This is a genomic window from Methylocystis sp., assembly GCF_046349115.1.
Lineage (GTDB): Bacteria > Pseudomonadota > Alphaproteobacteria > Rhizobiales > Beijerinckiaceae > Methylocystis.
Map to the genome: position 1 here is coordinate 1,074,406 of NZ_JAXMCX010000001.1, position 54,947 is coordinate 1,129,352.

A 54,947-nucleotide genomic window follows, 5' to 3' on the forward strand; every position below is an offset into this window, starting at 1 on the left:
CGGTCTGGCTGCGCGGACGGGAGGATGAGCGGTCCGAGGCGGACGACGACGATCGGAAGCGGCCGCCGCTCTTCCCGCCGCAGCGGCGCCGGGGCGTCGCGGAAATTTCGCTTGCCGTCGCGGCGCTTGCCGTCGTCTATCTGCTCGTGGTTGGGCCGCGTTCCGCAAATGTAGTTCTGGATTCCGCGACGGCGCAGCAGCATGAGCCGCAGATCGACGAGACCGCCGTGAGCGGCGAAACGGCGGTCGCCGAGGAGACGGCCGCCGCCGGCGAAGCATCCGCGTCCGGGGAGGCGCCAGCGGAGCCTGCGGCTCCGGACGACGCGGCAATTTCCGGGAACGCGGCGAACGAAAAGCCGGAAACGCCGTCGCAAGTCGCAAGCAGCGAACCAGCAGCCTCTCCTGCGCCCGCCGTGGCGAAGGACCCGGGAGTTTATACTGCCCGCGCGGGGGACACGTTCAAATCCATCGCCAAGCGGCTCTTTGGAACGGCGAACAAATGGCGGTCCCTCGCCGACGCCAATCCCGAGCTGAAGGCGAAGAAATTCCGCGCCGGCCAGCTCGTCAAACTGCCGGCGGCGGCGATTCCGTGAAGTTACGGAAAGGCGCGGCGCCCCTTAGAGGGCTGCGTCCGAACCGGCGTTGACGCTCGCGTCACGCGCGGAAAATTGCAGCATCCCCTGCTCGGTTAGGACAAAATCGAGCCGCTGGTCGTGCGGCTCGACCGGCACGTGATCCGCTTCCTGGCAGGAATAGGCCACGCCGATCGCGACGACCGGCTTTTTGACGCGAAGCGCCGAGAGCGTGGCGTCATAAATGCCGCCGCCATAGCCCAGCCGAAAGCCGCGCCGGTCGAATGCGGCGAGCGGCGAGAAGACGATGTCAGGGTCAAAGGGCGGCTTGTCCTCGGAAGGCTCCGAGAGGCCGAACGGTCCTTTGACCAGATCGTCGCCGGGCGCGAAGGCGCGGAAGACCAGCGGCTGGCGGACCTTGTGCATCACCGGCAGCGTCACGCGGCAGCCTTTAGCGGCGAGCGCGTCGATCAGGGGGCGCGTATTGAGTTCGCTGCGGATCGGCCAATAGACCGAGACGATCGGCGCCTCGAGCGCCGCGTCGCGCGCGATCCGCTCAACGAGCGCGAGGCCCCGCGCGGCGATCGCGGCGGCGGCCTCTTGGGCTTCATGCTGGGTGACGAGATCGCGCCGCGCCAGCGAACGGCGCCGCAGCTCGGCTTTCGGATCGTTCATCCGAGAGCCATAACAGGGAAGGAGAGTGCGGGCCACAAGAGCCGTGGGACATCGATCCCGGGAACCTACAACGTAGGTGGGCGCCATATGGCCAAGCCCACGAGCGAGGCCAGGGACAGCTCCCATAAGGATCGATAAGGCCCCGGGGAATAATAGTCCTGCACGCACCCCGCAGCGCCGCTTGAGGAATGTAGCGTTCCGAGGGGCGCGACGCTAGTAGTGGTTTCGCCTATGTGAGCGCCAGTTCTAACGGCGCCGACTTTGCCCGTTCGTTGCAATCGGACGACATCCGCCTAATCCGCGTCAGCGTGAACAGGCCGAAGGGCGCGAGCGGGCGGCGCTCGATGAGTTTCATCTGCGGATTACGGTCGATCCAGCCGCCGATGATCGACCAGGGGAATTGCGGGCGCCAGCCGAGCTTGGGCGCCATATGGCGGTCGAGCCAGGCTTCGAACAGCGCAATCGCGTCGTCCTTGCCGCTGACATGATTGACGAGCACGATCTCGCCGCCTGGCCGCAGCACGCGCGCGAGTTCGTCGAGCAGCGCTTCCGGGTCGGGCACGACCGTGAGAACATAGGGCGCGACGACGCAGGCGAAGCTCGCGTCAGCAAAAGCCATCTTCGTCGCGTCCATCTTCACCAGGCCGGCGACTTGATCGAGGCGTTCGCGGCGCACGCGCTGCGCGGCGCGGCGCAGCATCGGCTCCGACAGATCGACCCCGACGACCTGCGCATTCCGAGAGAATAGCGGCAGTTCGAGGCCGGTGCCGACGCCCACGTCAAGAATCGGTCCGCGAGCCCCTGAAGCCGCCGCCGCCGCGGCGCGGCGTCCGGGTTTCAGCAGCACGTCGAAGGTCAAATCGTAAATCGGCGCCCAGCGCGCATAGGCGGCTTCGACATTGCCATTGTCGAGCGTTTCGACGTCTCGGTAATAGTTTCTTGCTTCGCTCATTAAGGCGCCCTTCGCCGTTCCGCGGCGCGCAGCGGCGGCGCCTTAGATCCCATTATCAGCGTCGCCGGCTCGACCGCGGCGATGAATCCGCCGCCGAGCACGCGCGCGTCGTTGTCGTCGGCGTCGTAGAACACGCACGCCTGTCCCGGCGAAACGCCGAATTCGCTCGACGCGAACACCACCGTCGCGCCGCCGTCGTCGCCGGCGATCAGCCGCGCCGGCGCCGGCGGCCGGGTCGAGCGCACGCGCGCCATAATGTCCAGGCCGCCCGGCGGCAAGGATGAAAGCGTTCCTTCGCCGATCCAATTCACGTCGCGCAATTTCGCCGCGCGGGTCTCTAGCGCCTCGCGCGGACCGACGATCACTTGAGCTTTCGCTGCATCGAGACGCAGGACGTAAAGCGGCTCGGAGTCGCGGCCGGCGACCTTCGCGCCAAGCCCTAGTCCGCGGCGCTGTCCGATGGTGTAATGGATGACGCCGGCATGGCGCCCGAGCATGCGACCGTCGATGTGAACGATTTCGCCCGGCACGACGGAAGTGGGCGCGAGCTTTTCGACGACGTCGGTATAGCGCCCGGTCGGCACGAAGCAGATGTCCTGGCTGTCCGGCTTGTCGGCGACCTCGAGGCCGATGCGGCGCGCCATCTCACGAACTTCGGCTTTCGTATAGTCGCCGAGCGGAAAGCGCAGCATCCGCAATTGTTCACGCGTCGTCGCGAACAGGAAATAGCTCTGGTCGCGCGAGGCGTCCTTGGCGCGATAGAGCGCGCGTCCGCCATGTCCGTCGTCGCGAATGGAAATGTAATGGCCGGTCGCGAGCGCATGCGCGCCGAGGTCCTTGGCCGTCTCCATCAGATCGGCGAATTTGATGAACTGATTACAGGCGACGCAGGGTACCGGAGTCTCGCCCTTGGCGTAGCTCGCGGCGAATTCGTCGATCACCTTCTCGCGAAATCTGCTCTCATAATCGAGAACGAAATGCGGAATGCCGAGCCGCGCCGCGACGCTTCGGGCGTCGTGGATGTCGCGGCCGGCGCAGCAGGCGCCGCGGCGATGGGTGGCTTCGCCGTGATCATAGAGCTGCATCGTCACGCCGACGACGTCATAGCCCTGCTCCTTCAGCAAGGCGGCGACCACGCTTGAATCGACGCCGCCCGACATGGCGACGACGATTCGCGTCTCGCGCGGCGAGGACGGCTGCGGCGCATGATCCGATACGCTATTCGTCATTAACGGAAGCGACGCCTGTCTACTAAGCCGTTGGGCGAGATGGGTGAAGGCGCAAACCAAACGCCCGGCCCGCCGCGCATCGGTGAGGCCGCCATAATCATGTAGAGCATTACCCCTGCGAGAGGCAATCCTGTCGCAGATTTATGACGGGGAAGCCGCCATTCTCGCGTCATATTGTTCGTCGCCGCCATCGCTGCTATGACGCCGCGGCGTTTAAGGCGCGGGGGCGGACTGAATGGCGGCGATGAAACTCCTGGCTGGCAATTCCAACCGGCCGTTGGCGGAGGCGATCGCCGCGCATCTCGGGGTTCCGCTGTGCCGCGCCCAGGTTCGTCGCTTCGCCGACCAGGAAATCTGGGTCGAAATCCTGGAGAACGTGCGCGGGCAGGACACATTCGTGATCCAGTCCACCTCCGCGCCGGCCAATGACCATCTGATGGAGCTGCTGATCATGGTCGACGCGCTGCGTCGCGCCTCGGCGCGTCGCATCACTGCGGTCATTCCCTATTTCGGCTACGCCCGTCAGGATCGCAAACAGGGACCGCGGACGCCGATCTCGGCGAAGCTGGTCAGCAATCTCATCACCCGGGCGGGGGCGGACCGCGTTCTCACCGTCGATCTTCACGCCGGCCAGGTTCAGGGCTTCTTCGACATCCCGACCGACAATCTCTTCGCCGCGCCGGTGATCGTGGCGGACATTAAGTCGCACCTCGACCTCAAGAACGTCATGGTGGTGTCGCCGGACGTTGGCGGCGTGGTGCGCGCCAGGGCGCTGGCGAAGCGCATCGACGCGCCGCTGGCGATCGTCGACAAGCGCCGCGAGCGCGCCGGCGAGTCGGAAGTGATGAACATCATTGGCGACGTCGACGGCCACAATTGCATTCTCATTGACGACATCGTCGATTCGGGCGGCACGCTCTGCAACGCGGCGGAAGCGCTGCTGGCGGCAGGCGCCGGCTCGGTATACGGCTACATCACCCATGGCGTGCTGTCGGGCGCGGCGGCGGAACGTATCGCCAAGTCCAAGCTGAAGCAGCTCGTCGTCACCGACACGATCCGCGCGACCGCCGCGGTCGAAGCCGCGCCGAATATCCGCGTCATTCCGATCGGCCATCTGATCGGCGAAGCGATCGCCCGCACGGCGCGGGAAGAGAGCGTTTCGAGCCTGTTCGATTAGGGGAAAGGCGAACGGGTCTTTGCATGCGCGCCAAACGGGCATATTTTGGCGAAACGCCATGAGATTGTCGGCGAAGCGATATGACGAAGCTACTCGATCAGGCGTTCGACAAGGCGCGAAAACTTCCCGAGCGAGAGCAAAACTCCATCGCCGATTTGATCCTGGGCGAATTGGAAGACGAGGCGCGGTGGGATAGGGCGTTCGCCGCGAGTCCGCACGCCCTTGCGACCCTTGCGGAAGAGGCGGCGGCGGAAGACCGTACGAAAAGGACGCAGCCGCTCGACCCCCACAGGCTGTGAAATCCCGGACGACGGCCCGATTTCGGAACGCTTTCGCCGGCCTGCCGAAAGAGGTTCAGGAATAAGCGCGCCTCGCCTATGGGCGCTTCCAGCAGGACCCTTGGCGTCCTGGCTTGCGCTTTAAGCCCGTGCATCCCAGCCTTCCCATCTACTCTGTTCGCATCGCAAATGGTTATCGCGCGCTTGGCGAGCGAGACGATGAAGGTGTGGTTTGCTTCTGGATTGGATCCCACGCGGACTACGACAAATTGCTGGAGCGATTGTAGGGCGCGCGCGGGCGCCCAGGCGCGGCGCGCCGGACTTGCCTCGGCATCGAGTCGGGCGCCAAAAGATGACGCATGACACAAAACGCCATGCCGACGCTGGACCCCATTCCCGCCCGCTTTAATCTCGCTCGCTATTGCCTTGCCGAAAATGCCCGACTGCGTCCCGACGCAACGGCGCTAACGATCGTCGGCGATGGCGGCGCCCAACGCTGGAGCCATGGCGAACTCGATCTGAAGGTGAGGCGGCTCGCGGCCGGCCTGCGCGAGCTCGACCTGCCGCCGGGCGCGCGCGTGATGATCCGCATGGGCAATGAGGCCAATGCGGCGCTCGCCTATTTCGCCGCGATCGCCGCCGGCTATGTGGCGCTCTTGGCCTCTTCTCAGCTGACCTTTGAGGAAGCGGAATTCATGGCGCGCGACTGTGGCGCCTCGGTCCTGGCGCTGGGCGCGTCATTCGAGAGTGAGCCGCATGGCGGCGACGCGCATATTTTGCGCGGCGCCGATCTGGCGCGTCTTGGCGAGACCGCGCCTCTCCCGGATTACGCCGACACCGCCGCCGACGATCCCGCTTATCTGGTCTATACTTCAGGCACGACGAGCCGGCCGAAGGGCGTGCTGCACGCCCATCGCGCCGCCTGGGGCCGCCGGCCGATGCGCGCGCACTGGACGGGCCTTGGTCCGGGCGACGTCATGCTGCACGCCGGCGCGATCAATTGGACCTATACGCTCGGCGTCGGCGTCGTCGATCCGCTGTCGGCCGGGGCGAGCGCCGTGCTCTACAATGGTCGGCCCGACCCTGCGGCATGGCCGCGGCTCATCGAAGCGCATCGCGCGACGATTTTCGCCGCCGTGCCCGGCGTTTTTCGCCAGATTCTCAAATATGGCGCGCCGGAGACCGCCAATCTGTCGAGCCTGCGGCATGCGCTCTCGGCCGGCGCGGCGCTGCCGTCAAGCCTGCTCGAAGACTGGCGCGCCCGCACCGGCAAGGAAATTTATGAAGCTTTCGGCATGAGCGAAATTTCGACTTTCGTCTCCAGCGGGCCGACGACGCCGGTGCGACTCGATTCTCCCGGCAGACCGCAGCCGGGCAGGGCGGTTGCGGCGCTCCCGCAAAACGGCGGCGAGACTCCGCTCGCGCCGGGCGAAACCGGCCTCCTCTCGGTGCGTCGCGACGATCCCGGCATGATGCTCGGCTATTGGAACCGTCCCGAGGAAGAGCTGGAGGCGTTTCGCGGCGACTGGTTCGTCTCCGGCGATCTCGTCGAGTTCGACGCGGATGGCTATATGTGGCGCCACGGCCGTGTCGACGAAGTCATGAACGCCGGCGGCTATCGGGTCTCGCCGGCGGAAGTCGAGAAGCGCCTGCTCGAGATCGGCGGCGTGGTCGAAGCGGCTGCGGCGGAGCGGCCCGGACGCGACGCAAGTGCGACGATCATCAAGGCTTATGTGGTGACCCGCGAGGGCGCGCCGCAGGACGAAGTCGCGATTCTCGACTATTGCCGCGCGCATCTTGCTGCCTACAAATGCCCGCGCGCGGTCGTTTTCCTCGACGCGCTGCCGCGCAACGCCAATGGCAAGCTCAATCGCGCCGCCCTGCCGTAAAAGTAGAGGCCCGATCAGACGCCGGGGCGTGCGGCGAATGATCGGGCCTCAGGTCCGCTCACAGGGAGGAGCGCGGACTACCGTAAACTCAGGGGGCGGAGAGTCGTTCGGGCTCGGCTCGCACCGATTTATCCGCCACTCGGCCGCGCGCCCGCTTCTTGGGCTTCGTCGGTGGAGCCTTGCCGTTGATGGCCGCCTTCATGTTGGGCGACGCTTTGAAGGTGATGACGCGCCGCGCTTCGATCGGAACCGGCTCGCCAGTGCGCGGATTGCGACCAGCGCGCTCGCGCTTGACCCGCACCAGGAAGGAACCGAAGTCGTGGAGCTTGAGCGACTCGCCGGACGCCAGCGTCGCCGCCATCTCCTCGATCACCAAATCGGTCAGCCGCTTTGCTTCCCTGCAGGACATGCCGTCGATCCGGCGATGGATCGCCAAAGCGATGTCCTGGCGCGTGAGCGTGCCGCGCGAACTCTCGTCCTGAAACGCAGCTTCATTTTCGAAGTCCTCGTCTCCCGCATTTATGAAGGAGTCGGGCATTTCTTTTGGATTGGCGTTTGACATCAGCGCACTAATCCTCAGTCTTGGGCCGAAGCGTAGCCTTGGCTTAACGCTTGCGCGCCGGGGGATTGCGCCGAGATTGCATCAGAACCTGATTGTTCTGGAGCGCTCGGGTCGTCATGCCATTTGACATCGGTCGCGATGCGCAGCTTTTTGCCATCGACGACCGCCGCCGCACGTTCCAGTTTGACGCAACTTGGCGCAATATCTCGCTAATCTGCAGATTGCGTGCTAGCTTGCCGGCTTCCGCCTCTTGCGCGCCGAACGGCGGGTGCGCTGCGATTTTTTTAATAATCGGCCCAGATCGCCGCTGTGTGGGCTTAGACAGTATGTGCTATTTTGGAACGAATGGGCTAAAGTTGGATCATTTTGAAGAATGCGGCGCCTGTTCTGAGACTTCAGACTGAGCGAGTTTCGCAGCGCTCTCGCCGCCGCGCCGTAAATCTGACTGGCCGATGAATGGCGCTGCCATGTCCGGTTCAGACAATCTGGGTCATGTTAATGCGAATGAGGCGCCGCGATCTGCGGGGCCTCGGCGGACCGGAGTCGAGATGTCTCGTCAGCCACTTGTCCTCGTCTTTCTTCTGACGCTCGCTGCGTCGCCGGCGATCGCCGGGGACGATCAGGGGCGCGCGGACTGCGCGCCTCGCCGCAGCGAAAGCTTCGGTCATGGCTACGATCCTTTCGACGATGGTTCCGAGGCTTGGTTCGCGCCCAATGTCGGCTCCTGGGCCGATCATGCCGACGCCTATTACGGATATGGCGAGCGCCAGATCGAGGGAGACACACTGTTTGATCAGCGTGGCGAGGTCGTCGACGATCGCTAGGTAAGAGTTCGCGAATATTCGACGACCGCGTCACGCTAACCGTCGCCGTCACCCCGCCCCTCTCGAGCGGCGACGGGCATAGAGCCTCCCGGAGCGATCCGGGAGGCTTTTTCACGGACGCTGGCTCCTACAGCGGCCTGAGGCCGAGCGCCTTGCCTTCCTTGCCGTCGCGCCGCCAAACGCCAGCGGCGTCCTTGTCGAAATGAGCCTTATGACCCTTGCGGGCGGTCACCACGAGACGGCCCTGATCGATTCCCCAGCCGACCGGGTCGAAAATCACGACGCCATTGTCGCGGCAGGCTGGCGCAAGCTGCGCTTTCAGCCCGGCGCGACCGCGTACGCGGGCGTCGAGCGTCAGCATGCAGCCGGTGTCCTTATCGCCCTCGCGGAGGATCGAATAGCGGCCGGCGACGTCTGACGGTCCTGCGGCAAGCGCAAGCGGCGCCGTGAGGCCGGCGACCGTAAGGCAGAACCCCAGCACATAAATCCTTCGCCAGAAAAATATCGCCATCTGCGCCATCGCTCCCGCCCTCGTGAAATATGTCCCAGTTTGCCTTTTAAACGGCCGACGGCCAAGCCGATTTCGCGCCCGCCCGCGTCAAAGTGCGGCAGCCGCGGCTTTTGCGCGGCAAGCCGCGTCGCGATATCACTTTCGGAGGCGCCGCGATGCGGCAGGGGAGAACAGGAATGGACGCTGCGTCGCTGGTTCTGGCCGAACGGTCCGCGCCGCGCTACACGAGCTATCCCACCGCGCCGCATTTTTCGAAGTCGATCGGCGACGCCGAGATGCGCGCCTGGTTGGCGAGTCTCGCTCCTTCGGCGTCACTCTCGCTCTATCTCCACGTGCCGTTCTGCGCAACGATCTGCGCCTATTGCGGCTGTCACACAAAAGCGGTGCGTCAGGAGGCGCCGCTCGAACTTTATGCGCACACGCTCCAGCGCGAAATAGCGTTGACCGCGCAGGCGACCGGCGCGCGGCGCGTGACGAGCATCCATTGGGGCGGCGGCACGCCTGGCGTTCTCGGCCCTTCGCGCTTCGCGGCGATCGTTTCAGTTCTGCGCGATCTTTTCGAACTCTCCGCCGCGGCCGAGCACGCGATCGAACTCGATCCGCGCCTCGTTGACGACGATCTCGTCGAAGCGCTGGCCGCGGCGGGAATCACCCGCGCTTCGCTCGGCGTGCAGGACTTCAACGCCCATGTGCAGGCGGCGGCCGGCCGCATTCAGCCGTTTGAGACGGTGGCGCGCGCCGTGGAATTGCTGCGCGGCGCCGGGATCGCGGCGATCAATCTCGATCTTATGTACGGCCTGCCGAAACAGAGCGTCGAAGACGCGGCGCGAACCGCTGCGCTCGCCGCGTCGCTCAAGCCGCAGCGGCTTGCGGTTTTCGGCTATGCGCATGTGCCCTGGTTCAAGTCGAACCAGAAGCTGATCGACGCCGCTGCGCTGCCTGGGGTCGGCGAGCGGCTGGCGCAGGCCGCCGCCGTCCGCTTCATGCTCGAAGAGCAAGGATATGAAACGATCGGATTCGATCATTTCGCGCGCCCCGACGATCCGCTGGCGATCGCCGCGCGCGAAAAGCGGATGCGTCGCAATTTCCAGGGCTATACGATCGACGCCGCCGATGCGTTGCTGCCGTTCGGCGTGTCCTCGATCGGGCGTCTCCCGCAAGGTTACGTCGGCAACGCTGTCGATCTCGCGGGCTGGCGGCGCGCGATCGACGCCGGGCGTTTCGCCACCAGCCGCGGCGTGGCTTTTACGCGCGAGGACAGCGCCCGCGCCGATCTGATCGAACGGCTCATGTGCGATTTCGAGGTCGACTATGGCGCCATCGCCGGGCGCTACGGATATGCCGATGAATTTTTCGACGACGCGCAGGAATCGCTCAACGCGCTGGCGAAGGATGGCGTCGTAGACACGCAGGGCCGGCGCGTCGTCGTGACGCAACGCGGAAAGCCCTTCGTTCGGCTTGTCGCCGCCGCCTTCGACGCCTACCTGCAGACTTCGCCAGCCCGCCATTCCTCGGCGGTGTGAAGCGCTTCGGCAAGGAGACGCTGATGACGGCGCTTACGCTCTTTATCGCAAAGCTGATCGGCGCCTATGCGTTGATCATGTCCGCCTGGATGCTGGTGCGCAAGGACGTGGCGCTCCAGATGATCGAGAGCATTTCGCGCGAGCCTGTCGCCATCGCCTTCATCGGCATGATCCGGCTGGCGATCGGCCTCGCCATCGTGATCGGCCATGATAATTGGAGCGACGCGACTGCGGCGCTGGTCTCGCTTGTCGGCTGGATCACGCTGATCAGCGGCGTGCTCACGCTGTTCTTGCCGCCGCAGACCGTGCGCGAGATTTTTTCGAAGATGGGCTATGAACGACGCTATCCGATATTCGCGCTTGTTTCCTTCGCCCTTGGCGGCGCATTGCTGATCGCTGGGTTTAGCGCCTGAAAGGTCGAGATTGGCGCTTGTCCGCCATCGTCGCCTCCGCCATCGTGAGGCGCTGATTCGACTTTGCACCATGCCCGTCTGGACGCCCGAACAGGACCAAGCGCTGAACGCCGTCGCGCGCTGGCTGGAGACGCCGAGCGCGCCGCAAGTGTTTCGTCTGTTCGGCTTTGCCGGAACCGGCAAGTCGACGCTCGCCCGTCATCTCGCCGAACATGTCGACGGCGATGTCGCCTTTGCGGCCTTTACCGGCAAAGCGGCGCTGGTCATGCGCTCGAAGGGTTGCAAGGACGCGCGCACGATTCACAGTCTCATCTATCGCGCCACCGACAGCGAGACCGAGGAGCCTTCCTTCGTTCTCAACGACGACAGCGACGCGGCGCATGCGAAGCTGATCGTCATCGACGAGTGCTCGATGGTCGATGAGGAACTCGGCCGCGATCTCCTCTCCTTTGGAAAAAAGGTGCTCGTCCTCGGCGATCCGGCGCAATTGCCGCCGGTCAAGGGCGGGGGCTTTTTTACCGAGGCCGAGCCCGACGTGATGCTGCAAGAGGTGCATCGGCAGGCGGCGGACAATCCGATTATTCGGCTTTCGATGTCGATCCGGGCCGGCGAGGGCGTCGAGCAGGGCGTTTTTGGAGAGACGCGAATCGTTCGCCGCGATTCGCTCGATCCGGCGCTCGTCACCGGCGCCGATCAGGTGCTGGTCGGATTGAACAAGACTCGCCGCGCCTACAATGCGCGCCTGCGCGAATTGCGCGGCTTTACCGGCGAACTGCCGCAGTCGGGCGACAAGCTCGTCTGCCTGCGCAACAATCGCAAGAAGGGGCTGTTGAACGGCGCGCTCTTCACCGTGAAGAGCGCCGGCGCCGTGCGCCGCGGCAAGGTGAGAATGTTGGTGACGCCGGAAGAAAGCGAAGGCGTCAAATTTCAGCGCGTCGCCGTCATTCCGCAAATGTTTGGCGCCGAGAGCGACATTCCTTACGCGCTTCGCAAGGACTCCGACGAATTCGACTTCGGCTATGCGCTTACCGTCCACAAGGCGCAAGGATCGCAATGGGACGATGTGACGCTGTTCGACGAGTCCTTCGCCTTCCGCGAACATCGGGCGCGCTGGCTTTACACGGGCGTGACGAGGGCGGCGAAAAAACTGACGCTGGTGATGTAATACATTGGCGCGCTCACTTGTTCAGAGCGCCGCAGCCAGGCGAAGCTCGTCACTCATTTTCCCCAGGCGTCGATGGCGTCGGCGAAGACGCGCTCGCCCGACGGGCCTTTCTCCATGTTGATCGTCGCCGCGCGGCCGTCGGCAAGCTGCATCGGCAGATCAAGCGCGGTGAGCGATCTGAGCAGAAGAATATTGCGCGACTCGTGATCGCCGCGCATCAGACCGATGAGGAAGTTGTTTTCGGTGATCGGCACGGGAATGCCGACGACCTTTTCTCCCGACTGGGCGTCGGAGCGTCGCATCTGAATCGGGCCGATCGCCTTGACGCCGCCGATCGGACTGTCGGGCGCCAATGTGAACGACACGTTGATCGTATGCGACGCGGAGAGCGTCGCATCGGTGTTCCTGCGAAACAGCAGCGACATTTTCAGCTTGGCGTCGGGGATGTCGATGTCGCCGCGAATCGCGGAGCCGACCGGCTCGCCGGGTCCGCCGACATTCTCGAGGCGCCAAACGACCGAGCCATTGTAGATTTTGTCGACCTTGGTCGGTTCGGCGACCGAGCCGACCCACATTTCCGCTTTTTGCGCCACCGGCACGGCCGGGTTACGCGGCGTCGCCGTCTTGACCGCGGTTCCCTGACCGCCGACGCGATCGTTGATCTTGCCGCTTTCGGGCGCGCTGGCCGATGACTGCTCCGGTTTGAGTTTGGCGAGATCGTCAGGCTGTTCGCGAAGCTGCCAGGCAAGCGTTCCGACGATCGCCACGAGCGCGACGACAACGCCAGCAATGGACAAAGTCATCCGCAGCGAGCGTTTCGGCCTTGGCGCGCGCAGCGGCGCTGGCGGTCGCTGCAATTCGCGCGGCGGAAGGTCGCCTCTGCCGGTTACGGGCGGAAAAGGCGTGTCGCGCCAATTCGACTCTCCGTTCTCGGTCGACGCGCGCTCGGTCGGCTTTGCGCTTGTAATCGACTGTGGCGCGGCCGCTTCGGCGCCAGGCTTCGGCGCCTGCGCGTGCTTAGCGGCGCTCTCCGTCTCGACTCGCTCGATCGCTTCTTCGAGCGCGCGGCCTTCGGCGGCGATGTCGGCTTCGGCGACCGGCGGCTGGATGCTGCGCAACTGGTTGAACAGCGCCTTGCGGGCGCGTTCGTACACCGCTTCGCGCGCGTCCGATGTGGACTGCGGCAGAGCGGCGACCGCCCGCGCGATCAGAGAATGGTAGTCTGCCATGTCAGTTTATGAGCATTTCCGGCATTGGGCGTCAATCCTGACGCCGCCAGAGTCCAGGAAAATCGGGGGATTCTGGGGCGCCGCGCGCTTACGGCGCGAGGATGCGGCGAATTCGCAAGACATTGGTCGACACGCTCATGCCGCGCCACGCAAATTCGCCGTAAAGCGACGAACGCAAAGAATTGTCTTAGCGGCGTAAGCCGGCCTTGATTTGATCGCGCTTGACCATCGAGGCGTCGCGCTTTGACGCTCGAAGAATGATTAGAAGCGCGCAGGGGACCGCGAAGCGATCAGCCAGTAGATCGCCCCGGACACAGCGCCGGTAAGGAAAAAAAGCAGAGCGATGCGAAGTTCGAGCGGGTTCGCGTCCCGGGCGCGCTCAAGCCCCTTCGCCGCGCGCGCGATCCAAGGTGAGGCGCCGGCTAACGTCGCGCTCACACCCGAATACCACAAAAGCGAGCGCGCGCCGGCGATCTCGCCAATCAACGCCGCGACCGCGAGCGGCGCGGCGCAGGTGGCGATGACGATCGCCCAGACGATGATTCCGAATGTCGCCACAGGATCGTTGAACTCGCCGGCCCGCATGTCTTCATCGAAGAAGGCGAAGAGGCCTGAAAGGGCCGCTTCAAATCCGGCTTCACGCATCGCCGGGTCGAAGACTGAAGCAACGAGCAGGAAAATGGCGCCCGCGCCGACGGCGAGAAGGAAGCCGAAAGCGATGACGATGATTCGGCGAATCATCAAAGCCCTCTCTCGGACGCGCGCCAAATTATGGTTCGAGCACCGAATCCCAATAGAGGTAGTCCATCCAGCTTTCGTGCAGATAATTGGGAGGAAACAGGCGTCCGTTGCGATGCAGATCGGCGATCGAAGGCTGATAGGGCGACTGCGCCGGCGACATATGCGCCTCATGCGGAAGACGGTCGCCTTTGCGCAAATTGCAGGGCGAACACGCCGCGACGACGTTTTCCCACGTCGTCGCGCCTCCTTTCGATCGCGGAATGACATGGTCGAACGTCAGTTCTTCATGCTCGCCGCAATATTGGCAGGTGAAGCGATCGCGCAGGAACACGTTGAATCGCGTAAACGCCGGCTGCCGCGTCGGCCGCACATATTCCTTGAGCGACACGACCGACGGCAGACGCATTTCGAAGCTCGGGCTTTTGACCGTCCGGTCGTATTCCGAGACGATGTTGACGCGATCGAGAAACACCGCCTTGATCGCGTCCTGCCAACCCCAGAGCGAGAGCGGATAATAGCTTAGCGGCCGGTAGTCGGCGTTGAGCACCAGCGCGGGACATGCCTGCGGCGACACGGTCTGTTGACGAAAGTAAGCGGTCACCCTGGCTGCCTCTCGATGTGGGAGGGCCTGATGGACCGCGCCAAGGTCCAGCCCTTTGCGACGGCGCATATTTTACAGGCACGACGACAAGGTTGTGAAGGCGCCGCGACGCAGCCAAGGCGCTTCATATTTTGAGATGAAAAACGTCGATATCTAAGTAAGACTGGCTATTGAATCAGCACGTGAGCGTAGACCTAGGCGTATGTTCTTGGCTGAATTTCGGAGTAGTCTAACAACATCGGTGTAATTTAACACTTATCTTTTTTCTCTTGGCGCGGAGATTGACGGATAGAAGCCAGAGAATCATTTTGATCCTGCATCATATGTGGCCGAGCTTTGCGCTTGCCCGAGCGTGGCCGCCCATTGCCTACTTGTCGGGTGATTCGCCTTCTTCACACCGCCGATTGGCATTTGGGCGCGACTCTGCAGGGTTGGTCGCGCGAGGCGGAGCATCGCGCCGCGTTGGCGCAGCTCGTCGCCATCGCGAAGGAACGGGCGGTCGATGCGATCATCGTCGCGGGCGATGTCTTCGACAGCCTCAACCCTTCCGCCGACGCCCAGCGGCTGCTCTACGACACATTGCGCGACTTGCGCGCCGCCTGTCCGCATGCGCGTATCGCGCTCGTCGCCGGCAATCACGATCCGGCGGGCCGGCTCGAAGCGCCGCGCGCCCTGTTCGAGATGGCGGATGTGATGTCGATCGGCGCCTTCGCGCGGCGCGACGGCGTCTTCGACGCGCGCCCGCATTTGGCGCCAATCCGCGACGCGCAGGGCCGAGTCGGCGCATATTTGCTGGCGCTGCCCTATCCGCGCGCGGCGGATTTGCCGGTGGGCTGCGAAAGCGCAGTCGGCGCCGTGCGCGAAGCCTATCGTCAAGCGGTCGACAGCGCGCGGCGTGAGATTGGCCAAGGGGAGAGCGGCGGAGAGAGCGGCATGGCGCCGCTCATCGTCACCGGCCATCTTCATGTCGCGGGCGGGCTCGAATCGGAAGGAGCCGAACGACGCATTCTCGTCGGCGGCGAACATGCGGTTCCGCCCGAGATATTTTCGGCGGATATCGCTTATGTCGCGCTCGGCCATCTGCATCGGCCGCAGTCGGTCGGCCGCGATACGATCCGCTATTCCGGTTCGCTGATTCCGATGTCGAAGACCGAGATTGATTATGCGCATGGCGTCAGCATCGTCGTAATCGACGATGCCGGCGCCGTCGCGGTCGAACATGCGCCGTTCAGCCGCAGCGTTCGACATTTGCGGACGCCGGCGACGGGCGCTCTGTCGATCGCCGAACTCGAGCCAGCGCTTCAGGCGCTCGATCTTGACCCAACGGATCCGATAGAGAATTGGCCTTTCGTGCATCTCGCGATCAGGGTCGAGGGTCCGGCCGTGGGCCTGAAAGCCGAGGTCGACGCGATTTGCGAAAAATTTCCGCTGCGGGTCGTGTCGATGACGGTCGAGCGACCGCAAGCGCATACGCCGGCCCCGACGCCGCTGCGCCTCGCGGAACGCAAGCCCGTCGATCTGTTTCGCGAAGCCTTTGAGCAGACCCACGGCGTCGCGCCGACGGACGACCATCTCGGCTGTTTCGAGCGTCTTCTGCACGAGGCGTGATCATGCGCATTCTGGCGATCAGAGGGGCCAATCTCGCCAGTCTCGCCGAGGCGTTCGTCATTGACTTCGACGCCGAGCCGCTGCGCTCGGCCGGCCTTTTCGCCATCACCGGCGAAACCGGCGCCGGCAAATCGACGATACTCGACGCGATCTGCCTTGCGCTCTACGACAAGTTTCCGCGAGTCGCGACGGCCGGCGCCGGCGAAGGCGCGCCGGACCCATCGGGAGAGACGCTCGGCGCCGGCGACCCGCGCGCGATTCTTCGCCGCGGCGCTGGCCGCGGCTTCGCCGAGGTGGATTTTATCGGCAGGGACGGGCAGCGCTATCGGGCGCGCTGCGAGTTGCAGCGCGCGCGCGGCAAAGCGGCGGGCGCATTGCAAAAGCGCGGACGGTCGCTCTCGCGAATCGATGACGCCGGCGTCGTCGTCGCGGCGGTCGAAAGCGGCATCGAGCCGGTCAATTCCCGCATCGTCGAACTGACCGATCTCACCTTCGATCAGTTTCGCCGCACGGCGCTTCTGGCGCAGGGCGAATTCGACGCCTTTCTGCGCGCCGACGCCAAAGAGCGCGCCGAGCTTTTGGAAAAGATCACCGGCGCCGAAATTTACGGCCTCTTGTCGAAACGCGCCTATGAGCGCGCGCGCGACGCGCAACAGACGGTCGCGCTTGTCGAACGCGGTCGCGCCGAGATCGGCGTGATGTCGGACGACGAGCGCGACGCGATCGAGAATGACCTCGCCGCGCGTGACGGCGAACGCGCTGAAGTCGCCAGGATTCGCGCCGAAACCCTGGCGGCGCTTGGCAGACTCGACGCCTTGGAGCAGGCGCAAAAGAAGCTCGCGCAGGCGATGGCGGCGCGCGCCGAAGCTTTCCGCGCGTTTGAGGAGCTGTTGCAGCAGCGCGAGACGCTGGCGGCGCTGGCGCAAATCGAACCCCTGCGCGCGCCGCGCGATGAATTGCGCCGCGCCGAAGAGGCAAAAGTTGAAGCGATGCGCGCAGCCACAGAGGCGAAAGTTCAAGCGATCGCGGCGCATGAGACTTTCGCCGCTTGTGACGCGCAAGCGCGATCGGCCGCCGAGGCCTGCGCCGCGGCGGAAGCGGAAATCGCCCGATTGGCGCCGATCTGGAACGAGGCGGCGGCGCTTGACGCGCGCATCGCCAATCTCGCCAGCGAGGAGGAGAAAGCGCGTCGCATCGCTGAAGACGCCGCAACACGCGCAGCAGAGAGGCGCGCCGAGCGCGTCGATGCGATCGCCGAGCACGCTAATATTCAGCAGGAGAGGGAGAGGGCGAACGCCGAACTCGAACGGCTCGCGCCGGCGCGGCCGCTCAGCGAACGCTGGCCGGAGATTGAGGAGTGGCTGACGAAGCGCGGCGAGCTTTGGCAAGCCAAGCGCGCCTGCGACCGCGCCTTGGCGGCGGCCGTCGCCGATCTTGTCCGCGGCGATGCGACGCTTGCCGATTTCGACTCGCGCGACGCCCAGGATCGCGAAGCGAGCGAGAAGCTGGCGACACAGATCGACGAGCGCGATCAGGCGCTCTTCGCGCTCAATGAACCGGGCTCGCTCACGCGCGCCGACGCCCTTGCGCGCGCGTCGGAGCTTGTCGAAGGCTTGCGCCGATCGGCGCGCGCCTATGATGAGGCCGACGCGGCGGCGGCGACGGCGCAACAGGATATTGCGCGCTGCGCCGACGAGGAAGCCGAACTCCAACAGGAGCTGCAGGATTTGCGCGCGCGCCGCGCGGCGCATGTCGCGCAGAGCGCCGACGCCGAGCGCTTTGGCGATTTGGCGGACGCCGCCGCCGATCCCCATGCGCTGCGATTGCGCGCGGCGCTGAGCGAGCATGCGCCATGCCCGGTTTGCGGCGCGCGCGACCATCCTTTCGCCGGCCCGCATGACGCCGCGAACGCCTTGATCGAAGCATTGCGCGCGCGGCGCGACGAGGCGCGGCATCGGCTGAACTGGTTCGACGACGAGATTTTCGCCTCAAGCGCGCTTGCCGCGCAGACGCAGGCGCTTTACGCGGACGCGACGCGTCGCGCGGCGGATGCGCGATCGGCTTGCGCGCGCGCGGAAGCTGAATATGCGTCGGCCCTCGGCGACGATCGCGCGAGGAGCATCGATCCTGAATTTGCGCCGCCGGCGTCGATCGTATCAGCTTCGCAACGGTTGGACGAATTGGCGAAGGAGCTCACGGCGGCGCGCGACGCCGTCGCGCAAAAGCTTTTGGCCGCGCGTCGGTTGCGCGGCGAGCGCGATCAGCTGCGCAGCGCGCGAGAGGATGCGCGTCTAGCGCTCGACGCGCGCCAAAAGGAACGCGCCGCGCTCGCGAAAAATCTGGATTTAGCCCGCGAGACGCGGGCGCGCGCGGAAGCGGAAATCTCAGGACTTGTCGAACGCCTTGAGTCGATTGATCGCGCGCTCGCGCCCTTTCTGCGGCTGTGCGAACTTTCAACCGGCGATATCGACCGCGACGCCGATTCGGCGCGCCGTTTGCTCGAATCGGCGGGCGCACGATACCGGCAGGCGTCGGCGCGATCGGAGGCGCTTGGCGCGGCGTTCGCGGCCGCCAATCTTAAAGCGGAGCGTCTCGCCGCTGAATCGGACGCCTTATGCGCCCGCGAGGCCGACGCCAAAACTGATTACAAGGCGCGCGCCGAGAGTCTTGCCGATGCGCAGGGCGAACGCGCGCGGCTTCTCGATGGCGAAGCGACGGCCGCGCATCGCGCCCGCGTCGGAGACCGCCGCAAGTTGGCGCTAGAAGCGCGCGATGGGGCGCGTGAAGGATTAGCTGCGGCGCAACAATCCAAGGCCGCGCACGATGCGAGTCTTTCCCACCATTTAAGCGCGGAGCAGGTTGCGACGACGCGCGCCGAGCAGGCGCGGGGGGATTTTATCGCGGCGCTCGAAACCGTGGGTCTCGACGAGGCGGCGGCGGCGCGGTTTCTTGCGATCTCGCGCGACGATCAGGCCGAGCTGCGGCGCGCCGTTCAGACCGCTGAAGCTGATCGATCGGCGGCGGAGGTCGCCGTGACGGAACGCCAGGCGGACCTTGAGGCGGCGCGCGCCATCGCGCCGGACGAGACATCGCGTGAGGCGCTTGCCGCTCAGGAGAAGGGGTTCGCCTGCCATCTCGACGAATTGTCGGCGCGGCTCGGCGCCTTGCGCGAGCGTCGCGCGAGAGACGATGAGGCGCGCGAACGCGCCGCCGCGCTCGGCGAGGAGCTCGAACAGGCGCGCGCAAAGGCGAGGCTCTGGAGCGAGATCGGCGAGGCGATCGGCTCGGCGAGCGGCGACAGGTTTCGCCGTTTCGCCCAGGCCGCGACCCTCGAGCATCTCGTCGCCCTCGCCAATCAACGGCTGAAGCTGCTGGCGCCGCGCTATGCTCTCGAGCGCTCGGGCGAGGCCGGCGCGCTCGGCCTCCAGATCGTCGATCGCGATCTTGGCGACGAGCGCCGCTCGACGCGTTCGCTTTCCGGCGGCGAGCGCTTCCTCGCGTCGCTGGCGCTCGCGCTGGCGCTGGCCGGCCTCGAAGGGCGCAATTCCTTTGTCGACACGCTGTTCATCGACGAAGGCTTCGGCGCGCTGGATTCGGCGACCCTCGACATCGCCATCGACGCGCTGGAGGCGCTGCAGGGGCAGGGGAGGCGGGTTGGCGTGATCAGTCATGTCGATTCCCTGCAGCAGCGGATCGCGACGAAAATCTGCGTCGAGCGCCGCGGCGGCGGCGTCAGCGTCGTGCGGCTGCGCAGCGCTGAACAGGGTTGAGATTCGGCTATATCAGGCGCTCGATTTTCGAAAGGAGATCGAGAAAAAAGACTTGGCTGTGTCCTGAAGGCCACAAAAAACAAGGATCAATCGACAAAACTGTTGCAACGGCGCCACAAGCCCTTGCTCTTGCAACGTCACATTCCATCCACGGCTGCAATTGTCACGGCTCTGTCATCCAGCGTCGGCTTCACTGTCGCCCGAAAGTTAACCGGGGGACCAATGTTATGAAACTTGGAGTTGGACAACGCGCGCTCGCCATCGCGGCGTTCGGCTTATTTACAACGGCTTCGGCCGCTCCGGCCGCGGCGGACACCGCGACCGAAATCCGCGAATTGAAGGAGCGACTGAAGCAGCTTGAGGCGGTGGTCGCCAAGCAGAACATCGCGGTCAAGCGGGCGACGAATGTCGCGAACGCCGCTACCGCCGCGGCTGTGAAAGGACCGCCCGGTCCGCCGCCGCCGCCGCCGGTCTTCGTTAGCTTCAGGAACGGCCTGTTCGTCGAGACCGAGGACAAAGCCTACAGCTTTAAAGTCGGCGGCCGCGTTCAGGTCGACGGCGGCGGCATCACCAACCCGATCGGCGTTCCGAACAACTTTGGATACACGGGCCACGCCGGCATCCGTCGCGCCCGTCTCGAGGTTGAAGGCGTCGCCGCGAAAATCTGGTTCTACAAGCTGCAATATGACTTCGCCGGCGCTGGCCTGGCCGGCATCCGCGACGCCTATATCGGGCTGAAGGTTCCGAACAGCGAACTTCCCTACGCCACCAGCCCAGTATGGATCCATGTCGGCTCGACGTACGAGCCGTTCAGCCTGGACGCGATGAACTCATCGAAATATATCGATTTCATCGAGCGCCCGATGGTGGTTCCGGCTCTCGCGCCCTTCCGCCATATCGGCGTCTCCGCCGCGACTCACGGCGACAACTGGACGGCCAGGGCTGGCGTTTTCACGACGAGCTTCGAAGACGCCAACTTCAACCCCACTTTGATCGGCGCTCCCGCGACCTTCTGGGCGCCGGTGCCGCGCGGCGGCGGCGATTATTTCGATGTGACCGGCCGTTTTACCTATGCGCCGATCAAGACCGAGCATGAACTTCTGCATCTCGGCGTCGCCGGTCGTTATCACCAGCCGAATGACGCCAATGGTCTCAGCGATGACCGTATGCTGCGCGTCGGCAACCGCGAGCGTTCCGAGGCGAACGTCCTCGGCATGCAAACGCTGGGCACGCCCGACCTTTCCTGCAGCACCGTGACCTATCCGCTCGCCGGACTTCCGGGGAACGGCGTCATCGGAACTACGTCCGGCCTGTCCGGCAAATGCGTCAATAACGAAGTCCAGTACGGCTTCGAACTGGCCGGCGCCTGGGGACCGCTCTCGTTCCAGGGCGAATATATCGGCATGCAGGTGAACCGTAATCCCAGCAAAATGCTGCAGTCGGCGATCCTCGGCAACTTTGCGCCGGGCGGCTCCTCGGCCTATTTCAATGGTTTCTATGGATACGGCCAGTGGTATGTCACCGGCGAAGAGCGCGCCGAGGCTTATAGCGTCAAGGACAAGAATGGCGCGTCCTTCGAACAGGTCAAAATTCTCAACCCCTTCAGCAAGGGCGGTCCTGGCGCCATCAGCCTCGTCGCCCGATACAGCGCGCTCAATCTCAACAGCGGTCGCTGGTCGGGTTCTGGCCTCTTCAACATGCTCACCTATTCGACGCTCATTGTGCCGAATACCACCACCACCGCGCTCATCGCCAATCAGGCTGGCGTCGTTGGCGGTCGCCAGGAGAATACGACCTTAGGCATCAATTGGTATCCGGACAACGGCTTCCATTTCCAGGCGAACTGGACTCACGTGCTGCATTGGTCGGCGCCGCTCGGCGGGGGCTCTGCGGCGGCGTTCACGGGGCTTGCCCTTGTCCCGCCAGCCTTGGCGGCTCTCCAAGGACGTTATCAGAGCCAGGCGCATCCGGACCTCTTCGAAGTCCGCGCTCAAGTTTACTGGTAGACGCAGCTCTCTCTGTCTCTCTCACTGGCCCGCCGAACTCAACGTTCGGCGGGTTTTTCTTTTCGCGTCCATGCAACGCTTGCCCAAAGGACCAAGCCGGCAAGACGGTAACGTTTCATAAAGGTTAACATTTCATTGTCAGAGCCCAACGCAACTATAGCGCGGGGCTGGACTTGGCGATTCAACGGGCGAAACAAGCTGCTGGGTTGGCGACGCTTGGAGCGTTGCTCTCGACGAGCGGCGCGAACGCGACAGACAGCGCCATTGAGGCGCGACTGCGCATGCTGGAAGCGGAAATCGCCAGACTTCGTCCGCTGGAAGCCGAGGTCGCCAAGCTTCGTCGCGAGGCATATGGAGCGAAGGCGCAGGCGAAAGCCGCGACAAATGTCGCTAACGCCGCGGTCGCGGCGAAGGGGCCGCCCGGCCCGCCGCCGCCGCCGCCGGTCTTTGTCAGCATCAAGAGCGGGCTCCTCGTCGAAACCGAGGACAAGGCCTTCGCCTTCAAGATCGGCGGAAGACTCTTTGTCGATGGCGGCGGAACCGCCGGGTCTCCCGGCAACGGCTGGCAGGGCAGCGTCGGGTTCGGCCAGGCGCGACTCGAAGTCGAAGGCCGGTATCGGCCCTGGTTTTATAAAATGCAGTTCGATTTCGCGAATTCGACCATTCAGCTTTGGAATACAAATCTGCCGAATGCGAACACGCTCACCGGCCCCGCGTTCTGGACGAGAAACTACGTCACCGATCGCAACTTCCTGTGGGGCGGTTGGCGCGACGCCTATATCGGCCTGCAAGACCCGCGCTTGTCTCATCCGTTGCTCGCCGAGCCGGTCTATTTCAAGATCGGCAGCCAGTACGAATCCTTCAGCCTGGAGGCGCTCGCGTCTTCAAAATATCGCGACACGATCGAGCGGCCGCTTGCCGTCGACGCCATCGCGCCCTTCCGTCACATTGGCGTGGCGGCCGGCCTGATCGGCAAGGACAATTGGACGGCGCATGTTGGTCTTTACTCGCTGAGCTTCCAGGACCTCAATGCGCGTCCGGTCAATACGTCGTCGGGCAATGTCGGCGTTTTGGCGCCCGCCTATAATGGGTTCGGCGTGAAAAACGCCAATTGGTACCAGCCCTGGGGAGGCGGCGCCTATTGGGAGGCGACCGGCCGCCTAACCTGGGCGCCCATCCTGGACGAGCATCGACTCGTGCATGTGGGCGTCGCCGGAAGCTATCATCAGCCAAATAACGCGACCGCCTACAGCGATGATCGTAACTCGGCGCCGGGCAATCGCCTCGGCTCCGAAGCCAATGTCCTCGGCACGTCCTTCCTCGGCACGACGGATCTTTCGTGCGGCCGCTTCCCTCAGCCTGTCGCCTTCGTGACGCCGACGGTGACCTTCAACCAGTATAACGCCGCAGGCAATTGCATTAAGGATATCGAGAAGATCGATGTCGAGGCGGCGTTGTCCTATGAGAACTTCTTTGTGCAGGGCGAGTGGCTGTTGGCCAACTACAACCGCAACACCTTCGCCGCTCAGCAGTTCGCACTAGCCCAACTCAGTCAGTTGGGCGTCTCTTCGCCCAGCCAGGGTCTGTATTTGTCGCCCGGCAATTCCCGTTACGTGGCCAGCGGCGGATATGTGCAGGGCGAGTGGTGGATCACCGGAGAAGAGAAGGCGCAATCATATGATCTGAAAGACAAGAACGGCGTCACTTTCGGCCAGTTGAAGATCAAGGAGCCGTTCTCGAAGGGCGGATGGGGCGCTTGGGGACTGGTCGGCCGCTGGAGCGTTCTCAATCTGAACAACGGGCCGTATCAGGGCGCGTTGCTCTACAACAATCTGCTGGTCGCCAATAACGCCTTCGGATTGTTCGGCGCCCTGCCGGGAACGCCCGCTCAGATCGCCAATGGGACGCTCCTGCAAAACATTTTCGCGAATTCCGGCGTCTATGGGGGCTACCAACAGAACGTGACGGCTGGCGTCAACTGGTATCCGGACAACGGCCTCGCCTTTCAGTTCAACGCTACTCACGTGATGTCCCTGAAATCGCCGCTGAACTGGAACCCGCAGTCGTCCTATGAGGGCGGCTCCCATCCGACGTTCCTCGAAATGCGAGCGAAGGTCTACTTCTAGCCGCCGCGATTCGAAAATATTCCGCGCTTCATCGGCGGCGCGGAACTTTCTTCAGCCTTGCGTAAAGGAATGCGTCACCGTCGCCGCAGGTCCCGGGAAAAATCAGCAGACCTTGTCCCAGTTCCAGTCGCGGTCATTGTAGACGTAGCAGGGGTCCCCGCCATACGTCCGATATCCGTCGCTCCAATAACCATAGGTGGCGCCGAGCAGCGCGGCCGCGAAAGCTGCGGCCGAGGACGCTGCGGCGCCGGGGGAGCTGCGAGGATATAACGCGCCGCTGTCGTAACCGCGGCGAAAGCCGCGTTGATACCCCGCATGATATCCGACGTCGTAGCTGCGATGGTAACCGACACGATATCGGCCATGAAATCCGGTCGCGCCGGCGGCGGGGGCTTCAGTCGGCGGCATGAGGAGAGCTGAAGCAATCGCGACGGACAAATGAATTTCTCGAAGCATCGCTTGCCTCCGATCCGAATGGAGCTGGAAAGTTTGGCGCGAGATATGCCGGCTTGTTTGAAAGAGTGGTCCCGTTTCGCCGTCTTCGCAAGACCCTAGCATGCTCGGGCGACCGCGATCATTCAAGCGCTCGGCTTTGCGCCGGGGGACGGTTCGGCAGGTGGGAACAGAGCCGAATTCGGGCGGGCTTTTCATCGCGCGTCCGGGGGTGATATGGTCGACAAGCTCTAATTTTCCCGCAAGGTAGCGTTCGAGTTCGTCGATGAGGTCGCTCGTGATGACGCTCAGGCGATGGGTCGGGCGCACCTTTCCGCGGCGCTACTTGAGAATGCGCATGAATCGGTATGACCGCCAGCCTCAGCCTGCTGAAGAGGCCGTCGTCGAATATCTCGACGGCGAATATCGCGTGCGCAAGCCTGGCGCCTATGTCCGCTGCGCGGTGACCGGCGAGCCCATCCCGCTCGAGGATCTGCGTTACTGGAACGTCGATCTGCAGGAGCCTTACAGCGGCCCGCACGCCAAGCTGATGCGTCTAGGCGTCAAGAAGCCTGATTAGGGATTGGCGCGGCGCGCTTCTTTCGCGCGTTGAAGCCTGCCGAGCGCGTCGTCCAATGCGACGGCGTCGTCGATGTCGAGAGTGACCGGAAGCGTATCAAGGCCGAGCGTCGCGATCTCATCGCCGATACGGACCGCATCTTTTTCCGTGGTGACGAGACGCGCGCTAAGTCGCTGTCGCAACGCCGACAGCGTCGCGTAATCCTGCTCGGTGAATCGGCGGTGATCGTCGAATGACAGCCGCGCCGCGACTATTGCGCCGCATTTTTCCAACGAGTCGAAAAACTTCTCGGGCCGCGCGACGCCGGCGAAGGCCACGATGCGCGCTCCCCTTAGCGCCTCGGCGGCGTCAGGGTCGGGAACCAGATGCGCGGCGACGATGGGTTTTTTCGCGCGCGCGGCGATGTCGCGGCCGCGCGCGCCGTCGCCGATGACGATGAGCATGTCCGCCTTGGCGAGCTGCGCGTCGAGCGGCGCGCGCAAAGGCCCGGCGGGCATGCAGCGGCCATTGCCCGCGCCATAGTCCGAGTCGATGGCGATGAGCGTCAGATCGGACGCGAGGCGACGGCTGTGAAAGCAGTCGTCAAGCACGATCACGCTGGCGCCGAGGCGCTCCGCAACAGCCGCGCTGGCGATACGGTCGGCGCCGACGATCGTCGGCGCAACGCGCGCGAGCAGCAGCGCCTCGTCGCCGACGTCGTCAGCGTCATGACGATCGAGATCGACGGCCAGAGGAAAAGCAACGCTCCGCTTGCGGCCATAGCCGCGCGTCAGAATCGTCGGCCGCTCGCCGATAGCGCGAAGACGCTGTGCAACTTCGATCGCGAGCGGCGTCTTTCCGTCGCCGCCCGCCGTCAATCCGCCGACGACGATGGTCGGCAGATTGGCGCGCGGCGCTTCGCGCGCCAGGCGTCTGAGGGCGACGCCGCCATAGAGGGCGCCGAGCGGAGAGAGAACGCGCGCCGCGGCGCAGTCGTCGCGCCAGAAGCCGGGTGCGCGCATTTTAGCGAGCGCGAACGCGCGCGTCGCTCATCGCTGGGCGACCGCCAGTTGCGCGAGATAGGGTTCGACCGCGTTCATGATCCCGCGCGAGGCGCCGCCCAGTCTCTCCACGGTCTCCGCCGCGGCGCGCCCCATCTTGCGCATGCGCGCCGGCTCGGAGAGGAGGTAATGTGCGGCCCGCGCTAGCGACGGGGCGTCCGAGGCGCGCGCCGCCGCCTTTGCAGCTGCGAACTCGCCGTAGACTTCCGAGAAGTTTTCGACGAAGGGGCCGTGGAGAATCGCGCAGCCGAGCTTCGCCGGCTCGATTGGATTTTGTCCGCCGCCGCCGGGCAGCAGCGACTTGCCCATCAGCACGACTCCAACGCTTCGGAAAACGAGGCCGAGTTCGCCGACGCTGTCGACGACATAGACATCGATGTCGCGCCGCGGTTCGGATTCTTGCGAACGAAGCGCGGCGTTCAGCCCTCTGGCGCGGGCGGCTTCGACGATCTCGGCGGCGCGCTCGCGGTGGCGCGGCGCGATGATCGTCAGCAGCGAGGGCGTCTTGGCGGCCATTTCGACATGCGCGTCGAGGACGATCTCCTCTTCGCCGGCATGAGTCGACACCGCCGCCCAGACCGGCCGCGCCCCGATCGCGCCGTTGAATTCGGCAAGTTTCGCGGAATCCGCCGGCGGCGGCGGCACGTCGAATTTGAGATTGCCGGCGATGCGCACGCAACGCGCGCCAAGCGCCAGGAATCTTGCGGCGTTATCCGAATCCTGCGCGAGACAGAGATCGAGGGCGCCGAACACTGATTTCGCCGCGCCGGGAATGGCGCGCCAGCGCTCGGCGGATTTGCGCGAGATGCGGGCGTTGGCGAGAACCAGCGGCGCGCCGCGCGCGCGCACCGCGGCGACGATATTGGGCCACAGCTCCGACTCGGCGAAGACAGCGATGTCCGGGCGCCAATGATCGAGAAATCGCTCGACGAATTTGGGCGTGTCGAGCGGCGCATATTGATGGAAGGCGCCCGCCGGCAGGCGCGCGCTGAGAACCTGCGCGGAAGAGACGGTGCCGCTGGTGACGAGCACTTCCAGTCCGCGCTGAATGAAACGTTCGATCAAAGGCAGCAACGACAGTGTTTCGCCCACACTTGCGCCGTGCAGCCAGACGAGTCGTCCGCCAGGGCGGGGACGGTGTGACTCGCCCATCCGTTCGGCCAGTCGCTCCGGATCTTCCTTGCCATGTTTGGCGCGCCAGTCGAGCAAAGCGCCGGCGAAGGGAGTCGCCGCGATCGTCGCCAGCCGGTACAATTTCAGAAGCGACATGTTTCCTGTCTATTCGGAATCGTTCCAGGTTTGTGCGGGCTCAATGACCGCGCCTTCTCCGCGCCTCGCGGCCATCTCTGGAAGCATGAATCTATTGCCCGGCAAAACGGCGAATTTTGGAAATGATTATAGCTCCTCCACGTCAGGATCGAGCAGCCGATAAAGATGCACCACGAAATAACGCATATGCGCGTTGTCGACCGTCGAATGGGCTTTCGCCTTCCATGCCGCGAGCGCGCTGTCGTTATCCGGAAAAATGCCGACGATGTCGAGCTTGCTCGGGTCACGGAACGCGACGCCGTCAAGCGTCTCCAACTCGCCGCCAAATACAAGATGCAACAGCTGTTTTTCTTTCTTCGCGGTTGCTTTCGTCGCCTTGTTCATAATTTTCCTTCCAGCGCCTCCCGCGCCAGCGCGAGGCTTTCGTCGAACAGCGATTCCGGCGCCGCGATCAGCATGTCGCGGGCGAGCGAGGCGCGATTATAGGTGAGCGCGACGCCTTCGGGCTCGCTTAGCATGGCGCCGGCCTCTGCGAGGATTACGTCTGCGGCGGCGATGTCCCAGTCGCGCGCATTGGGCGCGGCGACGACAATATCATGCCGGCCCGAGGCGATGTCGGCAAGCCGCAGCGCCAGCGAGGGGGTGCGCGGCGCCATGACGAATCCCTGCGGCGACGCCGCCAGCTGGTCCCGTATCGCGCGCGGCGCGACGAGCGCCGCTCCTGAGATTTCGGCGCGCTGGGGCGCGCGGATCGGCGCGGCGTTGAGGAAGGCGCCGAGCCCGCGCGCGCCGATATAGGTTTCCCCCAGAGCCGGCGCGTGGATGACCCCGGCCACCGGCCGGCCGCCGACGACGAGCGCGATGGAGACCGACCAGCGCGCATCGCCCCGCGAGAAGGCGTGCGTTCCGTCGATCGGGTCGACGATAATCAAGGCGTCGCGCTCAAGTCGCGCGCCGGTGTCGGCGGTTTCTTCGGAGAGCCATGCCGCCTCCGGCGCGAGCCGCGCCATCTCATCGAAAAGGAACCGATCGACGGCAAAATCCGCCTCGGTGACCGGCGAGCCGCCGCCTTTATACGAGACGGCGGCGGTCGTCCGCGCGCCCGGCCGAAAATAGGCCATGGCGATGTCGCCGGCGCGGCGCGTGACGTTTTCGAGCTGGGGAAGAAAAGCGGCGAGTTCCGCCTGGCTGAAGCCCATCATCGGGAGGAGTAGGCGAGGCGTCCGCCGTCCGCAAGCGGGCCCGTTGCGCAGAATAGGAGCAATTTGATCGAATCCATTTCCATCGACTTCACCCTCATCGCCTAAATCAGGCGTCAAAGCAATGATTTACGACATGTTCACCAGGCTTTTTAGCGCCTTTCCGGCAGAGCTGCGGCAATATCGGCGCCGAGATGAATTCAAGCCTTAAGGAGCGACCCATGATTGAGGCCGAAACCGCCCGCAGGATCGAAGACAGCGTCTATGTTCAGCGCGACCGGCGCGCCGATGGCGGCGCCCGCCGCATCCGGATGACCCGGGAGGATGTGCTGATCGCCCGCCGACTGAGCGGCGTCGCGATGGTCATCTCGGTGCCGGTCGCCGCCTATCGCGGCGTCGCGCTCGACGTGCAGCCGGCCGGCGACGGATCGCCGCGCTATGTCCTGTCGCTGGCGCACAGCGACCCTGACCTCGACATTCTTCTCGGCGAGACCGAGGATTGCGGCTCCGTCGCCGCCGACTGGCGCTATTGGGCGTCCTGGCTCGGGCTGCCTCGCCTTGCCGAAAAGGATGGCGAACTGCGGGCGCTCGACGGGGCCGCCGAAGACGCCGTCGCCGCTTGCGCGCGCCGCCGCGGCGACGCCAATGTCCGCAACCGCCGTCCCCGATTTCTCGTTCGCCGCAAGGCTGGCGATCCCGGACGGGCCAAGATGGTCCATGCCGAAGAGCGCGAGATCATTTCCTATGAATAAGCCTTCCTGCGTTCGGCCTAGATCGCGCCGAGCACTTCCTTTTCGAAACCCTCGCGGATTTCGTGTTCCTTGAGCTTCCTGCCGATGAAGACGAGGCGCGATTCGCGCTTCTCGCCTTCTTTCCATTCGCGCTGCAAATCGCCGTCGAGAATCTGATGGACGCCCTGGAAGACGAAGCGCCGCGGTTCGTTGGTGAAGGCGATGATGCCCTTGCTGCGTAAAATGTCCGGTCCTTCACGCTGAATGAGGTCATTGAGCCAGGGGACGAAGCGTTCGGGATCGACCGCGCCTTCGTGACGGATCGAGATCGAATGCATTTCGTCATCATGAAAATGCTTCATCCCGCCGTGATGTGCGGGATCCGGCTCATGACCGTCATGAAGATGCGCGTCATGATGGTCATGATGATGATGATCATGGCCGCAGTCTGGACCGCAGTCATGATCATGGTCGTGATGGTCGTGGGCGTGATCGTGGGCTTCTCCCTCGGCGTCGAGGAAGGCCGGCTCGATTTCAAGAATGCGATCGAGGTCGAAGGCGTTGCGCTCCAGGACGGCCTGCAGCGGAACGTCCGACTTCACCGTGCGATGCAGCGCGGCGTAAGGGTTGATCGCGCGAATGCGGCCTTCGACTTCGGCGAGTTCGTCGTCTGAAACGAGATCGGTCTTGTTGAGGACGATCACGTCGGCGAAGGCGATCTGACTTTTCGCTTCAGGCGCGTCCTTTAAGCGCTCGCCGAGCCATTTGGCGTCGGCGACGGTCACCACCGCATCGAGGCGCGCCGCTTCTTTAACATCGGCGTCCATGAAGAAGGTTTGGGCGACCGGGGCCGGATTGGCGAGTCCTGTCGTCTCGACGACGATCGCGTCGAACTTGCCGCGACGGCGCATCAGCCCTTCGAAAATGCGGATGAGGTCGCCGCGAACGGTGCAGCAGATACAGCCGTTGTTCATCTCGAAGACTTCTTCGTCGGCGCCAACGACGAGGTCATTGTCGATGCCGATTTCGCCGAACTCATTGACGATGACGGCGTAGCGCCGCCCATGCTGTTCGGTAAGAATGCGATTAAGGAGCGTCGTCTTGCCGGCGCCGAGATAACCGGTGATGACGGTGACGGGGATTTTGTCGGTCAATGCGGCTTGCTCCAGTTTGGATCGCCCCCTCCCTGTCCCTCCCCCGCAAGCGGGAGAGGGAACCCTAACGATCGGCCATTCGCGAATCTCTCTGTGAAGCGCCGGGCCTGCTCCCTCTCCCACGAAGTGGGGGAGGGGTGGGGAGGGGGCGGCTACGGCGCCAGGGCTTTGGCGAGTTGTTTCACATTATGGCGCATCATGTCGATATAGGTTGCGCCGTCGCCTTTTGCGTCGGACAAGGCGTCCGAATAGAGCACGCCGCCGATACGGGCGCCGGTCTCGCTCGCGATCCTTTTGGCGAGGCGCGGATCGGCGATATTCTCGATGAAGACCGCCGCAACCTTATGCGTCCTGACCGCGTCGATGATTTTGGCGACATCGCGAGCGCTGACCTCGGCTTCGGTCGAGACGCCCTGCGGCGCGATGAATTCGACGCCATAGCGCGCAGAAAAATAGCCGAAGGCGTCATGGGTCGAGACTACGCGGCGACGCTCTTTCGGCAGGGCGTCGATCGCCCGACGGATTTCGGCGTCGAGCGCGTCGAGCCTGGCGAGATAGGCGTCGGCGTTCGCCTTATAGGCTGGCGCGCCTTCGGGATCGGCGGCGGTCAGCGCGTCGCGAATGGCCTCGACGTAGATTTTCGCATTCGCCACATCCTGCCAGGCATGCGGATCGAGCCCTTCCTCGCCTTTGCGCGCGGCGACGCCTTTTCCCAAGGTAATGACGTCGCCTTTGCCTCTAGCGGCGGCAATCAGGCGTTCGAGCCAGCCCTCGAAACCGAGACCGTTGACGAAAATCAGTCGCGCCTGGGCGATGCGCCTTCCATCGGCGGGACTGGGTTCATAGACATGAGCATCGCCGTCCGGACCGACGATCGTCGTGACTAGGATCCGGTCTCCGCCAACCTCGCGGACGAGATCGCCGATGATCGAAAAACTGGCGACGACCGGAATTTTCTTCGTCTCCGCCTGTGCCGCGACAGTGAGCGCGGAAAGGGCAAGCGCGAGCGCGCTGCGGCGTGTGAGCATCGCTTTATCCTTCGAGATGCCGGCGCGGCCGTTTCAATCGCAACAGTCCGCCGGCGCGGCCGAAAATCATCGAGACGAAATAGACGACGCCCGCGGCGAGAATGATCGCCGGCCCGGTCGGCGCGCTGGTCTCATTGGAGAAGACGAGGCCAAAGTAACAGCAGAGCGCGCCGATCGCCGCGGCGAGCGGCAAAGCGATGGCGAGATCGCGCGTCCATAGGCGCGCCGCGGCGGCCGGCAGCATCATCACGCCGACCGCCATCAGCGTGCCGAGCGCCTGAAAACCGGCGACGAGATTGAGCACCACCAGCGCAAGGAAAAGGAAGGGCGTGAATTCGCCGAAGGCGCTCGTCTGGCGCAGAAACAGCGGGTCGAGCGTGTCGATCACCAGAGCCCGATAGAATAGAGCGATCAGGATAAGCGTCACGGTCGAGACGCCGACCAGCATCAGCAGCGCCGCGTCGTCGAGCCCGACGACCGAGCCGAAGAGCACATGCAGCAGATCGACGTTCGAGCCGCGCAGCGACACCAGCGTGACGCCGAGCGCCAGCGAGACGAGATAAAAGGCCGCGAGCGACGCGTCCTCGCGCAGGGTGGTGAAGCGCGACGCCGCGCCAGCCGCGAGCGCCACGACGAGGCCGGCGACGAGGCCGCCGACAGTCATCGCCGGCAGGGAGAGGCCGGCGACGAGATAGCCGACGGCGGCGCCCGGCAGGATGGCGTGGGAGAGCGCGTCGCCGGCAAGCGACATGCGCCGCAGGATCAGGAACACGCCGAGCGGCGCGCCCGACAAAGCGAGCGCCAGCGAGCCGACGAGCGCCCGCCGCATGAATTCATAATCGGTAAAGGGCGTGACGAAGACGTCAGTGAACATGGAGCTGATCTTCGGCGCCGTGATCGTTGTCGCGCAGACATTCGCCCGCGCGCTCATTGAAGGCTTCCGACATGGCGCGGGCGCGGATGAGATTTTCCTGGCAAAGCGCGTCGCGCGTCGCGCCCCAATAGATGCATTCGCGCGCGAGCAGCAGGGTTCGCGGAAACGCCCTGCGGACGATGTCCAATTCATGCAAGACGGCGACGACGGTGCGTCCCTCAGCGCGCCACCGCGCGATCAGGGCCAAAAGATCGTCGATCGTCGCTTCGTCGATCGCGCCGAACGGCTCGTCGAGAAGCACGATCGGCTGATCCTGCACAATGAGTCGAGCGAACAGCGCCCGCTGCATCTGGCCGCCGGACAGAGTCTCCAAGGTGCGCGTTTCGAAACCGACGAGACCGACCGTTTCGATCGCCGCCGCGACCCGCGCGCGCTCGGCGCCGTTCAGCGCCGACATCAGGCCGATTCGCGCCAAAGCGCCCATCGCCACGAAATCCCGCACATTGATCGGGAAGCCGCGGTCGATCTCGACGACCTGCGGCAGATAGGCGGCGGCGCGGCGCGACGCGCCGACGAAATTGATCGCGCCGCCTAGCGGCGCGAGCAGCCCGGCGAGGCCCCTGAGCAGGGTGGATTTGCCGGCGCCGTTCGGGCCGCAGACGGCGAGGCCTTCGCCGGGCGCGATCACGCCGTCGAGGTGATGCACCGCCGGGCGGCGATCATAGCCGAGAGTGAGATTGACCAGCCGGATCGCCGGCGCATGCGCGCCCGAGCTCAATGCAGCGCCCAATAGGCGCCGACCCACAGCGCAGCGATCAGAAGCGCCGCGACGCCAAGGCGCGCGCCGGCGGAGGCGCCGAGCGCCGACAGCCGCGTCGCTTCAGCGCCGGCGCCCACAATCTGGGCATCGACCTTCGCATGCTGGGGCAGGGCGCGTTGATGGGTCGTCATGTCGGACATGGCCAATGTTATAATGTAACGCCAGTATTGAACAAGTCGGCGACTGAGCTTTCTATGCTTCCCAAGGGGAGGCGCGTCGCGCCATGAGCCTATAGGTTGGAGCGTATTCGCGCCAATTGGCCGTGGACAGGCAAGGGCGACTCTGTTATCTGCTGCCGCACGGGTCAGGCGCTCCGTCAGCGCCCGGCGAGCTATTCCCTATTCAGCCGCTCGACGATTCCGTCGCGGCGCGCAAACACAGGATGGATACGTGCAAGTTCTCGTTCGCGACAACAACGTCGATCAGGCGCTCAAAGCACTGAAAAAGAAGATGCAACGCGAAGGCATCTTCCGCGAAATGAAACTGCGCGGCCATTATGAAAAGCCATCCGAGAAGCGTGCGCGTGAGAAGGCCGAGGCGGTCCGCCGCGCCCGCAAGCTCGCCCGCAAGAAACTCCAGCGCGAAGGCCTGCTGCCGGTAAAGGCGAAGGCGGTCGGCCGCTGAGCCGGCCCGTCGTCGAATTCTCGACAGATTGCGGGCGTTTTTTTAAGAATTGCCCGACGAAAAGAGAGCGAGACGACAGTTGCGGCTTGGGAGGTTTGGAAGGCATGGTCTTTAGCCGTGCGGCGGCTGCGCCCCGCCAAGCTACGCCCCTATCCCATAAGGCCCTGACGCGCGGCGTGGCGGCGCTCGCAATGGTCGCTCTAGCAGGCTGTGAAACCGCGAGCGGCATTCGGCCGCCGGGACGCGGCATCGCCGAAATCGCCGACACCGATCCCAAATCCGCCTCGGCGAATATTGATTCGCTCAGCGAAGTGATTCGCCGCAATCCGTCGAGCGCCGAAGCCTATAATACGCGCGGCGTCGCTTATGCGCGCGTCGGGCGATTTCAGGAGGCGGTCAGCGACTTCACCCAGGCGATCAAGCTCGAGCCCAATAATTCGCCGGCTTACACCAATCGCGCGTTGGCGCTTCGGCAGATGGGGCAGAGCGACGCCGCCCGCGCCGATTTCGACCGCGCCATCGAGGCCAATCCCAAACATGCGCCGGCCTATGTCGGCCGCGCCAATCTGCTGCGCGCGCAAGGCAATCTCGATCAGGCGCTCGCCGATCTCGATCAGGCGATCCGGCTCAACCCCGAAAGCGCGCAGGCGTTTCACGCGCGTGGCCTCATTCACCAGAAGCGCGGCGACGACGCCCGCGCCGTGACCGATTTCGACAATGCGATCGATCGCGACCCCTTCGCCGCCGCGCCCTATCTGGCGCGCGGCGAAAGCTTCGTGGCGCTCGGCAAATATGACAAGGCGGTCGAGGACTTCAACGCCGCGCTCAATGTCGACAGCAAAAGCGCGCTCGCCTGGGCCTGGCTCGGCGTCGCCTATGACAAGAGCGGCAATCGGCCGAAGGCGCAAGAATCATATCAGCGCGCGCTCACCCTCGATCCGCAGCAGCCGATCGCCAAACAGGGCATGGGACGCGGTTAGTCAGCGCGCCAATTTTGGCTCGCTCGCACCCATGCGAGCCTGGAGGCTCGCGGTCCAGGATGCGCGCCCTTGGAACGCGAGCCTCCTGGCTCGCTATAGCGCTTAAGCGCGCTGATCCTCGCGCCACTGCCGATAGACCGCGATCGACAAAGCGACGGCCAACACGAAGGCGCAGCCGCCGATCGACAGCCAAAGTTCGAGCGCGCCATGGTTCGTGGCATGAACAAATCCTGGGAGCGCCGGGTCCGCCGCCGCCATGTCGCCGGCGACCCAGCCGAGCAGGCCGGCTCCGGCCCAGACAAGCACGGGAAACCGCTCAAGCACTTTCAAGAGGGCGCCGGCGCCGAACATCACGATCGGCACGGAGAGCAACAGGCCAAAGACGATGAGACTGGTCGAGCCGCGCGCCGCCGCCGCGATGGCGATCACATTGTCGAGCGACATCACCGCGTCGGCCATGATGATCGCGCCGACCGCGCTCCAGAGATTGGGCTTGGCCTTTACGTCGGAATGTTCGCCTTCATCGATTAGCAGTTTGACCGCGACGATCAGCAGCAAGACCGCGCCGACGAGTTTGAGATAGGGAATCGCCATCAGCTCGACGATGACGAGCGTGAAGGCGATGCGCAGCGCGATTCCGCCGAGCGCGCCGAGAAAGACGCCCCAACGCCGTTGGCGGACCGGCAACTGCCGGCAGGCGAGCGCGATCAGGATCGCGTTGTCGCCCGAGAGCAGCAGATTGATCCAGATGATCTCGAAGACTTCCCAACCGATGGCGAATTCGTGGGACATGCGTCCTTACCTGCCGGGCGACGCCCGTTCATTCTGAAGGAGACGGGATTTTCATCTGGAGCGATCGCCCGCCGCGCCTCTGCATTAGCGGCATTTCACGCAAGAAGAAAGGCGCGCCTCAGCGGCTTTGGCGGCGCCAATATGGTCTCCAGGAACATTGGTCGTTTCTTGACGGTTATTTCGCCTATGTGACAGCCAGCTTCGGTGACGTTGACGTGACGGGATGACGCGAAAGCGGCGTCGCTTATCTCGCGTCCTATATCTATCTTGCAGACTTGCGTTGCAAGTTTTCATGAGGGCTCGAGTCCATGCGCATCGCGTTAGCCGCATTCTTCTTATGCAGCGTCCTGAGCAGCGGCGTCGCCGCCGGCGAAACTGTTTCGCAAAATGCGCGCAGCGCTGAACTTGAGTCGATCCTCAAGCGCATCAAACTTTCTCCCGGATTCTCGATATCGCTCTATGCGATCGCGCCCGGCGCCCGCACGCTCGCCGTCGGACGCGAAGGCAAAGCCATCTTCGTGGGCACGGAGGAGAAGAATGTTTATGTGATGACGCCAGGCGAGAACAGAGCGGCCAAAGTTGAACGTTTCGCGCCGTCGCTGCCCTTCGTCATGCCGCATGGCGTGTGCCTCTCAACGGATGGCGTGCTGTTTCTCGTCGAGCGCAATCGGGTCACGCGTTTCGACGACGCTGAAAACACATGGCGCGATGCCGCCGCGATGGGCAAGGTCATCGTCAAGTCAGGCGATCTCATTCCAAGGAATGAAGAGAGCCGTGGCCATGCATCGCGCGTCTGCCGGATCGGTCCCGACAACAAGCTCTATATTTCGCTCGGCCAGCCGTACAATGTCTCGCCTCTGGACAAAATCCCGCTCTACGAGAAAACCGGGATCGGGGGCATTATCCGGATGAACCTTGACGGATCGCACCGCGAAATCTTCGCGACGGGGATTCGCAATTCTGTCGGTATGACCTTCGATAGGGACGGGTCGCTCTGGTTCACCGACAATCAGGTCGACTCGATGGGCGACAACCAGCCGCCCGAAGAAATCAATCGCGCCGACCGGCCAGGATTGAATTTCGGCTTTCCCTGGTATGGCGGCGGACATGTGCGCACCAATGAATATGCGCGCGTCGAACCGCCAAAGGACGTCGTCTTCCCCGTCGTCGAAACCGCGCCGCACGCCGCCGGCCTCGGCATCACATTTTATCGCGGCGAAATGTTTCCCAAGGAATATCGCGGCGCGTTGTTTTACGCGCAGCATGGTTCCTGGGACCGCTCCGTGCCGATCGGCGCGCGTGTAATGGTCACGCTGCCGGGAACGACGACGAGCGCCCCCTTCGCGGAAGGCTGGAACATTGGTTCGGGATCCTATCTTGGTCGTCCGGTCGACGTCGCGGAACTCGCTGACGGCTCGCTTCTCGTGACGGATGATCAGAACGGCGCGATCTACCGCATCACCTACCAAAAGCCGTGAGGCGCGTTTCAAGCGCGCGCCCGTCGTGTCCCGTGCAGAGCGCGTCGATTATCAGGCCCGCTTCAACGTCCGGCGTGCGCGCAAGCGTGAAATCGGCGGCGCGCGCCATGCCGCCGCGCTCAGTCAGCAGCCGCAATCTGTGCCCCCTTTGCCCGTCAAGATGGGCGCGCAGCGCCGTGTTCGCCTTTTCGCGCAGCCGCGCGGCGCGCTCTTTAGTGATTTGTGATGCGACCTGCGGCATGCGCGCCGCCGGCGTGCCCGGACGCGCGGAAAACGGAAAGACGTGAAGATGGGTGAGTCCGCAGTCGTCGACGAAATCGAGCGTCGTGGCGAACATGTCTTCCGTCTCGGTCGGAAAGCCGACGATGAAATCGGCGCCAAAGACGATGTCGGGCCGCGCCTTGCGCAGCGCGCGGCAGAAGTCGATGGCGTCCTGACGTGAATGGCGACGCTTCATGCGCTTTAAGATCAGATCATCGCCTGATTGCAGCGACAGATGAAGATGCGGGCAAAGTCGCGAGTCTTCCGAAAAAGCGGCGATGAGATCGTCGTCGACTTCGATACAGTCGACGGATGAAAGGCGCAGCCGTTCAAGCTCTGGAACTGCGCGCAGCAACAGGCGAACGAGCCGTCCAAGCGTCCAGCCGTCGTCAAGATCGACGCCATAGCTCGTCAGATCGACGCCAGTTAACACGATTTCCTTCTTGCCGCTCGCAACCAGCGCGCGCGCTTGCGCCACGGCCTCGCTCGGCGGCGCCGAGCGCGCCGCGCCGCGTCCGAACGGAATGATGCAGAAGGTGCAGCGATGATCGCAGCCGTTCTGGACGGCGAGAAGCCCGCGGGTGCCTTCGACGCTGGCGCGCGCGCGGTTCGGCGCATGTTCGGCGAGAACCTGCGTCACGCCGTCAATCTTGGCGAAGCCTTGCGGATCGAGCCGCGCCGCGCAGCCGGCGACGACAATCTCGGCCTGCGGCCGTTCGCGATGCAGGCGGCGGATCGCTTGCCGCGCTTGGCGCGTGGCTTCGCTCGTGACGGCGCAGGTGTTGACGATGACGGCGTCGCGGGCGCTCGCATGCGTCTTGGCGAGCTCCTGCGACTCGACCGCGTTGAGCCGGCAGCCGAAACTCACCACCTCGGCGTTGCGCAGCGGCGCGTTCATGCGGCGAGGTCCCGAAAGATTTGGGGATCGAGCGTCGTTTCGAATTCGAATTCGACCGGCCCGGTCATCAGCACGTGATCATCAGCCCGCCAGTCGATCGTAAGTTCGCCGCCCGGCAGCCGCAGGCGCGCGGCGCGATCGCCAAGACCGGCGCGCGCCGCGGCGACGAGCGTCGCGCAGGCCGCCGAGCCGCAGGCCCTGGTCGCGCCGGTCCCGCGCTCCCAGACGCGCAGCAGAATGTCGCCCTGCGCAAACATCTGCGCGAAGGAGACGTTGACGCGCTCGGGAAAGAGCGGATGATACTCGATGCGCGGGCCAAGCGTTTCGAGATCGATCTTCGCCGCGTCGTCGACAAAGAACACCGCGTGGGGATTGCCCATGCTCACCGCTGAGAAATGCGCCGGGGCGCCGGCGACAGGCGGATCGAGCGCCACCTTGCGCGTGTCCTCGACGGCGTGCGCGAGCGGTATCTGGCGCCAATCGAGTCGTGGCCGGCCCATGTCGACCGTAAACGCCGTGTCGGCCCGTCGCTGAGTCTCGATGACGCCGGCGTCGGTCTCTAGATGCAGCGCGTCCTTGCCCTCGCGCGCCAAGACATAGGCGACGCAGCGGGTTCCATTGCCGCAGGCGGCGGAAAGCGAGCCGTCGACATTATAGATGCGCATGAAGGCGTCATCGCCCGGCCGGCGCGGCCGATAGAGCGCCATCAGTTGATCGAAGCGCAGGCCGGGCGCATTGGCGATGGCGCGGGCTTCCTGGGGCGCGAGCTCGTGGTCGCTCCCGCGCAAATCGAGCACCAGAATCTCGTTTCCCGCGCCGTTCATGCGCTGAATCGGAAGATGGTCGAGCGGATGCGCCATGCGGCAGATTTCGCCTGTTCTTCGGGGGACGCGCTCGTATATAGAGAAGGCCGCGCCGAAGCGCCACTGCGTCCGCCGGACGCCTGCCGCAGCGAGCGCCAAATTGCCATGATGGCCGAATAGGGCGCTCGACCATGGAAGACGAACCGGGCTTACTGGACAGCCTGCGACGCCATTGGCGGGCGCTGGCGATCTTTACGCTGCTTGTCGCGGGCGCCGCGATCTATTCCGAGCGCGCGCTGTTTCCAGGCCGCGGCGTGGAAGAAACCGAGAAATCCGTCCCGCCGGCGGTCGCGCCGCCGCCCTCTGCCGCACCGGACGAAAAGCCCGGCGAGAAGGCGCCCGCGGCGCCCAGCGAGGCCAAGCCGGGGGAGGCGCAGCCAGGGCAGACCAAGCCCGGCGAGGCGAAACCGGGCGAGGAGAAGCCGGCCGAGGCCGGCCCGCCGGGGAGCGCCGCCGACGATGCGGCCCAGGCGATGATGAGCCAGACCGTGACTGTGGACGCCCGGCCCGCCGCCGTCATCAAGGGGCAGGGCAAGTGGGACGACGCGGCCAAGACGCTTTCCGAAGCGCTCGCCAAGCTCAATGACGCGGTCGGCAAGGCGGGTTTGGCGGTCAATGGGCATCCCTTCGCCGTCTTCACCAAGACCGACGACTCCGGCTTTTCCTTTGAAGCGATGGCGCCGCTCTCGGCGGCGCCGGAAGGCGCGCCGAAACTTCCCGAGGGCGTCAGCATCGGCGCTTCGCCCGCCGGCAAGGCGCTCAAATTTCAGCATCGCGGCGCCTATGACGAGATCGAGGCGACCTATGAGGCGATCGCCGCCTATCTCGACGAGAAGGGCCTCGACACCAAGGACCTCATCATCGAGGAATATCTCACCGACTTTAAGGGCGACGACGCAACCGTCGACGTGGATATTTACGTGTTCTTGAAATGATACGTATTGTGTTTGATCTGCTCGGATGTCGTTCCCGACGCGCGCAACGCGCGCGATCGGGAATCCAGAGCAAAACCAGCGTTCTTGGAATGGCGCTGGATTCCCGGTCAGGCCTTCGGCCGTCCGGGAATGACAAGGCCCAAGCGAACGGCCTTCGCGAGGTCTTCGAGGATTAACCGGCGCCGGAGGGTTGAGAGAGAGCTGAAACGAAGCGGCGCCAAAGGGAAGGCGCGCTTTCTCCAAACGCCGACTCGAGAGACAGATCGAATGCTTCTCCCGCCTCGAGCGCGCGAAGCAGATGCAGGAACGCCGCCTCGTCGCGCCTTCGCAGCCAGGAGATAAACATGCCCGCTTGCCGATAGGCGAGGCGCTGGCGCTGGGTGAGCGCGCTCTTCGTTGGATCGCGCGGCGGTTCGCGCTCAAAACCAAGCGCGGCGAAGTCGATCCAGCGCCGCCCGTCGAGCACGATTCGATAGCCGTCGCGGATCGCCTGCGCCGCTTCGTCGTCGCTGACGCCTTCGGCGCCGCCGCCGTTCGACGCCATCACCGCGAGACCTTCGGTGAACCATTGCGGCGGGCGCGGCGCGCCAAACGGCCGCCAGCCGGAAAGATGCACATGCGACAGCTCATGCGTCACGACGCCTTCGAGCCGGTCACTCTCCTTGTCGCAGAGCGTCGGCGACAGAAGCGCGGCGCCGGCGCGCGTCACGGCGGCCACGCCCGGATCGCCCAAGCCATTGGCGCGCGCGTAATGTTCGTAGGAAGCATAGACGCCGATGACGGGTTTTTGCGCGAAAGGCCGGCCATGCGCGGCCTCGACGCGCTCGATCGCTTGGGGCGCCAGAGCCGCCACGGCCTCGGCGCAGGCCAGCGCGCGCGGCTCGTAATGGACGTTCGCCACGCCGTCGAGCGCCGGAAGAGTCGCCGGATCGTTGAGGAGCGCCGCGACCGCATGGCGGAGCGTCGGCCTGACCGCGAAAGCAATCGCGACGCCGAGAATGAGCGCCGCGCTCCATATTCCGGCGATTTTTATCGTGCGCGAAGCGCGTGTCGCGCGCGTTGTCGCCGGCGCGCTACGGCGTCGCGGATGGCGTCCCACGCCTCTGCAACATCTCGATCGCACGAGCAAGTCCTGCAGCCATTGTCTCGCCCGTATATGGTTTACGAACGACGGGCACGCTACGCAAGCGATGCGGAATCATCACTGAATCGCCGTAGCCCGTCGCGAAAATGAAAGGTATGCCGAGGCGCGCCAATTCATCCGCCACGCTTACGGATGTCGTCGAGCCGAGATTGACGTCGACAATCGCGCAATCGGGCCGAGACCTGTGCAATATTTCGAGCGCGCCGTTCTCGGTTGCGACCGTCGAGATATTTCTGGCGCCCAGCTCGCGAAGCATATCTTCGGCTTCGAGCGCGATGACAAGCTGGTCTTCGACGAGAAGAAAATTCCAGCCATCGAAGCTATGGCTTGCGGCTTGCGGCGCCGCTTCGCTTGCTGGGGAGACGTCCCTCGCTCTCCGCAGTTGCGCAATGAACTGTAGCGGCAGGGAGAAGAACGCTTCGACGCCAGCCGAGGCGTAGGTAACCTCGCTTTTGCCCTGCAGATCGAAGGGAATGCTCCGAGCCAACAGCACTGATCCGAATCCGCTTCTGGTGGGCGGCGTAACATGCGGGCCGCCGCGCTCCCGCCATTCGATTTCGAGATCGCCGTCGTCGGACTGGCGCCAGGAAATGGAGAGCGTTCCGTTCGAATCCGAAAGCGCGCCATATTTCGCGGCATTGGTGGCAAGCTCGTGGATGGCGAGGGCCATGACGGAATATGCGCGCGCCTCGAGCCCAATGTCTGGGCCGTCCAATTGGATTTGATCTGCGGGGTAAGGCGATAGTTCGGCGAGCAGCAGCTGTCGCAAACTGCCGCCGCCGTCCGAACGCACGACCTGATCATGCGCATTCGCCAGAGCCAAAATCCGCCCCTGCAGGCCAACGACGAATTCTTCCAGGCTATGTCCGGCGGAAGGCTGGTTCACGAGCGACTTTATCAGCGCCAGAATATTCTTCACCCGATGATTGAGTTCGTCGTTGAGAATGCGCATGCGGACTTCCGCCTTCTTGCGCTCCGCATCGAGAATTTCGTTCTGCTTCAGGATAAGTTCCCGAATGCCGAACAGCACGGCTTCGGCCGCGGCGTATTCATCTTCCGTCCAGGGCTCGGATTGGCGTTCGATCGTCTGCTTCCAGATCGCGAAGCTTTTGCGCGGCGTCAGACGGTCGCCATGCGGACCGGCGGCATAAGTCTTGTTCGGGTCGCCGGCCCAATTCAACGTTTGCACCTTTTCTCGACGGAAGAAAAACAAGTAGTCGCGCTTTGTCAGCGAAAGCGGAATGGCGAGCATTCCCGCTGCGTCGGCGGCATAGGCCGACGCCGACGCGACATGATCGGAGATGTTGTTCGTCCGCCAAACGCCGCCGCCGCCATTTTGCGCGCTCACGTCAGCGAGGAGACCGGCCGCTTTCATGGGGGGCGCAAATCCGTCCGACGTCCAGACGCCGTTCATCCACAGCCCTACGCCATCGGAGGGGATGACATTTCCAAAATCCGCCAGCGACTCGCGCAAAAAACCTTCGGCAGTATGATGAAAGGAAAATGATTTCAGGACGCGATCCAAGGCGGCGCGCGCATTGAGTGACGATGTCGCACGCATCCTTTGATAGATCGACGTGATATGCAACGAAAGGAAATCGCCGAAGAGTTCCGCGGCGGTCCGCTGCGACATCGTCAGGGTTTTCGGCGCGTAATGGTGACAGGCGATTAAGCCCCATAGGCGGCCGTCGACAATGATCGACACGGACATCGAGGCGCCAACGCCCATATTGCGAAGATATTCGAGGTGAATTGGCGAAACGCTGCGCAGATGCGCGAATGACAGGTCGAGCGGCGCGCCGGCGGCGTCGAATTCCGGTATGATCGGGTTGCTGGGGCCGTTGGCGTCCGAAATGACCCGTATGGTGTTTTTCAGATAAAGTTCGCGGGCCTGATTGGGAATATCGCTTGCGGGAAAGTGCTGGCCAAGAAAGGACTCAAGAACATGGTTCTTGGCTTCGCCAACGACTTCGCCGCTCCCATCCTCCGCGAATTCATAAATCATGACCCGATCGTAACCGAACATCGCTCTTAGATAATTCGGAAGAGGCCTGTTTAGCGCGGCGAGGCTGGTCAGCTTTGCCGTTTTGGCGATGAGGGCGCGCGTGATCTCCAGCGGGTCGTTCGCCGTCGAGCCGGGCTCGCCCCTTTCGAATTCGAAGATCGAATAACCGGCGTGGCTGTGACAGGCGACATCATATGTGGCCGCGCCGATCGTCAGTCCACGCAACAAAGCCGGTCGGCTCGGATCGCTTGTTATCGCCAAAGCGTTGAAAAGATCATGCGCGATTTTGGGCGTTAGCGCGTCGCCGAGCATGATGCCGACATCAATCGACCGCAGGTCGGGCTCTTCACGGATATTGGCCGAATAGCGTTGGACGCGGCCTGCGCCGTCACAGGCCAAAAGGAGTCCGTGTTGCTGGATGCTCCCGGGGAACTGTATCTGCTCATCGTCGCAGTTCGTCAGGTCAACGGGTTGCGGCATGATCGATGCTTTCATAGACGAAGAGAGCGAAGGCGAAAGTCTCGTTCGCCGCCTGCCTCAGGCGATCGTCGCAAAGGTCTGTTTCGGATTCCAAAAGCTGCTGAAATCGGCTCCAACGGCCTGAATCGGCCGTCTGCAAAGCCAAATGCCGCGCGCCGAAATCTTCGCGAAGACCCATTGATTGCGCCCGAAAAGACAGAATCTTCGCGCCCAACGCGGCGCCTTCCATAACATAGGCTGCGCCAAAAAAATTCTCGCGTCCCACGCCGAGGGCGAAGACGAAATTCTGATGGCGCCAGTCGATCCCAAGGTCGTGACAATCGGCGTGAAGCGCTGATTTCAAGCTCAGTTTTTCGAATGCGCCAAATCTATCTGGCAGCGCTTCTTCCACGGCGCATCGAAACCCGGTCATGGTCGCGAGATAACGGCGATACTCCGCTTTGTTCGCAAGCGCGCCGATTCGCGCATCGAGCAACCGATGCTGGAGTCTCGTCGCCTCGCGCAACATAGCGTGTCGCGTCCCGATGCCGGACAGTGTCGCCCCTCCACAATTTTCATCCTTAGCGAAACATTTTCGCGTCTTGGCGGTTTGTAGTCTGTTCACAAGTGAACACAGCGAGCGGATTTCCGCATGATTATTCCAGCTTAGACAGACGACGGACCAGATATGACTCGTCCAGACAATAATCTTTTGCATGCTTTGCGCGACGCCGACTTCGCGCTGATCGAACGATATTTGATGAGCGAGAAAAGGGAGACCGGCGACCTTCTCTACAATCCAGGCGATAATGTTTCAAAAGTATACTTTCCGATGGGACCCAGCCTCGTATCCTATCTGGTGTCGAACCAAGACGGTCGGGACGTGGAAACGGTCCTGGTCGGGCGCGAAGGCGCCGTTGGCGGCATTGTGAGTTCGGGCTTTCTACCAGCGTTCTGCCGGATCACAGTCAAGCACGACGGGCCATTCATGTGCGCGTCCATCAGCAGCATTCAAGCGGCGAAAGAACAGTCGCTCTCATTTCGCCGGTTGTTCGCGCGATACGCGGATTGCTTGATGGCGCAAATGTTTCAGGCGACCGCATGCAACGCCATCCACACGATCGAGCAGCGCTCGGCAAAATGGTTGATGGCCGCGCTCGATCGAACCGGAAGCGACACGCTGCCTCTCACCCAGGAACAGCTCGCTTCGCTACTCGGCGTGGGGCGAAGCTATACGAGCCGCGTGATCCAGAATTTCAAGTCGGAAGGCATTTTGCAGACCGCGCGCGGTCAGGTGATCGTGAAGAGCAAGGATAGGCTTGCGGCGCGCGCCTGCGATTGCAACGAGAACGTCAAAAGACACTTTGACGTTGTGCTGAAGGGCGTCTACCCAGATTAAGGTTAGCCCCGACCCAAGGGAAAGCGCGTAGAAAGCCTATCGCGCCTTGTTACGCGGATTTGTCTTCCGGGCGATATTCGAGAAGATCGCCCGGCTGACATTGCAGAATTTCGCAGATTTTTTCGAGCGTGTCGAAGCGCACGCCCTTCACCTTGCCGGATTTCAACAGGCTGACATTCTGCTCGGCGATGCCGATCTGGGCGGCGAGATCGCGCGAGCGCATCTTGCGCTTCGCCAGCATCACGTCGAGGTTGACGATAATCGGCATCAGACGATCTGCGCGTGTTCGTCGGCGATGTCGGCCGCCGTCTTCTGGATATGGGCAAGGGCGAGGAGCGTCGCGAGCAGCATCAGCGTCGAGAGATCCTCGGGCCGGAAATAGATGGACACAAAATGCCCGCCCGCCGGCTTATGCGCCGTCAGGATCAGCGACATGATCGGCCGCGCGGCGATGTCGACGAGCGCCGCGATGAGGCCCATCAACGCAAGCGAGCGTAGCCATCCCGCCGCATCGGGCGTGAAGATGCGCCCGTCGAGATAGCCGGAGAACAGTCTCCAGCCGGCGTAGCAGGCGAGAACGACCAACGCCCAGGTCGTGGAGCTGAGGCCGAAGGCGGCGAGCCGTTGAGCGGCTGAGATTCCGTCGACATCGACCTTCAGCGACGCAAAACGCGAGACGACCTGGGCCTCGTCGCTCCAGAATGTCGCGATCGATACGAATATCCAAAGGCAATAAGCGACGAGCGCGAAACGAAGCGTCTGGCAGAGCCAGCCGATGCGGCGGCGGAGCGAGTCGAGGCGGCTGTCTTCAAAGGAAAGGGCAGTGAAGTCGGTCATGGCGGTCTCCTATGCCGCTTACGTTGACACAAGAAATATTTAATGTCAAACATGAAAATATAATATCTAAACATGAGGCATTCCATGCCACCCATCCTCTGTCGTCTGTCAGCCCTGACGCTGGTCATGGCGCTTGAAGCGTCGCTTGCCGCCTGCAGCCATGTGCCGGTCTCGACCATTTGGGCGCTACGCAATTTCGACGCGTCGTCCTTCGATCCGGCCGTGCTGCGCGCGGCGGTGCGCCTGCCGGAAACTTTCGAGCCGCAAAAGGGCGGCGTGACGTTGAAGATCGGCTGGTGGCGCGACGGCGAGGAAAACAGCGCCAAACATGAGCTCAGACTGGCGCTCAAGGACACGACCGCGGCCGAGGACGTGGCGCCGCTCGCCGGCGAGAAGAAGGCTGGCGCGCAAATTTTCGCCTATCGCGTCGGCCCGGCCGATTATGGCGCGATCCGCGCAAGCCAGAAGGAATTTCTCGAAGAGAAGGCGCGCAATCCCGGCAAGACGCATGGCTCATTTGGCGTCAGCGCCGACGCCTGCCGGCGCGGCGACTTCCCAGAAGGTCCGCTGCTGCTGACGACCTATTTGCGCACGCAGCCCTCTGGCGCCTATCTCACAGTGGTCAAGGATATCGATTTGCGCGAGGCGCCGACAAAGGAAAAGTCGCTCGATGACCTCGTGCCGGCTTGCGAGAAATTAGCTAACCGGGCAGAGGCGGGGACGGGCATTGACCGTTAGGCCGCCTTCGCCTTCTCCATCATCTCGACGAATCGCCGAAACAGATAATGGCTGTCCTGCGGGCCGGGCGAGGCCTCGGGATGATGCTGCACCGAGAAGGCCGGGCGGTCGGTGAGCGCGATGCCGCAGTTCGAGCCGTCGAAGAGCGAGCGATGAGTCTCGACGGCGTTTGCCGGCAGGCTGTCGCGATCGACCGCGAAGCCATGGTTCATCGAGACGATCTCGACCTTGCCGGTGGTGAAATCCTTCACCGGATGATTGGCGCCATGATGGCCCTGCGGCATTTTCTTCGTCTTCGCGCCAACCGCGAGCGCCATCATCTGATGGCCGAGGCAAATGCCGAAGGTCGGGATTTTCGCCAGAAGCAGATCGCGGATGACCGGCGCGGCGTATTTGCCGGTCTCGGCGGGATCGCCGGGGCCGTTCGAGAGGAAGACGCCATCGGGCTTCAGCGCCAGGATTTCTCCGCTGGTCGCGGTGGCGGGGGCGACGATCACCTCGCAGTCTTGTTCCGCCAAAAGGCGCAGGATGTTGCGCTTCACGCCATAGTCGATGGCGACGACGCGATATCTGGGCGCCCCGTTGCGGGCGCCATAGCCGCCGCCGAGCCGCCAGGTGGTCTCGCGCCAGTCATAGCGCTCCTTCGCGCCGACGCTCGGCACGAGGTCCATTCCGTCGATGCCCGGCCAGCGCGCGGCCTTGGCTTTCAGCGCCGCAATGTCGAAACAGCCGTCCGGCGCATAAGCTATGACGGCGTTTTGCATGCCGCGTTCGCGAATGAGCGTCGTCAGCGCGCGCGTGTCGAGGCCGCAGAGCCCGACGATGCCGCGCGAGGCCAGCCAGTCGCCAAGCGGCGCCTCGGCGCGGAAATTCGAAGGGTCCGTCGCGGGCGCGCCGAAAATGGCGCCGACGGCGCCGGCGCTCCGGTCGAGGTCGACGGTCTCGACATCCTCTTCATTGGTCCCAACATTGCCGATGTGCGGAAAGGTGAAGGTGACGATCTGCGCGGCGTAGGACGGGTCGGTGAGGATTTCCTGATAGCCGGTCATCGCGGTGTTGAAGCAGACTTCGCCGACCGCCTCGCCGACGGCCCCGAGCCCATAGCCTTCGATCACCTCGCCGCTGGCGAGAACCAGCACGCCGGTGTGGATCGGTTTCTTCCAGCCATTGTCTTGATCGAGGGTCATCCGCGTCCCAAATCCAGCGGCGCCGCCACCCTTGACAGCGTGCGTCCCGCGCGTCATGGGCGGGTTTGACCCGGCCATCCACGCGCTGCAGCCCGGCGTGGATGCCCGCGACGAGCGCGGGCATGACGCAGCGGCGTTGGCGATGGATGTAATCCATCCGCCACGGAAATGGAAACCCCAAGGACACAACATGCGCGAGAAGATTGCGGCGGACCTCAAGGCGGCGATGAAGGCGGGCGAGCGCGCCAAGGTCGACGCGCTGCGGCTCATCAACGCCGCGTTGAAAGACAAGGACATCGAGGCGCGCGGGACCGGTAAGACGCTCAGCGACGACGATGTGCTGGCGCTGTTGCAGAAGATGATCAAGAGCCGGCAGGAATCGCTGGACATCTACGAAAAGGCCGGGCGCGCCGATCTTGCGGATAAGGAAAAGGGCGAGATCGCGGTCATTTCCGCCTATCTGCCGCAGCAGCTCTCGGAGACCGAAGTCGCCGAGGCGGTGAAGGCGGCGATCGCCGAGGCCGGCGCAACGTCGATCAAGGACATGGGCAAGGTCGTCGCCGCGCTCAAGGCGAAATACACAGGCCGCATGGATTTCGCCAAGGCGAGCGCGGCGGTGAAGGCGGCGCTGTCGGGGTGACCGAGGCGAAGGATTAAGCGCGCGACCCGCCCCCTCTCCCGCGGGGGAGGGTCGGGGAGGGGGCTACCGCCACAGCGCAAAAAAATGATGCGGCGGGCCGCGGCCTTCGCCGAGATGCAGCGCATCCCCAGCTTCGAGCGCGCCTTCGAGCCAGACTTTCGCTGTCGCGATGGCGTCGATGAGCGGCGCGCCCTTGGCGAGTTCGCAGGCGATGGCGGATGACAGCGCGCAGCCGGTTCCATGCGTGTTGCGCGTGGCGATGCGCCGGCCGCGAAAGATGCGCTTCTCTCCACTCTCGAAGAGAACGTCGATAGGCTCGCCGGCGAGATCGCCGCCCGTGGCCAGCACGGCGCGCGCGCCGAGGTCGCAGAGACGGCGCGCCTGCGCCGCCAATTCGTCGGCGTCTGTCGCGAGCGGCGTCTGCGTGAGCGCGCTTGCCTCATAAAGGTTGGGCGTCGTGAGCCGCGCCAAGGGCATCATATTCGCGATGAGCGCCGTCTCCAGCCAATCCGAGGCGAGGCTGACGCCCAGAGTCGGAACCAGCACCGGATCGAGCACAATGTTGCGCGCCTCATGGCGCGCCAGCGTTTCGGCGACGGCGCGCGCGATGTCCGGCGTCGCCAGCATGCCGATCTTGATCGCGTCGGGCGGAATGTCCGACAGAACCGCCTCGATCTGCGCGGCGACGATTTCCGGCGCGACAGGATATGCGGCGATCACCCCGCGCGTGTTCTGCGCAGTGAGCGCCGTGATCGCCGCCATGCCGTAGCATCCGAAGGCGGAGAAGGTTTTTAAGTCCGCCTGCACGCCTGCGCCGCCCGAAGGGTCGGAGCCGGCGATGGAGAGAAGGCGGGGCATTTTGGCGGGCATGGCCTATTCGTCGCGCGCGAGTTCCGAGAGGATTACCGCGCGCAGTATCGGCAGATCGCGTTGCGCTGTCTCCCAGACATAGCGAGCCGCCACGTCTTCGTAGTCATGGCGATAAATGTTTCCCGAGCCAGCAACACGTTTCCATGGGATCGCGGGATGTCGCGCTTTCATCTCGTCTGGCAATCGTCTCGAAGCCTCGGAAATAATTTCAAGGCAGCGCGTAACTGCGTATGTTGTGCGGAGGTCGTTAGAAAAGGCCGCGTAATCAAATCCCTCAACAAAATGCGCGGCGAGATCGATGTGATAGAGAATGTCCTGCGCCGCCCTCTCCGGCGATTTACTAGAAGGCATAGACGGCGTCCGCCGTGACGGCGGGACGAAGATAGGGCTTTAATCCTTCGCGGCTTACGACGTCTACCGGGCCATCGAAAAAATCGGCGATATATTCTTTTAGCGCCGCATATTCCCAGACCCCGATGGGCGCGTCCGGCGCGATTTCGATCATGATGTCGATGTCGCTGTCCGGCCGCGCCTCGCCGCGCGCGTGGGAGCCGAACAGCGCCGCATGCGCGACGCCGCGCGCCCTCAAGGCGGCTTCGTTCTCGCGGAGGACGGCGATGATCTGCTGCGCGTTCATGGCTGCAGCATAGCACAGACGCGCGCCATGCGCGTCGTCACGCCTTCGGCAGGGTCAGGACGCCGGCGTCGCCGTTCTCGGCGCCGAAGGCAAGTCGCGCGCCCTTTTCGTCCCAGGCGAGCGCGCTGATCTGGGCGCGATCTGGGTCCTGCGCCGGATGGCGGATCAAAATTTCAGATCCATCCGTTAGCCGGGTCAGGATGATGAGGCCGTCGTCGTAGCCGATCGCGACGACCAGAGCGGCGGGATGAAAGGCGACGCGCGTCGCTATCGCCCCACGGACCCCGCATTCGCGCGGCGCCTGGCCCATCGGGCCATCCTTGCCGGAGAAGGGCCAGACGATACAGGCGTCGGCGCCCGAGGTCGCCAGCCATTTGCCGTCATGCGACCAGGACAGGCTGCGGGTCTTCCCCGGATATCCGGCCATGCGCATATGCTTGCCGTCGGAAAGACGCCAGCCATGCAAGGCGTTCTCCTGCATCGAGGTGACGAGAAAGCGTCCGTCGGGAGAGATCGTGGCGTCGAGATGCGAGCCCGCCCAGGCCAGCGTTTCGGGCCTTCCGGCGTTGGGGAACCACAACGTCGCGCCGCCGTAATGGGCGACCGCCAGCCGGTAACCCTTGGGAAAGAAGGCAAGGCCCCGCGAGGTCGACGTCAGATCGAGCGACTTTGCTTCGCCCTTGGCCGAGCGGGCGCGCGCCGTCTTGCCCGCCGTCCAGGCCACGGCGCCGGCCCGCGCGGCGATGGCGTCGATCCATTTGCCCTTTTCATCGCCGAGGGTTTCGACGACGCCATTGGCGTGTGTCGCGACGACGCGGCCGTCGTCGCCGCCGGTGATGAACCGGTCGCCGTCCTGCGCCGCGACGAGAATGGCGGCGTCGTCATGGACGGGAATACGGCGCCCGCTGGCGCCATCGCCGAATTGAAGCGTTCCGTCGGCGAGCGCGAAGACCGGCGCGCCCCCAAGGAACGCCGCCGCCACAACCGGCTCGTCAAGCCCGATCGTTTCGACATTCTCGGTGAGAGTCGGGGGCAACGCCACGGCTAGGCGCTATCCTCGGCGGGCGCGCCCAGGCCCGCGGGCAGTTGGGGAAGGCGCTTTCGGAACTGGCCGCGCATAACCAGCGCGTAAGCGATGGCGTCGAGCCCGGCAAGCGTCAGCCACCACAGTTGTTCGGCCGCCGGGCCGAACAGGCAAACGGCGAAACCCGATCCAATGCCCCCGAGCAGGAAGGGCGCGAGCGCCGGACGCGACTGGCCGACGAACAGGCTGGCGCGGGCGGCGACCAGCGCCGCCGCCGCCGCGCCAAGAACGCCAAGATCGAACCAGATTTTGAAGATGAGGCTGCGCGGCGTGGCCGGCGTCAGATAGCCGCCGAGCACGCCCCAGGTCGCCGCGCCAAACCCGTGGCCGATCGCCGTGCGCCAGCCGTCGGCGCTGATCATCTCGCCCCAGAAGGCGAGATGTCTGAAAAAGGCCGGCGAATTTTCGGGCCAGAGGACGTGCGCCATATAGGCGGCGAGCGGCGCGAGCAGCACGATCGCCGCCATCAGCGCCGCGATCGCCGCGGCCATCGCTTGCGCGCGGCCGAAAGAGGCGGCGAAGACCGCCGCGCCCGCCGCCAGCGCCGGCATCGCATTCGGGGCGCGCGACAGATAGCAGGCCAGCGCCGTCGCGACGGCGAGCGCCGCCGCCCAATACCATCGGTCGCGCACCGCGAGCGCGCCCATCGCCGGCCAAACCAGTAGGGAAAGCCCAAGTCCGGCGCGGCCGAGCGGCCCCACGTCGAGAATGTCGTCGAGCGTATATTGCGGCTTCAGCAGCAAGGTCACCGCGGCCAGCGCGATCGTCGCCGCCGCGACGCCGATCGGCAGGAGATTGAGGTTTGAGGTCTTGGTGCGAAGCGGCAGAAATCCTGTCGCCAGCGCGACGAGCGCGAGCGTCGCGGCGATTTTGGCGAAGCGTTCCGCTGGGCCTTCGAAGGGCGTCCAGAGCAGGGAAAGCGCCGTCCAGGCGACGAGCAGCAGCGCGGCGAGAAACGGCGGCGAAAGCAGGCTTGCGCGCATCGAGCGCGCCGAGCCCTCTTCCGGCGTGAGCGTCGCGGAGGCCAGAAGCAAGGCCGCTCCGATCGGCAGCAGAACATAGACCGTCTGGCGCGCCAAAATCGGCGCGATGAGCGAGACCACGAACAGCAGAAACACGCCAATCCGCAGCAGCAGGCGGGCGGCCTCTTCTGCGGGTTCGTCGGTGTTGCGGCGCGAAAGGATGGACATTGCGAGATGCGGCTCGAACGGGGGTCTTGGTGTAAGATTAGAACGAAATGGCCGCCGAGTAGTCCGCCGCATCGCAGTAAATCTGGGAATGCGCGCAATTTTTTAGCGACTGTGGCGCTTTTGCTATTGTCCGAAACGCGTCGTGTTTTGGGCTAACTCGCAAAGGGCGCTGTGATTTAAGCAGCCTGGCGCCACTCCTGACGAACCGTTTCGTCAGGTTCCGCTGACAGTCTCTGTGGACGCAGCTCGGCCAGTCGCGCTGGCGCCAATCGGCCGAGAGCCCAGACGGCGGCGCCGCGGACGATGGGAGCGGCGTCGCCCAACAGCCGCTCGGCCTCCGCGGCAAGCTCGGGCCGGCCGGAATTGCCGATCGCGATTAGAACATTGCGCAAGAAGTGGTCGCGTCCGATGCGTTTGATCGGCGATCCGGCGAAATTCTCCCGGAACGCCGCATCGTCGAGCCACGCCAATCGCGCCAGGGGCGGGGAGTCGAATTCGGGACGCGCGGCGAGCTTCGCTTCCCGTCCCGCGCTGGCGTATTTGTTCCAGGGACAGACCGCGAGACAATCGTCGCAGCCATAGATTCGATTGCCGATCTTTTCGCGAAACTCGAGCGGAATGGGACCCTTGTGCTCGATCGTCAGATAGGACACGCAGCGGCGCGCATCGAGCTGGTAGGGCGCCGGAAACGCCGCCGTCGGACAAATGTCGAGGCATTTGTGGCACGAGCCGCAATGATCCGATTCAGGCGGGTCGGCGGCGAGAGGAAGAGTGGTGAAAATCGCGCCAAGAAAAAGCCAGGAGCCGAAATCGCGCGACACGAGATTCGTGTGTTTGCCCTGCCAGCCGACGCCGGCCTGTTGCGCGAGCGGCTTTTCCATGACCGGCGCCGTGTCGACGAAGACCTTGGCGTCGCCCGCGCCGGCGCGCTTCAGCATGAATTGCGCGAGCTGCTTCAGGCGGCCCTTGATGAGGTCATGATAATCGCGATTGCGGGCATAGACTGAAATCGTCGCGCGATCGGGCTTGGCGAGCGACGCGAGCGGATCGCCCTCGGGTCCATAGTTCATGCCGAGCAGCACGAGGCTTGTCGCTTGCGGCCAGAGCGCGCGCGGCGCGGCGCGCCGTTCCGCCGTGTCGAGCATCCAGCTCATATCGCCATGCGCGCCGTCCTTGAGCCAGGCGCGCAGCCTTTCGCCCTGCAATGGCGCCGCATCCGCAGGCGCGAAGCGGCAGACGTCGAAGCCGAGATCGATCGCATGGGCGCGGATCGCTTCCTCGATCTTCATCGTCGCGCCGGCTTGCCTCGCGCCTTGATCTCGATCCTTGCGAAAAGCCGTCGAGGCGTTTGAGACGGACGCCTGCATGTCAGGAGCGCGCTTCGAGAGGAATCGAGACGATGAACTCCGCGCCCGGATCATGGCGCTTCATCTCGATCGTCGCATCGAGCTGGCGCGTGAACGCGCCAATGATCCGCATGCCGAGGCCCTTGCGGCCCTGAGAATCTAGGGCGTCAGGCATGCCGGCGCCTTCGTCGCGCACCGACGCCATGAAATTCTTTTCCCCGACCCGAGCGACCTTCACCAAGATCACTCCCGACCGGCTTTCATAGGCGTATTTCGCCGCATTGGCGATGAGTTCATTGACGATCAGCGCGGTCGCGACGGCGCGATCGGTCACAATGACAATGCCGTCTTCGACCTCGGTGCGCACGTCGCATTGCGCGACGCTGTCGTCCAGATCACGACAAAGGGCTTCGATATATTTGCCGACGTCCATGCGCTCGACGTCGGAGCCGCGAGACAATTGGTCGTGCGCTTTCGCGATGGCGTCGACGCGGTGTGACGCCTCATTGAGAAGATCGCCCGCCAGCGCGTCCTCCGCGTCATTCGCCTGCAGGCGGAGCATGCCGCCAACGATCGTCAGGCTGTTCTTCACGCGATGATTCATTTCCTTGAGCAGCGCTTCGTTGCGCGCGAGCGCCGCCCTGAGCTTGCGCTCTTCGCGCTCGCGTTCGATCGCCATGCCGAGAATATTCGCGGCGCCCTGCAGAAAAGCGATGTCCTGCTCGACGAATGCGTTCGACGATCGGCTGTCGACCTCCAGGACGCCGAAGGGCTTGTTGTCGCCCTGCAGGATCACGTTCATGGCGCGGTGAACCCCGTGCCGCCGCAATATCTCGGGCGTTTTAAATCGCGTCTCGCTCTCAAGATGATTGGAGATGACTGGCGCGCCGTTGCGCAGCGCATAGCCAGCTGGAGAGTCGAGGTTCGCGCTGATTTTGGCGACGCCGACGACGCCGGGACACCAGCCGACGCCGGCGCGCACCAGAAATTCGGTCTCGGAGGGAAGCAACTCCAAGACCTTGCAGAATTCCGCGTCCAGCCCTTGCGCGGTCAGCCGCACGGTTTCGCTCAGCAGCTGATCGAGCGAAGCGCCCTGCAGCGCGGAGACGCCGAGTTCCGCCAATATTTCCTGCTGCCGAATGCGCTGCTGCAAACCGCGCGACGGATCGGTCCCGTGCGCGGGCTCGATTATTTCACCTTCCCGATCGTCGGGCGCGCTCATGGGACTGTCCTGTGCGGACTTTCACGCGCTTCCGCCAAACGAATGTCAAGCGGCGCCGGATGGTGCGCGGCGGCCGAAGCGCGACCGGAGTCGCCCAGTCGACGTCGGCTCTGATTAAAAATCCAGCTCGGCATAGTAGCGTCCGGGCGTGAGCCCTGGCGCCCGGTAAGTCAGTAGCGGACGAAACGCCGGGCGCGACTTGATCCGCTGATACCAGTGTTTTGCGGACTCATCTTCCTCCCATGGCGCGTCGCCGAGATAGTCGGCGCAGGAAATATGCGCCGCCGCGGCGAAATCGGCATAGGTCAATCGATCGCCCGCCAGCCAGTTTCGCGTATGGGTCAGATAGCCGATGTAGCGCATATGGTGACGGATATTGG

Annotated in this window: 55 protein-coding genes, 1 other RNA gene and 1 pseudogene (2 of these 57 only partly in view); 21 read left to right on the plus strand and 36 right to left on the minus strand. The window is 64.1% G+C overall.

Going from position 1 to position 54,947, the window contains the following annotated elements; genetic code table 11:
• A protein-coding gene (locus U1E20_RS05115; RefSeq protein ID WP_409979499.1) for a hypothetical protein crosses the window boundary here: on the plus strand, positions 1–593 show its 3' portion. The gene continues 391 nt to the left of window position 1, outside the view; 593 of the gene's 984 nt are visible here — the last part of the coding sequence; its start codon lies off the left edge, out of view; the stop codon is at positions 591–593.
• 24 nt (positions 594–617) lie between these two features.
• Here U1E20_RS05115 and U1E20_RS05120 read toward each other — a convergent pair whose 3' ends face one another.
• The 4 genes from U1E20_RS05120 to mnmA form a co-directional block, all read right to left on the minus strand.
• A complete protein-coding gene (locus U1E20_RS05120; protein ID WP_409979500.1) occupies positions 618–1,247 on the minus strand; it encodes a 5-formyltetrahydrofolate cyclo-ligase in 630 nt (209 codons plus the stop codon).
• Between the two features lie 26 nt (positions 1,248–1,273).
• Positions 1,274–1,428, minus strand: a non-coding RNA gene (gene ssrS, locus U1E20_RS05125) — 6S RNA.
• A gap of 48 nt (positions 1,429–1,476) precedes the next feature.
• Positions 1,477–2,199, minus strand: a complete 723-nt coding sequence (locus U1E20_RS05130) for a methyltransferase domain-containing protein (RefSeq protein ID WP_409979501.1) — start codon at positions 2,197–2,199, stop codon at positions 1,477–1,479.
• Entirely contained in the window at positions 2,199–3,428 is a 1,230-nt protein-coding gene (gene mnmA / locus U1E20_RS05135; protein ID WP_409979502.1) for a tRNA 2-thiouridine(34) synthase MnmA, read from the minus strand. Before mnmA ends, U1E20_RS05130 begins: the two co-directional genes overlap by 1 nt.
• Positions 3,429–3,672: 244 nt before the next feature.
• Here mnmA and U1E20_RS05140 point away from each other — a divergent pair, with 244 nt between their 5' ends.
• The 3 genes from U1E20_RS05140 to U1E20_RS05150 all read left to right on the plus strand — a co-directional run bounded on the left by U1E20_RS05140 (position 3,673) and on the right by U1E20_RS05150 (position 6,772).
• On the plus strand, positions 3,673–4,605 hold the full coding sequence (locus tag U1E20_RS05140) for a ribose-phosphate pyrophosphokinase (RefSeq protein WP_409979643.1): 933 nt from the start codon (positions 3,673–3,675) through the stop codon (positions 4,603–4,605).
• An 80-nt stretch (positions 4,606–4,685) separates the two neighbouring features.
• Complete coding sequence (locus U1E20_RS05145) at positions 4,686–4,904, plus strand: hypothetical protein (RefSeq protein WP_409979503.1); 219 nt, start codon at positions 4,686–4,688, stop codon at positions 4,902–4,904.
• 338 nt (positions 4,905–5,242) lie between these two features.
• Positions 5,243–6,772 carry an acyl-CoA synthetase gene (locus U1E20_RS05150; protein ID WP_409979504.1) on the plus strand — a complete coding sequence of 510 codons (1,530 nt, stop codon included), beginning with the start codon at positions 5,243–5,245 and terminating at the stop codon, positions 6,770–6,772.
• A gap of 88 nt (positions 6,773–6,860) precedes the next feature.
• On the opposite strand, the gene U1E20_RS05155 is transcribed toward U1E20_RS05150, so the two are convergent.
• Positions 6,861–7,334 (minus strand): integration host factor subunit alpha, encoded by a 474-nt coding sequence (locus U1E20_RS05155; RefSeq protein ID WP_409979505.1) that lies wholly within the window; start codon positions 7,332–7,334, stop codon positions 6,861–6,863.
• 548 nt (positions 7,335–7,882) lie between these two features.
• Here U1E20_RS05155 and U1E20_RS05160 point away from each other — a divergent pair.
• Positions 7,883–8,158: a hypothetical protein gene (locus tag U1E20_RS05160; RefSeq protein ID WP_409979506.1), complete on the plus strand. Its 276-nt coding sequence runs from the start codon at positions 7,883–7,885 to the stop codon at positions 8,156–8,158.
• A gap of 127 nt (positions 8,159–8,285) precedes the next feature.
• On the opposite strand, the gene U1E20_RS05165 is transcribed toward U1E20_RS05160, so the two are convergent.
• A complete protein-coding gene (locus tag U1E20_RS05165) occupies positions 8,286–8,678 on the minus strand; it encodes an AprI/Inh family metalloprotease inhibitor (RefSeq protein ID WP_409979507.1) in 393 nt (130 codons plus the stop codon).
• Positions 8,679–8,845: 167 nt separating this feature from the next.
• Here U1E20_RS05165 and hemN point away from each other — a divergent pair, with 167 nt between their 5' ends.
• The 3 genes from hemN to U1E20_RS05180 all read left to right on the plus strand — a co-directional run bounded on the left by hemN (position 8,846) and on the right by U1E20_RS05180 (position 11,770).
• Positions 8,846–10,192: an oxygen-independent coproporphyrinogen III oxidase gene (hemN, locus tag U1E20_RS05170; RefSeq protein WP_409979508.1), complete on the plus strand. Its 1,347-nt coding sequence runs from the start codon at positions 8,846–8,848 to the stop codon at positions 10,190–10,192.
• A 23-nt stretch (positions 10,193–10,215) separates the two neighbouring features.
• Entirely contained in the window at positions 10,216–10,605 is a 390-nt protein-coding gene (locus tag U1E20_RS05175) for a hypothetical protein (protein WP_409979509.1), read from the plus strand.
• A gap of 70 nt (positions 10,606–10,675) precedes the next feature.
• The gene (locus U1E20_RS05180) at positions 10,676–11,770 is read left to right on the plus strand and encodes an ATP-dependent RecD-like DNA helicase (protein ID WP_409979510.1); all 1,095 of its coding nucleotides are present in this window, start codon (positions 10,676–10,678) and stop codon (positions 11,768–11,770) included.
• Positions 11,771–11,823: 53 nt separating this feature from the next.
• On the opposite strand, the gene U1E20_RS05185 is transcribed toward U1E20_RS05180, so the two are convergent.
• The 3 genes from U1E20_RS05185 to U1E20_RS05195 all read right to left on the minus strand — a co-directional run bounded on the left by U1E20_RS05185 (position 11,824) and on the right by U1E20_RS05195 (position 14,341).
• Positions 11,824–12,999, minus strand: coding sequence for a hypothetical protein (locus U1E20_RS05185; protein ID WP_409979511.1), 1,176 nt, complete (start codon positions 12,997–12,999; stop codon positions 11,824–11,826).
• A 261-nt stretch (positions 13,000–13,260) separates the two neighbouring features.
• On the minus strand, positions 13,261–13,740 hold the full coding sequence (locus U1E20_RS05190; protein WP_409979512.1) for a hypothetical protein: 480 nt from the start codon (positions 13,738–13,740) through the stop codon (positions 13,261–13,263).
• A gap of 28 nt (positions 13,741–13,768) precedes the next feature.
• A complete protein-coding gene (locus U1E20_RS05195) occupies positions 13,769–14,341 on the minus strand; it encodes an HNH endonuclease (RefSeq protein WP_409979513.1) in 573 nt (190 codons plus the stop codon).
• Positions 14,342–14,719: 378 nt separating this feature from the next.
• On the opposite strand from U1E20_RS05195, the gene U1E20_RS05200 reads away from it, so the two are divergent.
• The 4 genes from U1E20_RS05200 (at position 14,720) to U1E20_RS05215 (ending at position 23,851) form a co-directional block, all read left to right on the plus strand.
• The gene (locus U1E20_RS05200; RefSeq protein WP_409979514.1) at positions 14,720–15,949 is read left to right on the plus strand and encodes an exonuclease SbcCD subunit D; all 1,230 of its coding nucleotides are present in this window, start codon (positions 14,720–14,722) and stop codon (positions 15,947–15,949) included.
• Between the two features lie 2 nt (positions 15,950–15,951).
• Complete coding sequence (locus U1E20_RS05205) at positions 15,952–19,719, plus strand: AAA family ATPase (protein WP_409979515.1); 3,768 nt, start codon at positions 15,952–15,954, stop codon at positions 19,717–19,719.
• Positions 19,720–19,946: 227 nt separating this feature from the next.
• Positions 19,947–21,725 carry an OprO/OprP family phosphate-selective porin gene (locus U1E20_RS05210; protein ID WP_409979516.1) on the plus strand — a complete coding sequence of 593 codons (1,779 nt, stop codon included), beginning with the start codon at positions 19,947–19,949 and terminating at the stop codon, positions 21,723–21,725.
• Positions 21,726–22,006: 281 nt separating this feature from the next.
• A complete protein-coding gene (locus U1E20_RS05215) occupies positions 22,007–23,851 on the plus strand; it encodes an OprO/OprP family phosphate-selective porin (RefSeq protein ID WP_409979517.1) in 1,845 nt (614 codons plus the stop codon).
• Positions 23,852–23,953: 102 nt separating this feature from the next.
• Here the strand turns inward: U1E20_RS05215 and U1E20_RS05220 are convergent, their stop codons facing one another.
• On the minus strand, positions 23,954–24,307 hold the full coding sequence (locus U1E20_RS05220) for a hypothetical protein (protein WP_409979518.1): 354 nt from the start codon (positions 24,305–24,307) through the stop codon (positions 23,954–23,956).
• 334 nt (positions 24,308–24,641) lie between these two features.
• On the opposite strand from U1E20_RS05220, the gene U1E20_RS05225 reads away from it, so the two are divergent.
• Positions 24,642–24,863 (plus strand): DUF2093 domain-containing protein, encoded by a 222-nt coding sequence (locus U1E20_RS05225; RefSeq protein WP_014890019.1) that lies wholly within the window; start codon positions 24,642–24,644, stop codon positions 24,861–24,863.
• Here U1E20_RS05225 and lpxK read toward each other — a convergent pair.
• The 4 genes from lpxK to U1E20_RS05245 form a co-directional block, all read right to left on the minus strand.
• Positions 24,860–25,864 (minus strand): tetraacyldisaccharide 4'-kinase, encoded by a 1,005-nt coding sequence (gene lpxK / locus U1E20_RS05230; RefSeq protein ID WP_409979519.1) that lies wholly within the window; start codon positions 25,862–25,864, stop codon positions 24,860–24,862. The two genes, U1E20_RS05225 and lpxK, sit on opposite strands and share 4 nt — an antisense overlap.
• A gap of 27 nt (positions 25,865–25,891) precedes the next feature.
• The gene (locus tag U1E20_RS05235) at positions 25,892–27,172 is read right to left on the minus strand and encodes a 3-deoxy-D-manno-octulosonic acid transferase (protein ID WP_409979520.1); all 1,281 of its coding nucleotides are present in this window, start codon (positions 27,170–27,172) and stop codon (positions 25,892–25,894) included.
• A gap of 126 nt (positions 27,173–27,298) precedes the next feature.
• Positions 27,299–27,556, minus strand: coding sequence for a DUF4170 domain-containing protein (locus U1E20_RS05240; protein ID WP_409979521.1), 258 nt, complete (start codon positions 27,554–27,556; stop codon positions 27,299–27,301).
• Positions 27,553–28,374, minus strand: coding sequence for a 3'(2'),5'-bisphosphate nucleotidase CysQ (locus U1E20_RS05245; protein WP_409979522.1), 822 nt, complete (start codon positions 28,372–28,374; stop codon positions 27,553–27,555). Before U1E20_RS05245 ends, U1E20_RS05240 begins: the two co-directional genes overlap by 4 nt.
• Before the next feature lie 218 nt (positions 28,375–28,592).
• Here U1E20_RS05245 and U1E20_RS05250 point away from each other — a divergent pair, with 218 nt between their 5' ends.
• The gene (locus U1E20_RS05250; RefSeq protein ID WP_409979523.1) at positions 28,593–29,123 is read left to right on the plus strand and encodes a DUF6101 family protein; all 531 of its coding nucleotides are present in this window, start codon (positions 28,593–28,595) and stop codon (positions 29,121–29,123) included.
• 17 nt (positions 29,124–29,140) lie between these two features.
• On the opposite strand, the gene U1E20_RS05255 is transcribed toward U1E20_RS05250, so the two are convergent.
• From U1E20_RS05255 to U1E20_RS05275, 5 genes are all read right to left on the minus strand, one after another.
• Entirely contained in the window at positions 29,141–30,256 is a 1,116-nt protein-coding gene (locus tag U1E20_RS05255; protein WP_409979524.1) for a CobW family GTP-binding protein, read from the minus strand.
• A gap of 152 nt (positions 30,257–30,408) precedes the next feature.
• Positions 30,409–31,284: a metal ABC transporter substrate-binding protein gene (locus U1E20_RS05260; RefSeq protein ID WP_409979525.1), complete on the minus strand. Its 876-nt coding sequence runs from the start codon at positions 31,282–31,284 to the stop codon at positions 30,409–30,411.
• 4 nt (positions 31,285–31,288) lie between these two features.
• Positions 31,289–32,158, minus strand: a complete 870-nt coding sequence (locus U1E20_RS05265) for a metal ABC transporter permease (protein ID WP_409979644.1) — start codon at positions 32,156–32,158, stop codon at positions 31,289–31,291.
• Positions 32,148–32,936: a metal ABC transporter ATP-binding protein gene (locus U1E20_RS05270; protein ID WP_409979526.1), complete on the minus strand. Its 789-nt coding sequence runs from the start codon at positions 32,934–32,936 to the stop codon at positions 32,148–32,150. The genes U1E20_RS05265 and U1E20_RS05270 overlap by 11 nt, the downstream gene beginning before the upstream one ends.
• The gene (locus tag U1E20_RS05275) at positions 32,933–33,118 is read right to left on the minus strand and encodes a hypothetical protein (protein WP_409979527.1); all 186 of its coding nucleotides are present in this window, start codon (positions 33,116–33,118) and stop codon (positions 32,933–32,935) included. The genes U1E20_RS05270 and U1E20_RS05275 overlap by 4 nt, the downstream gene beginning before the upstream one ends.
• A gap of 250 nt (positions 33,119–33,368) precedes the next feature.
• Here U1E20_RS05275 and rpsU point away from each other — a divergent pair.
• Together rpsU and U1E20_RS05285 are read left to right on the plus strand one after the other, a co-directional pair.
• Positions 33,369–33,593 (plus strand): annotated as a pseudogene (gene rpsU, locus U1E20_RS05280) (30S ribosomal protein S21); the annotation flags it as partial.
• Positions 33,594–33,706: 113 nt separating this feature from the next.
• Positions 33,707–34,582: a tetratricopeptide repeat protein gene (locus U1E20_RS05285; protein ID WP_409979528.1), complete on the plus strand. Its 876-nt coding sequence runs from the start codon at positions 33,707–33,709 to the stop codon at positions 34,580–34,582.
• A gap of 102 nt (positions 34,583–34,684) precedes the next feature.
• Here U1E20_RS05285 and U1E20_RS05290 read toward each other — a convergent pair whose 3' ends face one another.
• Positions 34,685–35,374, minus strand: coding sequence for a TerC family protein (locus U1E20_RS05290; RefSeq protein WP_409979529.1), 690 nt, complete (start codon positions 35,372–35,374; stop codon positions 34,685–34,687).
• 308 nt (positions 35,375–35,682) lie between these two features.
• On the opposite strand from U1E20_RS05290, the gene U1E20_RS05295 reads away from it, so the two are divergent.
• Positions 35,683–36,852 (plus strand): PQQ-dependent sugar dehydrogenase, encoded by a 1,170-nt coding sequence (locus U1E20_RS05295; protein ID WP_409979530.1) that lies wholly within the window; start codon positions 35,683–35,685, stop codon positions 36,850–36,852.
• Here U1E20_RS05295 and U1E20_RS05300 read toward each other — a convergent pair.
• Together U1E20_RS05300 and dapF are read right to left on the minus strand one after the other, a co-directional pair.
• Positions 36,833–38,011, minus strand: coding sequence for a MiaB/RimO family radical SAM methylthiotransferase (locus U1E20_RS05300; protein ID WP_409979531.1), 1,179 nt, complete (start codon positions 38,009–38,011; stop codon positions 36,833–36,835). The two genes, U1E20_RS05295 and U1E20_RS05300, sit on opposite strands and share 20 nt — an antisense overlap.
• Positions 38,008–38,871 (minus strand): diaminopimelate epimerase, encoded by an 864-nt coding sequence (gene dapF, locus U1E20_RS05305; protein WP_409979532.1) that lies wholly within the window; start codon positions 38,869–38,871, stop codon positions 38,008–38,010. The genes U1E20_RS05300 and dapF overlap by 4 nt, the downstream gene beginning before the upstream one ends.
• A gap of 134 nt (positions 38,872–39,005) precedes the next feature.
• Between dapF and U1E20_RS05310 the strand changes: the two genes are divergently transcribed.
• Complete coding sequence (locus U1E20_RS05310; RefSeq protein ID WP_409979533.1) at positions 39,006–39,809, plus strand: GyrI-like domain-containing protein; 804 nt, start codon at positions 39,006–39,008, stop codon at positions 39,807–39,809.
• Positions 39,810–39,981: 172 nt separating this feature from the next.
• Here the strand turns inward: U1E20_RS05310 and U1E20_RS05315 are convergent, their stop codons facing one another.
• From U1E20_RS05315 to U1E20_RS05325, 3 genes are read right to left on the minus strand one after another with little or no spacing between them, the layout of a single operon-like run.
• Positions 39,982–40,908 (minus strand): hypothetical protein, encoded by a 927-nt coding sequence (locus tag U1E20_RS05315; protein ID WP_409979534.1) that lies wholly within the window; start codon positions 40,906–40,908, stop codon positions 39,982–39,984.
• Entirely contained in the window at positions 40,883–43,438 is a 2,556-nt protein-coding gene (locus U1E20_RS05320) for an HWE histidine kinase domain-containing protein (protein ID WP_409979535.1), read from the minus strand. Before U1E20_RS05320 ends, U1E20_RS05315 begins: the two co-directional genes overlap by 26 nt.
• Positions 43,422–43,781: a hypothetical protein gene (locus tag U1E20_RS05325; RefSeq protein WP_409979536.1), complete on the minus strand. Its 360-nt coding sequence runs from the start codon at positions 43,779–43,781 to the stop codon at positions 43,422–43,424. Before U1E20_RS05325 ends, U1E20_RS05320 begins: the two co-directional genes overlap by 17 nt.
• A gap of 324 nt (positions 43,782–44,105) precedes the next feature.
• Between U1E20_RS05325 and U1E20_RS05330 the strand changes: the two genes are divergently transcribed.
• Positions 44,106–44,816, plus strand: coding sequence for a Crp/Fnr family transcriptional regulator (locus tag U1E20_RS05330; RefSeq protein WP_409979537.1), 711 nt, complete (start codon positions 44,106–44,108; stop codon positions 44,814–44,816).
• Positions 44,817–44,865: 49 nt separating this feature from the next.
• Here U1E20_RS05330 and U1E20_RS05335 read toward each other — a convergent pair whose 3' ends face one another.
• Together U1E20_RS05335 and U1E20_RS05340 are read right to left on the minus strand one after the other, a co-directional pair.
• Entirely contained in the window at positions 44,866–45,084 is a 219-nt protein-coding gene (locus tag U1E20_RS05335; RefSeq protein ID WP_409979538.1) for a helix-turn-helix domain-containing protein, read from the minus strand.
• The gene (locus U1E20_RS05340; protein ID WP_409979539.1) at positions 45,084–45,653 is read right to left on the minus strand and encodes a DUF2975 domain-containing protein; all 570 of its coding nucleotides are present in this window, start codon (positions 45,651–45,653) and stop codon (positions 45,084–45,086) included. The genes U1E20_RS05335 and U1E20_RS05340 overlap by 1 nt, the downstream gene beginning before the upstream one ends.
• An 84-nt stretch (positions 45,654–45,737) precedes the next feature.
• Here U1E20_RS05340 and U1E20_RS05345 point away from each other — a divergent pair, with 84 nt between their 5' ends.
• Positions 45,738–46,391: a hypothetical protein gene (locus U1E20_RS05345; protein WP_409979540.1), complete on the plus strand. Its 654-nt coding sequence runs from the start codon at positions 45,738–45,740 to the stop codon at positions 46,389–46,391.
• Here the strand turns inward: U1E20_RS05345 and carA are convergent.
• A complete protein-coding gene (gene carA / locus U1E20_RS05350; RefSeq protein ID WP_409979541.1) occupies positions 46,388–47,578 on the minus strand; it encodes a glutamine-hydrolyzing carbamoyl-phosphate synthase small subunit in 1,191 nt (396 codons plus the stop codon). The genes U1E20_RS05345 and carA overlap by 4 nt on opposite strands.
• Positions 47,579–47,768: 190 nt before the next feature.
• Between carA and U1E20_RS05355 the strand changes: the two genes are divergently transcribed.
• Positions 47,769–48,218, plus strand: coding sequence for a GatB/YqeY domain-containing protein (locus tag U1E20_RS05355; RefSeq protein WP_409979542.1), 450 nt, complete (start codon positions 47,769–47,771; stop codon positions 48,216–48,218).
• A 63-nt stretch (positions 48,219–48,281) separates the two neighbouring features.
• Here U1E20_RS05355 and thiD read toward each other — a convergent pair whose 3' ends face one another.
• From thiD to U1E20_RS05395, 8 genes are all read right to left on the minus strand, one after another.
• Positions 48,282–49,088, minus strand: a complete 807-nt coding sequence (gene thiD / locus U1E20_RS05360; RefSeq protein WP_409979543.1) for a bifunctional hydroxymethylpyrimidine kinase/phosphomethylpyrimidine kinase — start codon at positions 49,086–49,088, stop codon at positions 48,282–48,284.
• 3 nt (positions 49,089–49,091) lie between these two features.
• Positions 49,092–49,439, minus strand: coding sequence for a DUF86 domain-containing protein (locus U1E20_RS05365; RefSeq protein ID WP_409979544.1), 348 nt, complete (start codon positions 49,437–49,439; stop codon positions 49,092–49,094).
• Positions 49,429–49,725 carry a nucleotidyltransferase family protein gene (locus U1E20_RS05370; RefSeq protein ID WP_409979545.1) on the minus strand — a complete coding sequence of 99 codons (297 nt, stop codon included), beginning with the start codon at positions 49,723–49,725 and terminating at the stop codon, positions 49,429–49,431. The genes U1E20_RS05365 and U1E20_RS05370 overlap by 11 nt, the downstream gene beginning before the upstream one ends.
• 37 nt (positions 49,726–49,762) lie before the next feature.
• Positions 49,763–50,767 carry a WD40 repeat domain-containing protein gene (locus U1E20_RS05375; RefSeq protein ID WP_409979546.1) on the minus strand — a complete coding sequence of 335 codons (1,005 nt, stop codon included), beginning with the start codon at positions 50,765–50,767 and terminating at the stop codon, positions 49,763–49,765.
• A gap of 2 nt (positions 50,768–50,769) precedes the next feature.
• A complete protein-coding gene (locus tag U1E20_RS05380) occupies positions 50,770–51,999 on the minus strand; it encodes a hypothetical protein (protein ID WP_409979547.1) in 1,230 nt (409 codons plus the stop codon).
• Between the two features lie 176 nt (positions 52,000–52,175).
• Positions 52,176–53,366, minus strand: a complete 1,191-nt coding sequence (gene queG / locus U1E20_RS05385) for a tRNA epoxyqueuosine(34) reductase QueG (protein ID WP_409979548.1) — start codon at positions 53,364–53,366, stop codon at positions 52,176–52,178.
• 1 nt (position 53,367) lies between these two features.
• Complete coding sequence (locus tag U1E20_RS05390; RefSeq protein WP_409979549.1) at positions 53,368–54,567, minus strand: sensor histidine kinase; 1,200 nt, start codon at positions 54,565–54,567, stop codon at positions 53,368–53,370.
• Positions 54,568–54,681: 114 nt separating this feature from the next.
• Positions 54,682–54,947 carry the final stretch of a glutathione S-transferase family protein gene (locus tag U1E20_RS05395; protein WP_409979550.1) on the minus strand. The gene runs 418 nt beyond the window's last position, so the window shows 266 of its 684 coding nt (coding positions 419–684); its start codon lies off the right edge, out of view; its stop codon occupies positions 54,682–54,684.

Coding starts and splice junctions, on each gene's coding strand:
- U1E20_RS05120 (WP_409979500.1), bottom strand. CDS start 1,247: ATGAACGATCCGAAAGCCGAGCTGCGGCGCCGTTCGCTGGCGCGGCGC.
- U1E20_RS05205 (WP_409979515.1), top strand. CDS start 15,952: ATGCGCATTCTGGCGATCAGAGGGGCCAATCTCGCCAGTCTCGCCGAG.
- U1E20_RS05260 (WP_409979525.1), bottom strand. CDS start 31,284: ATGCTCACACGCCGCAGCGCGCTCGCGCTTGCCCTTTCCGCGCTCACT.
- U1E20_RS05155 (WP_409979505.1), bottom strand. CDS start 7,334: ATGTCAAACGCCAATCCAAAAGAAATGCCCGACTCCTTCATAAATGCG.
- queG (WP_409979548.1), bottom strand. CDS start 53,366: ATGCAGGCGTCCGTCTCAAACGCCTCGACGGCTTTTCGCAAGGATCGA.
- U1E20_RS05150 (WP_409979504.1), top strand. CDS start 5,243: ATGACACAAAACGCCATGCCGACGCTGGACCCCATTCCCGCCCGCTTT.
- U1E20_RS05235 (WP_409979520.1), bottom strand. CDS start 27,172: ATGTCGCTTCTGAAATTGTACCGGCTGGCGACGATCGCGGCGACTCCC.
- U1E20_RS05330 (WP_409979537.1), top strand. CDS start 44,106: ATGACTCGTCCAGACAATAATCTTTTGCATGCTTTGCGCGACGCCGAC.
- U1E20_RS05370 (WP_409979545.1), bottom strand. CDS start 49,725: ATGAACGCGCAGCAGATCATCGCCGTCCTCCGCGAGAACGAAGCCGCC.
- U1E20_RS05240 (WP_409979521.1), bottom strand. CDS start 27,556: ATGAACAAGGCGACGAAAGCAACCGCGAAGAAAGAAAAACAGCTGTTG.
- U1E20_RS05295 (WP_409979530.1), top strand. CDS start 35,683: ATGCGCATCGCGTTAGCCGCATTCTTCTTATGCAGCGTCCTGAGCAGC.
- hemN (WP_409979508.1), top strand. CDS start 8,846: ATGGACGCTGCGTCGCTGGTTCTGGCCGAACGGTCCGCGCCGCGCTAC.
- U1E20_RS05225 (WP_014890019.1), top strand. CDS start 24,642: ATGAATCGGTATGACCGCCAGCCTCAGCCTGCTGAAGAGGCCGTCGTC.
- U1E20_RS05145 (WP_409979503.1), top strand. CDS start 4,686: ATGACGAAGCTACTCGATCAGGCGTTCGACAAGGCGCGAAAACTTCCC.
- U1E20_RS05130 (WP_409979501.1), bottom strand. CDS start 2,199: ATGAGCGAAGCAAGAAACTATTACCGAGACGTCGAAACGCTCGACAAT.
- U1E20_RS05300 (WP_409979531.1), bottom strand. CDS start 38,011: ATGAACGCGCCGCTGCGCAACGCCGAGGTGGTGAGTTTCGGCTGCCGG.
- U1E20_RS05310 (WP_409979533.1), top strand. CDS start 39,006: ATGGAAGACGAACCGGGCTTACTGGACAGCCTGCGACGCCATTGGCGG.
- U1E20_RS05165 (WP_409979507.1), bottom strand. CDS start 8,678: ATGGCGCAGATGGCGATATTTTTCTGGCGAAGGATTTATGTGCTGGGG.
- U1E20_RS05335 (WP_409979538.1), bottom strand. CDS start 45,084: ATGCCGATTATCGTCAACCTCGACGTGATGCTGGCGAAGCGCAAGATG.
- U1E20_RS05285 (WP_409979528.1), top strand. CDS start 33,707: ATGGTCTTTAGCCGTGCGGCGGCTGCGCCCCGCCAAGCTACGCCCCTA.
- U1E20_RS05210 (WP_409979516.1), top strand. CDS start 19,947: ATGAAACTTGGAGTTGGACAACGCGCGCTCGCCATCGCGGCGTTCGGC.
- U1E20_RS05250 (WP_409979523.1), top strand. CDS start 28,593: ATGATTGAGGCCGAAACCGCCCGCAGGATCGAAGACAGCGTCTATGTT.
- U1E20_RS05140 (WP_409979643.1), top strand. CDS start 3,673: ATGAAACTCCTGGCTGGCAATTCCAACCGGCCGTTGGCGGAGGCGATC.
- U1E20_RS05365 (WP_409979544.1), bottom strand. CDS start 49,439: ATGCCTTCTAGTAAATCGCCGGAGAGGGCGGCGCAGGACATTCTCTAT.
- U1E20_RS05290 (WP_409979529.1), bottom strand. CDS start 35,374: ATGTCCCACGAATTCGCCATCGGTTGGGAAGTCTTCGAGATCATCTGG.
- U1E20_RS05180 (WP_409979510.1), top strand. CDS start 10,676: ATGCCCGTCTGGACGCCCGAACAGGACCAAGCGCTGAACGCCGTCGCG.
- U1E20_RS05390 (WP_409979549.1), bottom strand. CDS start 54,567: ATGAGCGCGCCCGACGATCGGGAAGGTGAAATAATCGAGCCCGCGCAC.
- U1E20_RS05175 (WP_409979509.1), top strand. CDS start 10,216: ATGACGGCGCTTACGCTCTTTATCGCAAAGCTGATCGGCGCCTATGCG.
- U1E20_RS05380 (WP_409979547.1), bottom strand. CDS start 51,999: ATGTCCATCCTTTCGCGCCGCAACACCGACGAACCCGCAGAAGAGGCC.
- U1E20_RS05340 (WP_409979539.1), bottom strand. CDS start 45,653: ATGACCGACTTCACTGCCCTTTCCTTTGAAGACAGCCGCCTCGACTCG.
- U1E20_RS05185 (WP_409979511.1), bottom strand. CDS start 12,999: ATGGCAGACTACCATTCTCTGATCGCGCGGGCGGTCGCCGCTCTGCCG.
- U1E20_RS05355 (WP_409979542.1), top strand. CDS start 47,769: ATGCGCGAGAAGATTGCGGCGGACCTCAAGGCGGCGATGAAGGCGGGC.
- U1E20_RS05245 (WP_409979522.1), bottom strand. CDS start 28,374: ATGATGGGCTTCAGCCAGGCGGAACTCGCCGCTTTTCTTCCCCAGCTC.
- lpxK (WP_409979519.1), bottom strand. CDS start 25,864: ATGCGCGCACCCGGCTTCTGGCGCGACGACTGCGCCGCGGCGCGCGTT.
- U1E20_RS05220 (WP_409979518.1), bottom strand. CDS start 24,307: ATGCTTCGAGAAATTCATTTGTCCGTCGCGATTGCTTCAGCTCTCCTC.
- carA (WP_409979541.1), bottom strand. CDS start 47,578: ATGACCCTCGATCAAGACAATGGCTGGAAGAAACCGATCCACACCGGC.
- U1E20_RS05345 (WP_409979540.1), top strand. CDS start 45,738: ATGCCACCCATCCTCTGTCGTCTGTCAGCCCTGACGCTGGTCATGGCG.
- U1E20_RS05215 (WP_409979517.1), top strand. CDS start 22,007: ATGCTGGAAGCGGAAATCGCCAGACTTCGTCCGCTGGAAGCCGAGGTC.
- U1E20_RS05275 (WP_409979527.1), bottom strand. CDS start 33,118: ATGTCCGACATGACGACCCATCAACGCGCCCTGCCCCAGCATGCGAAG.
- mnmA (WP_409979502.1), bottom strand. CDS start 3,428: ATGACGAATAGCGTATCGGATCATGCGCCGCAGCCGTCCTCGCCGCGC.
- U1E20_RS05265 (WP_409979644.1), bottom strand. CDS start 32,158: ATGTTCACTGACGTCTTCGTCACGCCCTTTACCGATTATGAATTCATG.
- thiD (WP_409979543.1), bottom strand. CDS start 49,088: ATGCCCGCCAAAATGCCCCGCCTTCTCTCCATCGCCGGCTCCGACCCT.
- U1E20_RS05320 (WP_409979535.1), bottom strand. CDS start 43,438: ATGCCGCAACCCGTTGACCTGACGAACTGCGACGATGAGCAGATACAG.
- U1E20_RS05190 (WP_409979512.1), bottom strand. CDS start 13,740: ATGATTCGCCGAATCATCGTCATCGCTTTCGGCTTCCTTCTCGCCGTC.
- U1E20_RS05160 (WP_409979506.1), top strand. CDS start 7,883: ATGTCTCGTCAGCCACTTGTCCTCGTCTTTCTTCTGACGCTCGCTGCG.
- dapF (WP_409979532.1), bottom strand. CDS start 38,871: ATGGCGCATCCGCTCGACCATCTTCCGATTCAGCGCATGAACGGCGCG.